The 46,797-nt window shown below is 69.6% G+C and carries 48 protein-coding genes, 4 pseudogenes and 1 riboswitch; of the genes and pseudogenes, 32 read left to right on the plus strand and 20 right to left on the minus strand.

Annotated elements, in window-relative coordinates; all coding sequences use genetic code 11:
* Positions 1 to 1,786: 1,786 nt before the first annotated feature.
* The 4 genes and pseudogenes from PU704_RS18205 to PU704_RS18220 form a co-directional block, all read right to left on the minus strand.
* Complete coding sequence (locus tag PU704_RS18205; RefSeq protein WP_277552328.1) at positions 1,787 to 1,987, minus strand: helix-turn-helix transcriptional regulator; 201 nt, start codon at positions 1,985 to 1,987, stop codon at positions 1,787 to 1,789.
* A gap of 1 nt (position 1,988) precedes the next feature.
* The gene (locus PU704_RS18210; protein WP_277552329.1) at positions 1,989 to 2,456 is read right to left on the minus strand and encodes a hypothetical protein; all 468 of its coding nucleotides are present in this window, start codon (positions 2,454 to 2,456) and stop codon (positions 1,989 to 1,991) included.
* Positions 2,457 to 2,844: 388 nt separating this feature from the next.
* A pseudogene (locus PU704_RS18215) lies at positions 2,845 to 3,264 on the minus strand (DUF302 domain-containing protein).
* 84 nt (positions 3,265 to 3,348) lie between these two features.
* Positions 3,349 to 3,606 carry a metal-sensitive transcriptional regulator gene (locus PU704_RS18220; RefSeq protein ID WP_062735562.1) on the minus strand — a complete coding sequence of 86 codons (258 nt, stop codon included), beginning with the start codon at positions 3,604 to 3,606 and terminating at the stop codon, positions 3,349 to 3,351.
* 130 nt (positions 3,607 to 3,736) lie between these two features.
* Between PU704_RS18220 and PU704_RS18225 the strand changes: the two genes are divergently transcribed.
* From PU704_RS18225 to PU704_RS18260, 8 genes are all read left to right on the plus strand, one after another.
* Positions 3,737 to 4,330, plus strand: coding sequence for a rhodanese-like domain-containing protein (locus PU704_RS18225; protein ID WP_277552332.1), 594 nt, complete (start codon positions 3,737 to 3,739; stop codon positions 4,328 to 4,330).
* Positions 4,331 to 4,434: 104 nt separating this feature from the next.
* A complete protein-coding gene (locus PU704_RS18230) occupies positions 4,435 to 4,731 on the plus strand; it encodes a rhodanese-like domain-containing protein (protein ID WP_277552334.1) in 297 nt (98 codons plus the stop codon).
* 35 nt (positions 4,732 to 4,766) lie between these two features.
* Positions 4,767 to 5,630, plus strand: a complete 864-nt coding sequence (locus PU704_RS18235; RefSeq protein WP_277552336.1) for a sulfite exporter TauE/SafE family protein — start codon at positions 4,767 to 4,769, stop codon at positions 5,628 to 5,630.
* Between the two features lie 49 nt (positions 5,631 to 5,679).
* Positions 5,680 to 6,054, plus strand: a complete 375-nt coding sequence (trxA, locus tag PU704_RS18240) for a thioredoxin (protein WP_277552338.1) — start codon at positions 5,680 to 5,682, stop codon at positions 6,052 to 6,054.
* A gap of 96 nt (positions 6,055 to 6,150) precedes the next feature.
* Entirely contained in the window at positions 6,151 to 7,503 is a 1,353-nt protein-coding gene (locus tag PU704_RS18245; RefSeq protein ID WP_277552340.1) for an MBL fold metallo-hydrolase, read from the plus strand.
* A gap of 121 nt (positions 7,504 to 7,624) precedes the next feature.
* Entirely contained in the window at positions 7,625 to 8,692 is a 1,068-nt protein-coding gene (locus PU704_RS18250; protein ID WP_277552342.1) for a HoxN/HupN/NixA family nickel/cobalt transporter, read from the plus strand.
* Complete coding sequence (locus PU704_RS18255; RefSeq protein WP_277552344.1) at positions 8,689 to 9,957, plus strand: MFS transporter; 1,269 nt, start codon at positions 8,689 to 8,691, stop codon at positions 9,955 to 9,957. The genes PU704_RS18250 and PU704_RS18255 overlap by 4 nt, the downstream gene beginning before the upstream one ends.
* 69 nt (positions 9,958 to 10,026) lie before the next feature.
* Entirely contained in the window at positions 10,027 to 10,371 is a 345-nt protein-coding gene (locus tag PU704_RS18260; protein ID WP_277552347.1) for a DsrE family protein, read from the plus strand.
* A 509-nt stretch (positions 10,372 to 10,880) separates the two neighbouring features.
* On the opposite strand, the gene PU704_RS18265 is transcribed toward PU704_RS18260, so the two are convergent.
* Entirely contained in the window at positions 10,881 to 12,290 is a 1,410-nt protein-coding gene (locus PU704_RS18265; protein WP_277552350.1) for an MBL fold metallo-hydrolase, read from the minus strand.
* Between the two features lie 687 nt (positions 12,291 to 12,977).
* Positions 12,978 to 13,158: riboswitch (cyclic di-AMP (ydaO/yuaA leader) on the plus strand.
* 5 nt (positions 13,159 to 13,163) lie between these two features.
* Between PU704_RS18265 and PU704_RS18270 the strand changes: the two genes are divergently transcribed.
* The gene (locus tag PU704_RS18270) at positions 13,164 to 13,841 is read left to right on the plus strand and encodes a C40 family peptidase (protein WP_277552352.1); all 678 of its coding nucleotides are present in this window, start codon (positions 13,164 to 13,166) and stop codon (positions 13,839 to 13,841) included.
* 87 nt (positions 13,842 to 13,928) lie between these two features.
* On the opposite strand, the pseudogene PU704_RS18275 reads toward PU704_RS18270, so the two are convergent.
* Positions 13,929 to 14,216 (minus strand): annotated as a pseudogene (locus PU704_RS18275) (helix-turn-helix domain-containing protein); the annotation flags it as partial.
* 265 nt (positions 14,217 to 14,481) lie between these two features.
* Positions 14,482 to 15,420: a phosphogluconate dehydrogenase (NAD(+)-dependent, decarboxylating) gene (gene gnd / locus PU704_RS18280; RefSeq protein WP_277552354.1), complete on the minus strand. Its 939-nt coding sequence runs from the start codon at positions 15,418 to 15,420 to the stop codon at positions 14,482 to 14,484.
* Positions 15,421 to 15,875: 455 nt separating this feature from the next.
* On the opposite strand from gnd, the gene PU704_RS18285 reads away from it, so the two are divergent.
* On the plus strand, positions 15,876 to 16,034 hold the full coding sequence (locus PU704_RS18285) for a zinc transporter permease (protein ID WP_277552356.1): 159 nt from the start codon (positions 15,876 to 15,878) through the stop codon (positions 16,032 to 16,034).
* A gap of 189 nt (positions 16,035 to 16,223) precedes the next feature.
* Here PU704_RS18285 and PU704_RS18290 read toward each other — a convergent pair whose 3' ends face one another.
* Positions 16,224 to 17,108: a F510_1955 family glycosylhydrolase gene (locus PU704_RS18290; protein ID WP_277552358.1), complete on the minus strand. Its 885-nt coding sequence runs from the start codon at positions 17,106 to 17,108 to the stop codon at positions 16,224 to 16,226.
* 159 nt (positions 17,109 to 17,267) lie between these two features.
* On the opposite strand from PU704_RS18290, the gene PU704_RS18295 reads away from it, so the two are divergent.
* The 7 genes from PU704_RS18295 (at position 17,268) to PU704_RS18325 (ending at position 23,180) form a co-directional block, all read left to right on the plus strand.
* The gene (locus tag PU704_RS18295; RefSeq protein ID WP_277552360.1) at positions 17,268 to 17,969 is read left to right on the plus strand and encodes a response regulator transcription factor; all 702 of its coding nucleotides are present in this window, start codon (positions 17,268 to 17,270) and stop codon (positions 17,967 to 17,969) included.
* Entirely contained in the window at positions 17,966 to 19,111 is a 1,146-nt protein-coding gene (locus tag PU704_RS18300) for a sensor histidine kinase (protein WP_277552362.1), read from the plus strand. The genes PU704_RS18295 and PU704_RS18300 overlap by 4 nt, the downstream gene beginning before the upstream one ends.
* A 93-nt stretch (positions 19,112 to 19,204) precedes the next feature.
* Positions 19,205 to 19,534, plus strand: coding sequence for a heavy-metal-associated domain-containing protein (locus PU704_RS18305; protein WP_277552364.1), 330 nt, complete (start codon positions 19,205 to 19,207; stop codon positions 19,532 to 19,534).
* A 163-nt stretch (positions 19,535 to 19,697) separates the two neighbouring features.
* The gene (locus PU704_RS18310) at positions 19,698 to 20,369 is read left to right on the plus strand and encodes a DUF305 domain-containing protein (protein WP_277552366.1); all 672 of its coding nucleotides are present in this window, start codon (positions 19,698 to 19,700) and stop codon (positions 20,367 to 20,369) included.
* Between the two features lie 79 nt (positions 20,370 to 20,448).
* On the plus strand, positions 20,449 to 20,724 hold the full coding sequence (locus PU704_RS18315; RefSeq protein WP_277552368.1) for an SHOCT domain-containing protein: 276 nt from the start codon (positions 20,449 to 20,451) through the stop codon (positions 20,722 to 20,724).
* On the plus strand, positions 20,721 to 22,208 hold the full coding sequence (locus PU704_RS18320; protein ID WP_277552370.1) for a multicopper oxidase family protein: 1,488 nt from the start codon (positions 20,721 to 20,723) through the stop codon (positions 22,206 to 22,208). Before PU704_RS18315 ends, PU704_RS18320 begins: the two co-directional genes overlap by 4 nt.
* Positions 22,209 to 22,304: 96 nt before the next feature.
* Positions 22,305 to 23,180 carry a potassium channel family protein gene (locus tag PU704_RS18325; protein ID WP_277552372.1) on the plus strand — a complete coding sequence of 292 codons (876 nt, stop codon included), beginning with the start codon at positions 22,305 to 22,307 and terminating at the stop codon, positions 23,178 to 23,180.
* Between the two features lie 56 nt (positions 23,181 to 23,236).
* Here PU704_RS18325 and PU704_RS18330 read toward each other — a convergent pair whose 3' ends face one another.
* The 9 genes from PU704_RS18330 to PU704_RS18370 form a co-directional block, all read right to left on the minus strand.
* Complete coding sequence (locus PU704_RS18330; protein ID WP_277552374.1) at positions 23,237 to 24,658, minus strand: NADH-quinone oxidoreductase subunit N; 1,422 nt, start codon at positions 24,656 to 24,658, stop codon at positions 23,237 to 23,239.
* A gap of 15 nt (positions 24,659 to 24,673) precedes the next feature.
* A complete protein-coding gene (locus PU704_RS18335) occupies positions 24,674 to 26,164 on the minus strand; it encodes a complex I subunit 4 family protein (RefSeq protein WP_277552376.1) in 1,491 nt (496 codons plus the stop codon).
* A 2-nt stretch (positions 26,165 to 26,166) separates the two neighbouring features.
* Complete coding sequence (locus PU704_RS18340) at positions 26,167 to 28,077, minus strand: NADH-quinone oxidoreductase subunit 5 family protein (RefSeq protein ID WP_277552379.1); 1,911 nt, start codon at positions 28,075 to 28,077, stop codon at positions 26,167 to 26,169.
* On the minus strand, positions 28,074 to 28,376 hold the full coding sequence (gene nuoK / locus PU704_RS18345; RefSeq protein WP_277552381.1) for an NADH-quinone oxidoreductase subunit NuoK: 303 nt from the start codon (positions 28,374 to 28,376) through the stop codon (positions 28,074 to 28,076). Before nuoK ends, PU704_RS18340 begins: the two co-directional genes overlap by 4 nt.
* Positions 28,373 to 28,936 (minus strand): NADH-quinone oxidoreductase subunit J, encoded by a 564-nt coding sequence (locus PU704_RS18350; RefSeq protein ID WP_277552383.1) that lies wholly within the window; start codon positions 28,934 to 28,936, stop codon positions 28,373 to 28,375. The genes nuoK and PU704_RS18350 overlap by 4 nt, the downstream gene beginning before the upstream one ends.
* A 3-nt stretch (positions 28,937 to 28,939) precedes the next feature.
* Positions 28,940 to 29,875 (minus strand): complex I subunit 1 family protein, encoded by a 936-nt coding sequence (locus PU704_RS18355; protein ID WP_277552385.1) that lies wholly within the window; start codon positions 29,873 to 29,875, stop codon positions 28,940 to 28,942.
* The gene (locus tag PU704_RS18360; protein WP_277552387.1) at positions 29,868 to 31,124 is read right to left on the minus strand and encodes a hypothetical protein; all 1,257 of its coding nucleotides are present in this window, start codon (positions 31,122 to 31,124) and stop codon (positions 29,868 to 29,870) included. The genes PU704_RS18355 and PU704_RS18360 overlap by 8 nt, the downstream gene beginning before the upstream one ends.
* Positions 31,115 to 31,333, minus strand: a complete 219-nt coding sequence (locus PU704_RS18365; RefSeq protein ID WP_277552390.1) for an NADH-quinone oxidoreductase subunit A — start codon at positions 31,331 to 31,333, stop codon at positions 31,115 to 31,117. The genes PU704_RS18360 and PU704_RS18365 overlap by 10 nt, the downstream gene beginning before the upstream one ends.
* 374 nt (positions 31,334 to 31,707) lie before the next feature.
* Positions 31,708 to 32,118 carry a four-helix bundle copper-binding protein gene (locus PU704_RS18370; protein ID WP_277552392.1) on the minus strand — a complete coding sequence of 137 codons (411 nt, stop codon included), beginning with the start codon at positions 32,116 to 32,118 and terminating at the stop codon, positions 31,708 to 31,710.
* A gap of 317 nt (positions 32,119 to 32,435) precedes the next feature.
* Here PU704_RS18370 and PU704_RS18375 point away from each other — a divergent pair, with 317 nt between their 5' ends.
* The 4 genes and pseudogenes from PU704_RS18375 to PU704_RS18390 all read left to right on the plus strand — a co-directional run.
* Positions 32,436 to 33,194 carry a ZIP family metal transporter gene (locus PU704_RS18375; RefSeq protein ID WP_277552393.1) on the plus strand — a complete coding sequence of 253 codons (759 nt, stop codon included), beginning with the start codon at positions 32,436 to 32,438 and terminating at the stop codon, positions 33,192 to 33,194.
* Positions 33,195 to 33,334: 140 nt separating this feature from the next.
* Positions 33,335 to 33,952, plus strand: a complete 618-nt coding sequence (locus PU704_RS18380; protein WP_277552396.1) for a DUF305 domain-containing protein — start codon at positions 33,335 to 33,337, stop codon at positions 33,950 to 33,952.
* 109 nt (positions 33,953 to 34,061) lie between these two features.
* On the plus strand, positions 34,062 to 35,000 hold the full coding sequence (locus tag PU704_RS18385) for an ABC transporter substrate-binding protein (RefSeq protein ID WP_277552397.1): 939 nt from the start codon (positions 34,062 to 34,064) through the stop codon (positions 34,998 to 35,000).
* Positions 35,001 to 35,148: 148 nt separating this feature from the next.
* Positions 35,149 to 35,472 (plus strand): annotated as a pseudogene (locus PU704_RS18390) (recombinase family protein); the annotation flags it as partial.
* A gap of 4 nt (positions 35,473 to 35,476) precedes the next feature.
* Here PU704_RS18390 and PU704_RS18395 read toward each other — a convergent pair.
* On the minus strand, positions 35,477 to 36,070 hold the full coding sequence (locus PU704_RS18395; RefSeq protein ID WP_277552399.1) for a recombinase family protein: 594 nt from the start codon (positions 36,068 to 36,070) through the stop codon (positions 35,477 to 35,479).
* Between the two features lie 373 nt (positions 36,071 to 36,443).
* Between PU704_RS18395 and PU704_RS18400 the strand changes: the two genes are divergently transcribed.
* The 10 genes and pseudogenes from PU704_RS18400 (at position 36,444) to PU704_RS20125 (ending at position 44,212) form a co-directional block, all read left to right on the plus strand.
* Positions 36,444 to 37,082: a recombinase family protein gene (locus tag PU704_RS18400; RefSeq protein WP_277552401.1), complete on the plus strand. Its 639-nt coding sequence runs from the start codon at positions 36,444 to 36,446 to the stop codon at positions 37,080 to 37,082.
* A 13-nt stretch (positions 37,083 to 37,095) separates the two neighbouring features.
* On the plus strand, positions 37,096 to 38,553 hold the full coding sequence (locus PU704_RS18405; protein WP_277552403.1) for a Mu transposase C-terminal domain-containing protein: 1,458 nt from the start codon (positions 37,096 to 37,098) through the stop codon (positions 38,551 to 38,553).
* Positions 38,540 to 39,460, plus strand: coding sequence for an AAA family ATPase (locus PU704_RS18410; protein ID WP_277552404.1), 921 nt, complete (start codon positions 38,540 to 38,542; stop codon positions 39,458 to 39,460). The genes PU704_RS18405 and PU704_RS18410 overlap by 14 nt, the downstream gene beginning before the upstream one ends.
* A 228-nt stretch (positions 39,461 to 39,688) precedes the next feature.
* Positions 39,689 to 41,134, plus strand: coding sequence for a mercury(II) reductase (gene merA / locus PU704_RS18415; protein ID WP_277552406.1), 1,446 nt, complete (start codon positions 39,689 to 39,691; stop codon positions 41,132 to 41,134).
* Positions 41,135 to 41,247: 113 nt separating this feature from the next.
* A complete protein-coding gene (locus PU704_RS18420; RefSeq protein WP_277552409.1) occupies positions 41,248 to 42,636 on the plus strand; it encodes an FAD-dependent oxidoreductase in 1,389 nt (462 codons plus the stop codon).
* Positions 42,637 to 42,728: 92 nt separating this feature from the next.
* A complete protein-coding gene (locus PU704_RS18425; RefSeq protein ID WP_047801433.1) occupies positions 42,729 to 43,118 on the plus strand; it encodes a heavy metal-responsive transcriptional regulator in 390 nt (129 codons plus the stop codon).
* A gap of 215 nt (positions 43,119 to 43,333) precedes the next feature.
* Complete coding sequence (locus PU704_RS18430; protein ID WP_277552412.1) at positions 43,334 to 43,636, plus strand: hypothetical protein; 303 nt, start codon at positions 43,334 to 43,336, stop codon at positions 43,634 to 43,636.
* 21 nt (positions 43,637 to 43,657) lie between these two features.
* On the plus strand, positions 43,658 to 43,822 hold the full coding sequence (locus tag PU704_RS18435) for a hypothetical protein (RefSeq protein WP_277552414.1): 165 nt from the start codon (positions 43,658 to 43,660) through the stop codon (positions 43,820 to 43,822).
* A 102-nt stretch (positions 43,823 to 43,924) separates the two neighbouring features.
* A pseudogene (locus PU704_RS20120) lies at positions 43,925 to 44,041 on the plus strand (Lsr2 dimerization domain-containing protein); the annotation flags it as partial.
* Positions 44,033 to 44,212 (plus strand): Lsr2 family DNA-binding protein, encoded by a 180-nt coding sequence (locus tag PU704_RS20125; RefSeq protein WP_420871646.1) that lies wholly within the window; start codon positions 44,033 to 44,035, stop codon positions 44,210 to 44,212. The pseudogene PU704_RS20120 and the gene PU704_RS20125, both read left to right, overlap by 9 nt.
* Before the next feature lie 1,106 nt (positions 44,213 to 45,318).
* Here the strand turns inward: PU704_RS20125 and PU704_RS18445 are convergent.
* Positions 45,319 to 45,726 carry a hypothetical protein gene (locus tag PU704_RS18445; protein ID WP_277552417.1) on the minus strand — a complete coding sequence of 136 codons (408 nt, stop codon included), beginning with the start codon at positions 45,724 to 45,726 and terminating at the stop codon, positions 45,319 to 45,321.
* 225 nt (positions 45,727 to 45,951) lie between these two features.
* Entirely contained in the window at positions 45,952 to 46,242 is a 291-nt protein-coding gene (locus tag PU704_RS18450) for a hypothetical protein (protein WP_277552419.1), read from the minus strand.
* Positions 46,243 to 46,416: 174 nt separating this feature from the next.
* Between PU704_RS18450 and PU704_RS18455 the strand changes: the two genes are divergently transcribed.
* Positions 46,417 to 46,563, plus strand: coding sequence for a hypothetical protein (locus PU704_RS18455; protein ID WP_277552421.1), 147 nt, complete (start codon positions 46,417 to 46,419; stop codon positions 46,561 to 46,563).
* Positions 46,564 to 46,797 lie beyond the last annotated feature (234 nt).

Consider the following 46,797-nt stretch of genomic DNA (forward strand, 5'->3'; position numbering starts at 1 on the left):
CATCAGGCGCTGCACCTGTCGAGTCTCGACCGCCTCATGCTCCAGCACGCCTGCTACGAACTCACCAACGACTGGACCGGGTGAGCGCCTGGCGCGCTCACCCGGGCACGAACCGGAGTGGTCCCCGCCGACAATGGTGGCCTGCCCCACCTGTTCTGCCCCCCACGAGGCCTGGATCTCACCGGCCCAGGGTGGAGACCGTCCCGACGACCTGGCCCAGCGGCCAGACCCTAACCGGCCATATTCGAAGCGCCGGTCGTATGCGGTTCATCGGTCAACATGGGATGACGCTGCGGTGGTCGCGTTCGATGACACCATCTCGCTGCGAAATTCTCATTTCTGGTGGCAGAAACGGTGCTGTCGTAGGAGGATCGGTCCCTAGCCGACGAGTAGACCGACGGGCCGTGGCCGGTGGTGCGTCACGAAGCCGGCGAACAGGAACGGGCCCCCGGGCAGGTCTGGTGCCGGCTGGAGCAGCTCATCGCCGCTGTGTCCAGGGCCCGGTGCGCCAGAGGAGTCCCCTCAGCACCAGGAGTCACCGTGGGGTCAGCCGGTCACAATGCATCACCATCGCTAAGCGTGCTGACAATTACCATTGTGGATTGCTAGCCTCGGACGCACTTCAGTTCCTCGGCTGAAGCGACACCCGGAGCCCCACGGTTCTCCCGCCGGTCCGGGTGCCCCGCACAGGATGCGTTACCTGTGACCGTGTGCCCCGCCCTCCCTGGGGCGGGGCACACGCAATTCCATGGTCCTCATCCCTGCAGAGACCTCCCGGCGCCCAGCAGCACCCCCAGGGCACTGCCCGTCTGGCCCGGCCGTGCATCCGGGGTGGCCTCGGAGGGGTCCCCGCCCAAGGAGCCATCGGCAATGGCCGGGATTGCGCAGGTCAGCGCCACTTTCGGTCACAGTCCCCGGCCGGTCCGCCCCTGTGGCAAGGATGAATCATGAACCGGCATGAACGCGCAGACCGTGTGACACCCCGGAGGTCCGCAACGACCGGCAGCCGCACCGACGACGCAGCCCGGAGCGACAGCGGCCCAGCGGCCCGGAGCGACAGCGACCCAGCGGCCCAGCATTTGCGCCCGGGTCAGGTGGTGCAGGCCCGGTTCCGCGGAGTGGTTCACTGGACGGGGACGGTGGAGACCGTCTCGGTCGCTTTGGGTGTTATCTGGATCCGCGAGAACGGGCTGGGGGAACGCAAGCTGCTGGACCTGCAGGAGTACCAGGTCCACCCCCAGGAGGGCGCCGAGAAATGACACGGGGCCTTTCGCACCGGACACATCACCGGACCCCGCCCCGGGCACAGCACAGCACAGCACAGCACAGCACAGCACAGGAAGATGATCCGCCCTGCTCTCACTCATCGTCAGGGCGATCGACACTGTCAGAGCCGGCCAGCAAAGGCTCCTCAGTGACCAGGAGAAAGGGGCGGGTCGGCCCCCCAGCCGATCCCGCCCCTTCCGTTCTCCGCCTCAGACCGGACATCCACCTGCAGTGGTGGATCCCCCCGGATCCATAACAGCACCGGCCTGTCCCAGAGCTCGAGGGGTCATGGGAATGCCCCTCTCACCAGCAGAGTTCCCCATCCCGCCCGCCCCGGCAACACCCCTCAAAGCCTGAGCGTTCACAAAAGGAAGCAAAGGTGTGTGATCGCGAACATGCGAAGGACCACACTGCGCTCTGCTCCCACCGGCTGAGCGGACGCAGCCGCCGCCCCGCCTGCGCCGCAGGGGCCGCTCAGCGGACTGATGTTCTTCGCTGGCCGAGCACCACGACGTGGAGGCTATGGCTGGTCATCGGGGAAGAAGAGTTCCTCGATGGTGCTGCCGAACACTGCGGCGAGCCGGAAGGCCAGCGGCAGCGAGGGGTCGAAGCGTCCGCGTTCGATGGAGATGACGGTCTGACGTGAGACACCCAGCTCGTCGGCGAGCCGTTGTTGCGACCACCCGAGGCGTTGACGTGAGTCGTGGACCAGGTTCCGCACCTCAGCCCTTCCGCCGCAGCACCAGGTACCGGATCCCGAACGAGACGAAGCACGCCGCGAGGACCGCCGCGAGGACGAGGTCCAGATCGACGGAGACCCCACCGGGAACGAACGTCAAGACGATCAACGTGATGCCAAGCCCCGCAACCAGGTCCATGAAGGAGCCTGAGGCGGCCCTGTCGTACCACCGGGATTCGATGGAGTCGTCGGGACGTTCGACTGCTCCCTCGAGCGTGTCACGGTCCACGACCAGGACGTACACCAGGGCGATGGCCGGCATCGTGAGACAGGCGCTGAACACCCAGAACCCCAGTGCGGGATTCGCTGCGGTGACACCGACCAGGACGGACAACCACCCGCCCGCCCCTGCGAGGATCACGCCGGCGGGAACGGCGATGGCCATCGCCGGGGTGCGACCGGTTCCGAACTTCGTACGCCCCCATTTCGTGCGCGCTTGTGTGGTCGTCATGTCGCCTCTCCCTCAGCATGTACAGCTAACTTTACAAGTCGAGTTTCCTTTACACTGCGGGCGCCGTCAAGAGAAGCGTCCAGCGCTTACGTGCGATCACCGATGGGGCCCCCCGCTATGCCCGACCTGCGGCGTGGCCCCTGCGGGCAACGCCTGTTAGCCGGGTCGCATGCGAAGCCGGGCGCGTTTCCTGACTTTTGCCCCGTCGCTCAAGCACCTTTCACGTGGCCCTGAGATTGCACCGCCGACCTTGGAGCTCCGGGCGCCCCACACGGGAACCCCTGGGGTGCTCGGGTGACAGCGGTTCGTCAGCCACAGGGGCGCCCCGCCATTGGCGGGGCGCCCCTGCAGCCGGTCACCTTGCTCGGTGGCCGCGATGGGAGAGTGTTCAGCCGGCCGAGCTGGCTTCGCCGAGAATGGTGAGGGCTGCGCGCAGTCGCGTGTCGGCGTCGTCGGCGACCTCACGCACCTGAGGGCTGCCGCTGAGCTGGACCATGGTCTGCGGGTCGATGGCCTCCACGGTGGTGTGGTCGTCATCGCCGCGGCGGACCACGACGTTGCAGGGCAGCAGGGCGCCGAGCTGCGGTTCGCCGGGCAGGGCCTTGCTGGCCAGGTGCAGGTTGCAGGCGCCCAGGATCACGTAGTCGCCGACGGCGTGGCCGGCCTCTTCGCCGAGCTTGGTGGTGAAGGTGGCCTTGACGTCGATCTAGGTGAGGATGCCGAAGCCCTGCTCGGCCAGGGCGGCGCGGGTGCGTTCCACGGTCTGGTCGTAGGGCAGGGCGACGGTGACGGTGTGGGTGCAGGTCATGTGCTGCTCCTGTGATGCGTGGTCATCCAGTGGGCAACCAGGAGTCGCCGGCTCCCGACCGTCGGGCTGTCAGACTCTCCGGGCTCAGGCCAGAGAGAGGAACAGCTTCTCCAGGTCCTTCTTGTCCAGGGTCTCCTCCGGGTTGGTCAGGCACTGCTCCAGCCCGGAGGCGATGACCGCGAAGCCGGCCCGATCCAGAGCCTTGGACACCGCCGAGAGCTGGGTGACGACGTCCTTGCAGTCCCGGCCCTCCTCGAGCATGCGCACCACCGCACCGAGCTGGCCTTGGGCGCGCTTGAGGCGGTTGATCACGGGGGTCAGTTCGGTGGTGTCCAGCTGCATCGGGGTCTCCTGACGAGGTTTGGGGCTTGCCCCAATTCTATACCCCCGGGGGTGTCTTGCATACCCTGGGGGGTATCGGTAATACTGGGTGCACACCCCCGTTCCCGTGAGCTTTCCCGAGAGGATCCCCATGACTTCCGCTAACACCACCGTGACCACCCTCGAGCCTGAGACCCTGCGCCAGTGGATGGCCCAGCACGAGGACCTGGTGATCATCGACGTTCGCTCCGCAGCGGAGTTCGAGTCCCTGCACATCCGCGGGTCCTACAACGTGCCCCTGCCCCTGCTCTCCGAGCACACCGCCGATCTGGCCGCACGCCTGGGTGAGCGGGTCGTGCTGGTCTGCCAGTCGGGGGTCCGTGCCGAGCAGGCCCGCCAGAAGCTGTCCACCGCCGGGGTCGACACCGCCTACGTGCTCACCGGCGGCGCCCCCGGCTTCGCCAACGCCGGCGGCGACGTCGTGCGCGGGGCTCAGCGCTGGGACCTGGAGCGCCAGGTGCGCATGGCCGCCGGCTCCCTGGTGCTCACCGGGCTGGTGGGCGGCCGGTTCGTGTCCCCCAAGGTGCGCACCCTGGCCGGGATCGTCGGCACCGGCCTGACCTTCTCGGCCGCCTCCAACACCTGCGCGATGGGCAAGGCCCTGGCGGCCATGCCCTGGAACAAGACCGCGCAGGAGCCCACGGCCACCACGGCCATCCAGCAGATCCCCGCCGCCGGCGCCTGAGCCCCACCAGGCCTGCCCGGGGCGGACCGAGGACCGCGTCGGCCCCTCGGTCCGCCCCGGGCACCCCATCGTCGTCCACCATCGAGCCATTCCCAGGAGCAGTCATGTCAGAGATCACCATCACCGACGCCGAGGCCCGCCGTGCCCAGGACCAGGTCCTCGACGTCCGGGAGGACTTCGAGGTCGCCGACGGCATGATCCCCGGCGCCGTCCACATCCCTATGGGCCAATTGAATGCCCGCCTGGCCGAGCTCGAGCAGGCCCGCCCGGTGATCGTGGTCTGCCGCAGCGGCAACCGCAGCGCCCGGGTCGCCGAGGCACTCAACGCCGCCGGCTACAGCGCCGACACCATGGCCGGGGGCATGATCGCCTGGCAGCGCGCCGGCCTGCCCACCGTCTGACCCCGCCGGTTTCGCCAGGACAAGGACACTTCCTCATGACTCTCACGCTCGTGCTGACCCTGCTGCTGGCGGTGCTGATCGGACTCTCCCTCGGACTGCTCGGCGGCGGCGGGTCCATCCTCACCGTCCCGATCCTCACCTACGTCACCGGCCTGGACCCCAAGGAGGCCATCGCGGCCTCCCTGTTCGTCGTCGGGGTGACCTCCGCCGTCAGCGCCGTCAACCACGCCCGCAACGGCCGCGTGAAGTGGCGCACCGGCCTCGTCTTCGGCGCGGCCGGCATGGCCGGGGCCTTCCTCGGCGGCCTGGCCGGGGGCCACATCCCCGGCACCGTGCTGATGATCGCCTTCGCCCTGATGATGGTCGCCACCTCCCTCGCCATGATCCGCGGCCGCAAGAACAGCACCGCCACGCCCCCCGACGGCGAGCTGCCCGTCGGCAAGGTCGTCGCCGAAGGCCTGGTCGTGGGTCTCGTCACCGGCCTGGTGGGGGCCGGCGGCGGCTTCCTCGTCGTCCCGGCCCTGGCCCTGCTCGGCGGGCTGTCCATGCCCGTGGCCGTGGGCACCTCCCTGGTGGTCATCGCCATGAAGTCCTTCGCCGGGCTCGCCGGCTACCTCACCACGGTCTCCCTGGACTGGGCCCTGGTGGGCGCGGTGACCGTCGCCGCGGTCGCCGGCTCGTTCGTCGGGGCGCGACTGGCCGGGCGCATCCCCGAGGCCGCCCTGCGCAAGGGCTTCGGCATCTTCGTCCTCGTGATGGGTGTGTTCGTCCTGGTCCAGGAGCTGCCCGGCGCGGCCGGGATCGCCGTCGGGGTCACCGCCGCTGTCGCGGCCCTGGCCGCCACGGTCTGCTGGTTCGTGGTCCCGAGGTGTCCGCTGCGCACCCCTCTCGTTACCTGACCCCCACGACCCACCACGCCCCCACATCCACTCCGACAAGGAGATCCCCATGGCCACCATCGACATCACCGAAGCCGACTTCGCCCCCACCATCGAGTCCAACGACATCGTCCTCGTGGACTTCTGGGCGTCCTGGTGCGGCCCCTGCCGCATGTTCGCCCCGACCTATCAGGCCGCCTCCGAGAAGCACCGGGACGTGGTGTTCGCCAAGGTCGACACCGAGGCCGAGCAGCGCCTGTCGGCTGCGGCCGGCATCAGCTCCATCCCGACCCTGATGGCCTTCCGGGAGGGCGTGCTCGTGTTCTCCCAGCCCGGCGCCCTGCCCGCCACCGGACTCGAACAGGTCATCACCGCGGTCAAGGGCCTCGACATGGCCCAGGTCCGTGCCGAGCTCGCCCGGCAGCAGGCCGAGCAGCAGGCCTGACCACCCCACCTTGAACCCCCATACCCCTGGGGGTATGTTGGGGGCGGGGTCACCCCCCCGTCCCCTCGTTCCACCACCCGCTACAGGAGGAGAACCATGGACGTCACCGTCATCGACACCCCCCAGCTCGGGGACCGCAGCTACCTCGTGCACGACGGGCAGACCGCTCTGGTCATCGACGCCCAGCGCGACATCGACCGCGTCGAGGCCCTGATCGCTCAGACCGGGGTGAGCCTCACCCACGTGGCCGAGACGCACATCCACAACGACTACATCACCGGCGGACTCGTCCTGGCCCGCAAGTACGGGGCCGCCTATCTGGTCAACGCCGCCGACGACGTCTCCTTCCAGCGCACCCCGATCACCGACGGCGAGACCGTGCAGGTCGGGGAGCTGTCCGTGAAGGCCGTGGCCACCCCCGGGCACACCCACCACCACCTCTCCTTCGTGGTGACCCACGGGGCGGAGCAGGCCGTGTTCTCCGGCGGCAGCGTCCTCTACGGCTCCGTGGGCCGCACCGACCTGCTGGGCCCCGAGCACACGGAGGGCCTGACCCACGACCAGTACGCCTCCGCCCGCCGGCTGGCGGCCGAGGCCCAGGAGCAGGCCGCCCTGTACCCGACCCACGGCTTCGGGTCCTTCTGCTCCTCCGGCCCGGCCACCGGGGCGGACGAGTCCACCCTCGGCGAGCAGTTCGAGACCAACCACGTCTACACCGACCCGGACGAGGAGCACTTCGTCGCCGAGCTGATCGCCAACCTCACGGCCTACCCGAACTACTACGTGCACATGGGCCCGGCCAATGCCGCCGGTCCCACCGAGCCCAACCTCGAGGTGCCCGTCTCCCTGGACCCGGCCGAGCTCAAGTCCCGCCTGGAGGACGGGGAGTGGGTGGTGGACCTGCGCCACCGGGTGGCGTATTCCTCCAACCACCTCAAGGGCACGATTAGCTTCGAGTACGGCGACGGCTCCAGCTTCACCACCTTCCTGGGCTGGGTCTTCCCCTACGACCGGCAGCTGACCCTTGTCGGATCGCGTGAGGACGTCGAGAACGCGATCCGGGACCTGTCGCGGATCGGCATCGACTCCCCCGACGCGGCCCTGGGCGAGGACCCGGAGAAGCTCGCCCCCGGGGCGACCGTGTCCTCCTACCCCCGGGTGGGCTGGGGAGAGGTGCTCGACGACCGCCCCACCGAGGAGACCATCCTGGACGTGCGCCGGGCCGAGGAGTACGAGGACTCCCACATCGCCGGTGCGGTCAACATCCCGCTGCACGAGCTGCTGCCACGGATGGACGAGGTGCCCGCGGGACGGCTGTGGGTGCACTGCGGCTCCGGCTACCGCTCGGGGGTGGCCGCCTCCCTGCTCGAGCGCGCCGGCAAGGACGCCGTGCACATCGACGCGATGTTCGCCGAAGCCGCCGACGCCGGCCTGCCCATGGACGGCTGAGCGCCCCGACCATCATCGTGCACCCGTGACAGACCTCGGGGCGGGCAGGAATCCCCTGCCCGCCCCCGTGGTTTGTTCGATCCTTCTGTTCGCGCACCCGGTACTCAGGAAAGGCCCCCGCATGGAAACCCGCACCGTAGAACCCCGCGCCCGGGGGCAGGTCCGCAGCCTCACCGGCATGGGGGCCACCGTCGCCGCTCTGCACGTGGCCGGGTGGGGGGCCTTGTTCGCCTGGTTGCTGCCGGCCCAGGCCGCTGCCGGGGCCAGTCCTGGGGTGTTGCTCGGGTTGGCCGTGGGCGCCTACGCCCTGGGGGTGCGCCACGCCTTTGACGCCGACCACATCGCGGCCATCGACAACGCCACCCGCCAGTTCCTCACCCGCGGGCGCACCACCGTGACCACCGGGTTCTGGTTCGCCCTGGGACACTCCTCGGTGGTGGTGGCCTCCGTGGCCCTGCTGGCCCTGGGCGTGGAGAGCTTCACCGAGGGCCTGGCCGATGAGGACTCCGCCCTGCGCCAGGCCGCCGGAATCTGGGGCGGAACCGTGTCCGGGGTGTTCCTGCTCACCGCCGGGGCGCTGAACCTCCCGGCCCTGCGGTCCCTGCACCGGCTGCGCCGGACCATCGGCGAGGGCCCGGTCGACGAGCACGCATTCCACACGCACCTGAACCGGCGCGGAGTGCTGCACCGGGTGCTGCACCCGCTCACCCGCACGGTGGATCGGCCGGTGAAGATGTACCCGGTCGGCTTCCTGTTCGGGCTGGGCCTGGACACCGCCGCCTCCATCAGCCTGTTCGTCCTGGCCGGGACCCTGGCCCCGTCCCTGCCCTGGTACGCCGCGATGGTGCTGCCGGTGCTGTTCACCGCGGGCATGACCGCCTTCGACAGCGCCGACGGGCTGATGATGGCCCGCATCTACTCCCGGGCCACCGGTAACCCCCGGCGCAGCCTCGACTACAACCTCGTCGTCACCGGCGTGTCCGTCGTCATCGCCTTCCTCATCGGCGGGACGGGCCTGCTCTCCGTGGTCGCCGAGCTGACCCAGCCCACCGGCGGGGCACTGGCGGCGATCGGGGCCGTGGATCTGAACTTCCTCGGGCTGGCGCTGATCGCTTTCTTCGCCCTGGTCTGGGCGGCCACCGCCGTCGCACGCCGGGCCGTCCCCGCCACCACCAGGCCCCGGGCATGACCTGCCCGGCCCTCGACCGCCCGTCCCGGGCCACCGTGCTGGGGCTGCGGCAGAACCTGGCCCAGTTCACCCTGCTGGTGGTCGTCAACGCCCTGGTCGGGGGAACCCTCGGGCAGGAGCGGACCGTGCTGCCGCTGCTGGCCACCGAGGAGTTCGGGCTCGATCTCTACACCAGCTCCCTGACCTACATCCTGGCCTTCGGGGTGGCCAAGGCCGCCACCAACTACGCCGCCGGCACCCTCGCCGACCGCTACGGGCGCAAACCCGTGCTGGTGACCGGGTGGTTAATCGCGTTGCCGGTGCCGCTGCTGCTGATCTACGGCCCCTCCTGGGGGTGGATCGTGGCCGCCAATCTCGTCCTGGGCGTCAGCCAGGGCCTGACCTGGTCCACCACCGTGGTGATGAAGATGGACCTGGTCGGCCCGCACCGACGCGGAGCGGCGATGGGCCTCAACGAGGCCGCCGGCTACCTCGGAGTCGCCGCCACCGCCATGGCCACCGGATACCTGGCCGCCCACTACGGGCTGCGACCGGCCCCGTTCCTGCTCGGGGCCGCCTACATCGCCCTCGGCTTGAGCCTGTCGGTCCTCACCGTGCGCGAGACCCGCGACCACGCCCATCTGGAGGCCACCGGCCACACCACCACCCACACCCACGCCCACGGGGCCCTGAGCAACCGGCAGATTTTCGCCCTGACCAGCTTCCGCGACCGGTCCCTGTCCTCGGTCACTCAGGCCGGGATGGTCAACAACCTCAACGACGGGCTGGCCTGGGGGCTGTTCCCGGTCCTGTTCGCCGCCGCCGGGCTGACCCTGGGCCAGATCGGGGTCCTGGCTGCGGCCTACCCGGCCGTGTGGGGTGCCTTGCAGCTGGCCACGGGCGCGTGCTCGGACCGGTGGGGGCGCAAGGGCTTCATCGTGGCCGGGATGCTCACCCAAGCGGTCGCCCTGGGCCTGATCGCGGCCGGTTCCACGTTCGAGATGTGGCTGGTGGCGGTGGTGCTGCTCGGGGCCGGGACCGCGATGGTCTACCCCACCCTGCTGGCCGCCATCGGCGATGTCGCCCATCCCACCTGGCGGGCCCGGTCGGTGGGCATCTACCGGCTGTGGCGCGACGGCGGGTTCGCCGTCGGCGCGGTGGTCTCCGGGGTGGTCGCCGACGCCTTCGGCATCCCCGCGGCCGTGGCCGTCGTCGCCGCCCTGACCGCCGCTTCCGGGGGCGTGGTCGCCGTGCGGATGCGCGGCCGCAACCACACCGGCATCTGAGGCCCCGCCAGTGGCTGGTTGACTACAGTGGCCGCGACACCATGCCCATGCTGCGAAAGGCCCCCCGCGATGCACCGTGCCGTGATCCACCTCAACGACGCCGCGCCGGAGAAAATCCAGACCGTGTTGCAGAACACCACCAACCTGCTCGCCGCCCTCGGGCCCGAGACTCAGGTGGAGCTCGTCACCCACGGCCCTGGCATTGCTGTGGCCACCGCCCCGGCCGCCGAGGAATTCACCACCCAGCTCACCGGTCTGCTGACGGCAGGGGTGACCCTGTGCGTGTGCCAGAACACCATGACCGCCCGCCGTCTGACCCCCGCGGACATCCACCCCCAAGCAGTGGTCGTGGCCTCCGGTGTCGCCCACCTCGTCACCCGACAGACCGAAGGATGGTCCTACCTGCACCCCTGACCCCACCACCGAGGTCCGGGACGGGCGAAACCGACTGCCCCTGGGGGCAGTTCCGGGCCTGCAGGGCCTCACGGCCCCGAAGGTGCATGGACCCGGCTGATCACCACGCAGCGCCTACCCGTCGATGTCGAGGAGAGCTCTGCTGGTCACGGTTCGGTACCGCCAACGGTCGCCCCTGGCGTGGACCCGCGCAACATCAACGCCATCCCGCTGAGCAGAGACACCGCAGCGGTGATAACAAGCAGCGCCCCCAACCCCAGGTCCGGAATGACCGCACCGGCGATGGCCGGGGCGACGACCAAGATGAAGACCTCACGAGAAGACAGACCGTGAACGCCCCGCCTGCACGGTCGGGCATCAGCTCGGCGGTCCAAGCTCCGAAAACCGCCACTCACAGGTCAGGAACCAGTACCCGGGCACCCGCAATTCCCAAGAGGCGGACACGGCAGGAGGGGCCGCCCGCAATCAGCGGGCGGCCCCTCCGGGCGCTCAAGGCTCGGTGTCCCCGGTCAGCCGGCGGGGGTGGTCTCCAGGGCGTCCTGCCGGGCGGACCAGGCGGCGTAGGAGCCCCCGAGCTCCACCACGTCGTAGCCGGCGTGGCGCAGGGTGGAGGCGACGACCGAGCTGCGCAGCCCGCTCTGGCAGTAGGTCACGATCGTGCCCTGCTGCGGGAGCCGGTCCAGGTTCCACAGGACCCGGCCGCCGTGCAGCTGGGTGGAGCCGGGGACGGAGCCGGCGGCGTGCTCGCTCACGGCGCGCACGTCCAGCAGCAGCGCCTTGTCGAAGGCCTCGACCTCCTCGGGGGAGACCAGCCGCGGGGTGGTCTGCGGCAGGCCCTCGATCCCGGTGACGTAGCCGGCCACGGCGTCGATGCCCACGCGCACCAGGTGGTCCCAGAACTCCTGGGCGGCCTCCTGGTCGGGCGCCAGCAGCACCAGCGGCCGGTCGTCGGCCTCGGGGTTCACGGCCCAGGCGCCGAAGGTCGCGATCGACTTCCCCGCCGGGATGTTCAGCGCCCCGGCCACGGTCCCGGTGTGCACCTCGTCCGCGGAGCGGGTGTCCACGAAGGTCACCTCGCCGGCCGCCAGCTGCTGGGCGACCTGCTGCGGGTCGAACTCGGGCAGGGGCGCCCGATCGCCCATGACGGCCGGCCCCCGGCGGTTCTGGTTCTTCATCCGGCCGAAGTAGAACGGGGCGTCCGGCTGGCCGTCGAGCAGCTCGGCGACGAAGCCGGCCTCGTCGTCGGCGGCCAGGTAGGGGCCCCACCAGGCGTAGAGCCGCTCGTAGCCCACCGTGGTGGAGGGGATCGCGCCCAGGGCCTTGCCGCAGGCCGAGCCCGCGCCGTGGCCGGGGAAGACCTGGACGTGGTCGGGCAGGGTCAGGAACTTCTCCTTGAGGCTGGCGAACATCTGCTGTGCGCCGAGAAAGCGGGTGTCCACGCCGCCGGCGGCCTCGTCCAGCAGGTCCGGGCGGCCCAGGTCGCCGGAGAACACGAAGTCGCCGGTGAGCAGGTAGCCGGGGGCGTCGGCGAAGGCGCCGTCGGTGACCAGGAAGGACAGGTGCTCGGGGGTGTGGCCCGGGGTGTGCACCGCGGCCACCACGATGTTGCCGATGCGGATCTCGTCGCCGTCGTGCAGGCGCGCGGCCTCGAACTCGTACTGCCAGTCCTCCCCGCCCTCGCCGGAGACGTGGATGTCCGCGCCGGTGGCCGCGGCCAGCTCGCGGGTGCCGGAGAGGTAGTCGGCGTGGATGTGGGTCTCGGTGACCGCGGTGATCTCCATGCCGTTCTTCGCGGCTGTGTCCCGGTAGACGTCGATGTCGCGGCGGGCGTCGACCACCAGCGCCTGGCCGGTGCGCTGGCACCCGATGAAGTAGCTGGCCTGGGCGAGGTCCTCGTCGTAGATGCGCTCGATCAGCATGAAACTCTCCTTCACGGAGTCAGTGGAACAAGGGTTCGGCGGAGGTCCCTCCGGCCATCTGCCCACCAGCGTAATACCCCCCGGGGTATGTTGCAAGTACCCCCCGGGGTACCTTGAAGAAGTGATGTTTGGCCTTTCCAGCGTTCCGTCGGCGTCGGCGAGCACGGCGGCACGTGAACTGAAGCGAGACCATCAACCAGGGAGAGCCGCTGCCCAGATTCGTTGGGGTGAGGCGACCCCCACCAGGCGGCACGGACGGCCCCTACGCGTGAAGATTCCGTGAAGCTATCCGCGCTTTCCGCCCCCGTGCGCTGGCATTTGAATGTGAGGTAGCTGGCACTTCATCCGTCAACAGGAGCGGGATTTCGCGTGCTACGGCCTCCGCGGGCCGGGGCCTTCCCTGGAGCGGCCGGGGGGCGCCCAGCAACGATCGACACATGCCGCCACCAAGGGGTGGCTTGCGAAATAGCAGGTCAAAACGTCCTTCGGGCTGCCACTGCGGACCGCGAGCTGGTCGGAGGACTGAGCCCCTCCACCCTTGCCGTCGGCTCTAGCTGAGGGGCAGGCTCTTCAGCGCCGACCCATGACAGTGAGCCAGATCCCTCCCCGCCTGCATCGTTATCAGTCCGTTATATTTACGCTATGGTCCTCTACGTGCCGATGGCCAATCTCATCGGCACCCCGGGCACTTCGCCGAATCCTGCCGGTGCCCGGGGTCCGCATCACAGAGACGACTTGGCAGGAGCGGGGGAACCACACACGGTCCCACCCCCGGGACCTAGGGGTTAAGCCGCCAGGGCCCCCACCCTGCGGCCGGGTGTCTCCCACCCGCATCCGACAGCTCACCTCGCAGGCAAAGGGAGGAACTCACTCATGCCCATGTTCCAGCGCCACACTGCTCGCCACCGCGCCCAGACCTCTTCGCGCCTGGTACGCAACACCACGTTGACGGTCGCCGCCGGCGCCGCAGTGCTCGGCTCCATCACCCCGGCCCAGGCCTACGCCGAGCTCCCCGCCTCCTCGGGGACCTCCTACGCCGCTCCCGTCTCTGCGGTGGCGACCCTCGCCACGACCACCGCCCCAGCGCCCACCACTCCCGCGGCCCCGGCCGCACCGGTCTCTGAGACGGAGGCCGCCCCGACGCCGCAGACCACCTCGACCTCGAGCCTCTCCACCCAGTCCTCAAACGTCTCCGAGCTCACCGGGGACTCCACCGCTGCCGGCGGCCTCGTCGGCACCGCGATGCAGGGCGTGGGCACCGGCTACGTCTGGGGCGGCACGGACTTCGGCGCCTGGGACTGCTCCGGGTTCACCCAATGGGTCTACGCCCAGAACGGCATCGACCTCCCGCGCACCAGCCAGCAACAGTGGGCCGCCGGCACCCCGACCACCAACCCGCAGCCGGGAGACCTCGTCGTCCAGAACGGCGGCGCCCACATCGGGATCTACCTCGGTGGCGGCAAGATGATCTCCGCGCTGAACCCCACCCAGGGGACCTTCGTCCACTCCGTGGACGCCATGCCGACGGACGGCTACGTCACCTTCCGCTGAATCTGGAATGCAGTCCCACAGTCGCCCATGACGGCGTGAGCCGTCACGGGCGACTGTGGGACTGCGGCAACACCCGAGGTGACGGACTCAGATCGCCGTCGCCTGCGGCAGCTCCCGGATCCGGCGATAGAGAGTGGCCCTGGACATCCCGAGGTCCCGAGCAACCTGAGTGGCCGGCTCCCCACCCTCGATGAGTCGCAGCGCGTTGCGAATCTGAGAATCCATAAACGTCTGGCGCCGCCCGCCGAGGTCCTTGCCGGCAGCCCTCCGCTTGGCCACCGAGTCAGTGATCCGCTCCCGCTTGATCTCCAGCTCCATCTGCGCCAATGCGGCCATGACGGTAAGGACCATCGAGCCCGGGACTGGCGCACGATCGGTGACAACTGAGCTGACTTGATGACCGCTATCCGGCCATATGTAAGGCCGGTCTACCTTTCTGATTCGCGACGAGGGAACTTTCCTCGTCCACGTCACCGACCGGTGCGGCCGTCCCGAGCCGTGTCGGTGTTGGTGCAGTAGTGGGAGGTCCGGCGGGTGGACGGAACCGTCAGCTTCTGGAGGCCCTACAGCGATTCCGCTGGCAGCCTGGTGCCGGCCGCGCACTGTGTTCCCGGTCTCCGCCGGGGTGGATGGCGCGGCTCTACTGCTCGGCGGGGTGGGCCGGGTCCTCACCGGGGCCAGCCTCGACATGCTCGGGCCCGGCCGCGGCGTCCTTGACGGCATGGCCACCGAACTGCTGGCGCATCGCCGCGATCATCTTCATCGCCGGGCCCTCGTCCTGGCGAGAGGCGAAGCGGGCGAACAGAGCGTTGGAGATGGCCGGAACCGGTACCGCCAGATCCAGGGCGGCTTCCACGGTCCACCGACCCTCCCCGGAGTCCTCGGCGTAACCGGCCAACCGATCGAGGTGCTCGTCCTCGTTCAGAGCGTTGACCGCCAGATCGAGCAACCAGGACTTGATGACCGAGCCCTCACGCCAGGAGTTGAAGGTCTCCCGCACCGACGTGACATGACCGGCGGCCTCGAGCAGCTCCCAGCCCTCGGCGTAGGCCTGCATGATGGCGTACTCGATGCCGTTGTGGACCATCTTCGCGAAGTGGCCGGCACCGTGCTCCCCGGCGTGCACGAACCCGAACTCCCCAGCGGGCTTGAGAGAGTCGAAGATCGGCTGGACCTTCGCCACGGTCGTCTCGTCCCCGCCGACCATCAGGGCGTAACCCTGGGTGATGCCCCACACCCCGCCGGAGACCCCACAGTCGAGGTACTCGATGCCCTTCTCGGCCAGCTTCTTCGCCCGGGGGCTGTCGTGGATCCAGCGGGAGTTGCCGCCGTCGATGATGACGTCACCCTCCCCCAGCAGCCCGGACAGTTCCTCAATCACCGGGTCCACCACCCGGTCCGGGACCATCACCCACACGACCTGGGGCTCCCGGTCGATCTGGGCCACCATCGCGGCCAAGTCCTCGGCGTCGGAGAGCTCCGGGTTGGTGTCGTAGCCGATGATGGTGTGCCCGGCCTCGCGCAGGCGTTCGCGCATGTTCCCGCCCATCTTGCCCAGTCCTACCAGTCCCATCTGCATGGTGGCCCCTACCCTTCGTCTCGCCCGCTGCTGTCGATCACTGGCTGTTGCACGCCCGTCGCTGTTTCGGGGATCACCACCCCGATCAACTGAACAGTCCTTTCTGTCTCATCATGCCGTGGTGATGCGGTGGGCAATAGAGCGGCCTCGGCGCTCTGCTCCTCCCACCGCGAGGTCGCCCCTGCGGGCATTGTCCGGTAGCCGGGCCATACGTAAAGGGTGCGCCGAGCACTGGTGCAATCGGTGTCCACGGGTCCATCAGCAGTTGCTAGGTCAGCGCTGAAAGTGCGATTGATCGATCAGCTGAAGGTACGGGAGGTCTGCGCAGAGCCGTGCACTTGGGTCGGGTGGATTTTCGCCCTAGTGGTCCCGCAGAGGCATTGCCAGAGGCTGATGCCGGTGCTCCACTGGAACAGCGGGCCTGTTCTGGGCTCGTTTGACCAAGGGGGATCATCATGGCTGTTCATGACAAGCAGGCCGAGCACACCAAGGCGGAGCACACCCACGGTGAGCATTGTGGGCACGAGACCGTGGAGCACGGTGATCATGTGGACTATCTCCACGACGGTCACCGGCATTCGGAGCACGAGGACCACTACGACGAATGCGCGTAGCCTGCCCCCGGCATCCTTCAAGAGGTCCCTGCTCTCGGCAGGGACCTCTTGCTCTGCACCGACCAACGGTTGAGGGATAGTCCTTGCCGCCCTGCTCGGGGCGCGCACATCAACGGGCGTGCTGTGCGACCACTTGGGACGAGAACCCGGCAGGGACACCCGCCCACAAGCGGGTGGGTGCGAACCGGGTCAGAGCAGCTGTTCGGTGGTGTTCCCGCCGTCGGTGGTCCGCAGAACGGTGCTGTCGGCCACCATTAGAGCCTCGATCTCACCGTCGGCGGTGGTGCTTGCACCCAGGGCGGTGATCTCCCCGATCGGCTGGTCGCTGGAGGTCCAGGTCTCCCCGGCATCTGTGCTGGTCAGCAGGTGACCGTCGATTCCCGCCCCGATGATGGTCTCCTCGTCGGCCCAGGCGATCAGGGACATCAGCTGCGGGGTGTCCAGGGTCTCCCAGGTGGCCCCGTTGTCGGCGGAGCGCAGGACCCCGTCCTGGGTGGTGGCCAGGATGATGCCTGCGCTCGGGTTGGTCGCCAGGGCGGCCGGGGCGGAGGGGATCTCGATGGTGTCCCAGGTGCGGCCGTTGGAGCTGACGCGCAGTTGGCCGTCGAAGCCGAGCACCCCGGTCGGGCCGGCGGCCAGGGCGTGGAAGTCCGATTCTCCGCCCCGGGAGAGCACCTGCCAGGTCTCGCCCTGATCGGTGGATTCGATCAACCCGACCGGCTCGGGCAGGCCGGTGCCGGGTCCAGGGTGACCGGAGGCCAGATAGCGGCCCTCGGGCGTGACGGTGAATCCCATCAGGTCCACGACCGGACCCACCTGGGTCAGTTCCCCGTCCTGCAGGTGGAACAGGCCCTCATGGGTGGCCAGCAGGATCGTCCCTGCCCCTACCCCACCCCCGGTCACCGTGTCGCGGGTGATCGCGTGCACGTGGGTGATCGCCGTGCCAGCGCTGCCCGCTGCGGTCGGTGTCGGGGCCTGTGCCGGGGACGTACAGGCCGCCAGGGCGCCGGTGCCGAACAGGCCGAGGCCGCCGAGGCCGCCGAGGACCAGGGTTCTGCGGGTGAGGGGATTCATGGGTCCTTTCCGCCTCGCACCATCTCGCGAGGACCACCCACCATTGTCGATCGTCCGAAAGGGGTGCCTGTGGCGTTTTCCTTGAAGGTTTAGCGAAGATTCCCGCTCGAACCAGCCATCAGCGCCGGTGCGTCTGGGGTCGAGGGAGACACTGAAGGCATGAATCCTGGCATCGATGCGGTAGCCGGGCGGGTGCTGGTGGTCGACGACGAGAAGCCCCTGGCCCAGATGATCGCCACCTATCTCACCCGCGCCGGCTATGACGTGGCCACCGCCCATACCGGGCCTGAGGCGGTGGAGACTGCCCGCGCCCAGGCCCCGGACGTGGTGGTATTGGACCTGGGGTTACCCGGGTTGGACGGGATCGAGGTGTGCCGCAGGATCCGAGGTTTTTCCGAGTGCTATGTGTTGATGCTCACCGCCCGCGGGGACGAAGACGACAAGCTGTCCGGACTGGCCACCGGGGCCGATGACTACATCACCAAGCCCTTCAGCGTGCGCGAGCTCGTCGCCCGGGTGGCCGCGGTGCTGCGCCGGCCGCGCACCACCGTGACCGCGGTGGAGCCGGCCCGGGTGTTCGGGGAGCTAACCGTTGACCTCACCGCCCACGAGGCACGGGTGGGCGGTGAGCCGGTGGCCTTGACCCGCACCGAGTTCGACCTGCTGGCCGCACTCACCGCCCGCCCGCAACAAGCCCTCACCCGTCGCCAGCTCATCGACACCGTGTGGGACCCGGCCTGGGTGGGTGATGAACGGATCGTGGATGTGCACATCGGTCACTTGCGCCGGAAGCTCGGCGAGGACCAGGCCACCTTCATCGACACCGTGCGCGGGGTGGGCTACCGGATGGTGACCCGGTGAGCGGCCAGCGGCGCAGCCGGGGGTTGGCTTCCCGGTTCTTCCTGGCCCAGGCCATCGTGGTGGCCGCTAGCATCCTCGCCGCCGTGGTCGTCGCCTCCTTGGCCGGGCCCCCGATCTTCCATGAGCACCTGATCATGGCCGGGCACGCGGAGAACTCCCCGGAGCTGTTCCATGTGGAGCAGGCCTATCGTGACACCAACCTGATCATCCTGGGGGTGGCCCTGGGTACCGCCGCGGTGTGCGCGGCGGCGGTGACCTGGTTCTTCACCCGCCGCCTCCAACGTCCTTTGATCGCCCTCACCCGGGCGGCCCAGGGCATGGCTCGTGGGCGCTATGACACCCGGGTCCCGGCCCTGGGGGCCGGGGCCGAGGTGGACGCGGTGGCGGCTTCGTTCAACACCATGGCCACCCGGCTCCAGCGCACCGAGGACACCCGCCGGCGGATGCTCTCGGACCTGGCGCATGAGATGCGCACCCCGATCTCGGTGCTATCCGTCTACTGCGAAGCCCTCCAGGACGGGGTGACGCACTGGGACGATGTTACCGGGGCGCTGATGACCGACCAGCTGGCGCGCCTGATCCGGCTGGTCGAGGACATCCACGACGTCTCCCGGGCCGAGGAGGGCCGGATCGAGTTGGACCGCGCCCCACAACCTGTCGAAGACCTGCTCCACACAACCGTCGAGGCCCACCGGAAGGCCTACGCCGCCAAGGGCGTGCACCTGGTCCTCGACGTCGGCGAGCCCGCCGGGGTCGTGGAGATCGATCGGCAGCGGATGGGCCAGGTGCTGGGCAACCTCCTCACCAACGCCCTGCGCCACACCCCACCCGGTGGCACGGTCACCGTGCGCGCTACCGCCCGCGGCCCGCAGAGGCTCGCCCTGGTGGTGGCCGACACCGGCGACGGCATTCCCGCCGAGCACCTGTCCCAGGTCTTCGAGCGCTTCTGGCGCGGAGACACCGCCCGGGACCGCGACCACGGCGGCTCCGGGATCGGGCTGACCATCTCCCGGGCCCTCGTCGAGGCCCACGGCGGGACGCTGAGTGCCACCTCCCCCGGCCCCGGGGCCGGGTCGGTCTTCACCGTGGAGCTGCCCCGCCCCACCCGGCACCGCACCCGCGAAGCCAGGGCCGCCGCATGACCCCATCCTTGCAGGATACCCATGGGGGGTATATACCTGTGCTGGTAAGGATGTGCCCGGTCCTACCACCCGAACCGATCGAAGGAGTTTGAGATGACCGACCCGACCCACTCCCCGTTGCCGATGGCCTCCACCGGCTGCGCCTGCTGCGCTCCCGCCCCGGCCACTGATCACGCCACTGCTGCGGCTGGGACAGCCTCGGCCGGATCAACGGCGGCCTACCAGGTGGAGGGGATGACCTGTGGGCACTGCGCCAGCAGCGTCACAGAAGAGCTCACCGCCCTCGAGGGTGTGCGCGAGGTGCACATCGACCTGGTGGCCGGTGGAACCTCCGCTGTCACGGTCACCGCCGAACACCCACTGAGCACGGAGGAGGTCCGAGTCGCAGTGGAAGAAGCCGGATACACCCTCGCCACCGACTGAGGAAACCGACCACCGTCCCAGCCCGCCAGAGTCTGCGCAAAAAGGCACATCACGAGCACCCTCCAGCACCAAGGCCGCCCCGAAGCAGGCCCACACCGGCCACGGCAAAGACCACATCGACCCCCGACCAACCCAACCGCCCCCCCCAGAGAAGGACACCCCTGTGATACGTTCCACCACCCTCGCGCCCCTCGCCCTGGCCTCCGCCCTGGTTCTGGCCGGCTGCGGCACGACCGGAGACGAGAGCACCAGCGGAGTCTCGGGAGCGGCCACCTCCACAGCAACCGCAACCGCCAGTGCCACGTCGGCCTCCCCCTCCGGGGCCGGGATCTCGGCCGAGCACAACGACCAGGACCTGATGTTCGCCCGAGCGATGCGCGTGCACCACGAACAGGCCGTGGCGATGAGCCAGACCCTGCTGGCCAAGCAGAGCATTCCCGAGGAGGTCCGTCAGCTGGCCGAAGGCGTGATCGCCGCCCAAGGCCCGGAGATCGAGCAGATGGACCGGATGCTGCAGGCCTGGGACGCCTCTGCCACGGCCGAGCCCGGCGGCATGGAAGGCATGGACCACGGCTCCATGGACGGCGGCTCCGACGGGATGATCGGCGAGGAGGATCTGGACCGGCTCGAGAGTGCCCAGGGCACCGAGGCCGCCCGACTCTACCTGGAGCAGATGACCGTCCATCACGAGGGCGCGATCGACATGGCCCGACAGCAGGCCACCGACGGCGCCAATCCCGAGGCGATCGAGCTGGCCGAGGACGTCGTGGCCGCCCAGGAGGCCGAGATCGCCGAGATGGACCGGATGCTCCAGGAACTGCCGGCGGAGTCCTGACCGTCCCGGCGCCCGGCGTCGCCGCCCTCGTGCGGCGGCCGGTGCACAGCAATCAACCGATCGACGCAGGAGGACCGTGATGATGTGGGGCGACGGCATGGGAGGAGGCATGGGCTGGATGTGGATCTTCTGGCTCCTGCTGATCCTGGGCACGGTGGTGCTGGTAGTGGTGCTGGTAAAGGCGTTCACCGGCGGTTCGGGCGGCGGGACCCGCCAGGGCGGGACCGCGCCGCCGCCGACCGGCGCGGGCCCGCGCCGGTCCCGGGAGATTCTCGAGGAGCGCTACGCCCGCGGGGAGATCAGCACCGAGGAGTACCGGGAGCGACTGCGGACCCTGGAGGAGGGCGAGCGGTGAGCCCGCTGACCCGCCGGCAGCTGCTGGCCCTGGGCGCGGCCGGGGCCGGCGCCGCGGCCGTGGGCGGGTCCGGGCTGTGGTGGACCAGCGGCGGCGGCGAGTCCTTCGGTGGTGGCCGGGAGCTGGTCCAGCCCGAGGTGCTCTCCAGCCGGGACGGGGCCCTGGACCTGGCCCTGGAGGCCGCCCCCGCCCGGGTGCGGATCGGGGCGCGGGAGGCGAAGGTGCAGGCGTTCAACGGCTCGCTGCCCGGACCCACCCTGCGGGTCCGCCCCGGGGACACGATCCGGGTGGCGATGACCAACGGGCTGGAGGCCCCCACCAACCTGCACGTCCACGGGCTGCACGTCTCCCCGGAGGGCCACGGGGACAACCCGTTCGTGAGCATCGCCCCGGGGGAGTCCTTCGACTACGAGTACGTCCTGCCGGACGACCACCCGCCGGGCACCTACTGGTACCACCCGCACCACCACGGCCACGTGGCCGACCAGATCGCCGCGGGGCTCTACGGGGCGATCGTCGTCGAGGACCCCGATCCCGTCCCGGTGGCCCGTGACCGGGTGCTGGTGGTCTCCGACATCACCCTGGACGCCTCCGGGAACCTGGCCGAGGTCTCCCCGCCGGAGCAGATGATGGGCCGGGAGGGCGAGACCGTGCTGGTCAACGGCCAGGTGCGTCCTCAGGCCACCGCAACACCGGGGGAGCGGGAGCTGTGGCGGGTCGTCAACGCCTGCCCGTCCCGGTACCTGCGCCTGACCCTGGACGGGCAGACCGTGCGGCTGTCCGGCCGTGACGTCGGTCGCCTGCCCGCACCGCGGGCGGTCACCGAGGTGACGCTGGCCCCGGGCAACCGGGTGGAGCTGCTGGTGGACACCCGTGAGGGCACCTCCAGCCTGGTGGCCGCCCCCGTGGACCGCGGGAGCATGGACGGCATGATGGGCGGGGCCATGCCGGGGGACGGCCCCGGCAACGACGAGCCGATCGAGCTGCTCACCCTCGAGGTCGCCGGGGACCGGGCCGCGGATGCCGCCCCCGTGCCCCCGGGTCCGGCGCTGCGGGACCTGCGCGAGGAGCCGGTCGCGGCCCGGCGCACCCTGGACTTCGCCATGGGCATGGGAGGCATGGGCGGGATGATGGGCAGCATGCGCGGTCCCGGGTCGATGATGTCCTTCACGATCGACGACAGGGAGTTCGATGCCGAGCGCACCGACCAGCGGGTCCGGGTGGGCACCGTGGAGGAGTGGACCCTGACCAACTCCAGTCCCATGGACCACCCGATGCACCTGCACGTGTGGCCCATGCAGGTCGTGTCCGAGGAGGGCCGTGACGTCTCCGCCCCGAGGTGGCAGGACGTGGTCAACATCCCGGCCTTCGGGGAGGTGACGGTCCGGGTGGCCTTCGACGACTTCGGCGGCCGCACCGTCTACCACTGCCACATCCTCGACCACGAGGACCTCGGCATGATGGGCACCATCGAGGCCCGATGAAATGCCAGGGCCCAGGGGCGGGTAGCCCGTCATCATTCGGCGCCGTCTGTCGCTGCGCGGGGCCCGCAGGCTGAGAACGGTCAAGGGAGGTCACGAATGGGCGTGGTGCTGACGATCCTGGGGATCGTCGTGATTGTCGTGGGGTTGGAGGATATGTTCCACACCTTGCTGCACCCCAGCGGTCAGGGACGTCTGAGCCGACTGGTGCTCTCCGCGGTGTGGAGGGTTTCGAAGGTCACCGGTCACCGGGCCGGATCAGCGGTGGGGCCGGCGGCGATGGTGGCCGTGGTGCTCCTCTGGGTGGTGCTGCAAGCAGCGGGGTGGGCGCTGATCTACTATCCGCACGTCCCGGGCGGGTTCATGTACTCCTCCGGCATCGAGGCGGCCGCCTACCCGGATGCGGTCGAGGCCGTCTACGTCTCCGTGGTGACGCTGTCGACGCTGGGCTACGGGGACGTGGTAGCCACCGACCCGTGGATTCGGGTCGCTTCCCCGTTCGAGGCCTTGACCGGGTTCGCGCTGCTCACCGCGGCGCTGACGTGGTTCACGCAGATCTATCCTCCCCTGATGCGGCGCCGGGCGCTGGCCCTGGAACTCAAGGGCCTGGCCGACGCCGACTACGCCGAAACGGTCGGGGAGGTCGAGTCGGCCATCGCCTCCCGGGTCCTGGATTCCCTACAGGCAGATCTCACGAAGATATCCGTGGACTTCACCCAGCACACCGAGGGCTTCTACTTCCAGGAGAGCAATCCCGACTTGTCCCTGGCACGGCAGTTGCCGTATGCGCTGCGGTTGCGCGATGCGGCCGTGGCCTGCGAGGAGTCGGTGGTGCGGCTGAGCGCCCAGCGGCTGTCCTCGGCGCTGGACCAGCTGGGGGCCGAGATCAAGGACGACTTCGTGGGCACCGGGGAGCACCCCGGTGAGGTCTTCGCCGCCTATGCGGCCGAGCACGGCCAGAACACCCGGGCCTGAGCTGCACCGACTCAGCGGTCCCGCACGGGCGGTCCAGGGGCGCGGGGTCGCTACACCTACATGGCCAGGGGGCCGTCGAGGACCGCCCACAGGACCCCGGCTAGGACGCCGATGCCCAGGCTCGCCACGGCGGCGAGTCCGGCAGTGGCGGCCGGCCAGGCGGCCGGACCGCCGCGTTCGGGGAATTCCATGGCGTCTTGGGCGGGGCGGGCGAAGACGGGGGCGAACCAGCGCAGGTAGTAGAAGAGGCTGAGCATGCTGTTGAGCACTACCACCAGGGCCAGCCAGCCGTGCCCGCCGTCCCAGGCGGCGGTGGCGGTGGTGAGCTTGCCGACGAACACGGCCAGCGGTGGTGTGCCCACCAGCCCTAGCAGTGCCACGAGCAGCGCCAGTCCCAGGCCGGGACGGGTGCGGGCCAGGCCCCGGTAGCCGGCCAGCTCCCGGAGCTGGGGCAGGGCGGCGGTGACGGCGAAGGCGGCGACGTTGGTGAGCGCGTAGGCGGCGAGGTAGAACAGCAGCGAGGGCAGAGCCAGCTCGCTGCGCCCGGCCGCGGCCACGGGCACCAGCAGGAACCCGACCTGGGCCACCGTGGACCAGCCCAGCAGCCGCCGCGGGTCGGACTGCCAGTAGGCGGCGAGGTTGCCCAGGACCATCGAAGCGGTGGCCAGCAGCGCCGCCACCAGCAACCACGAGTCGTTTCCGGTAGAGACCGTGGCCACGAGCCGGTACACGGCCACCAGCGCCCCCACCTTCGGGACCGTGGTCAGAAACGTGGCGGCGGTGGCCCCGGTGCCCTGTGCGGCGTCGGGCACCCAGAAGTGGAAGGGCACCCCACCGGCCTTGAAGAGCAGCCCGGACAGCACCCCCAGCACACCCGCTCCCACGGCCGCAGCCGGAGCGGCCGGCAGTGTCTGCTGGAGCAGGGCGTAGTCGGTGCCGCCGGCCAGGGCGTAGAGCACGGTGACCCCGGCCATGAGCAGGATCCCGGACAGCGCCCCCATGAGGTAGGTCTTCATCGCCGCCTCGGCCCCGGAGCGGCCGCCGGTCAGCCCGATGATCCCGTACAGGGGGATGCTGGCCAGCAGGAACCCCACGATCAGCACGAGCAGGTCGGTGGCCCCGGCCAGCACCATCACCCCGGTGGTGGCCAGGAGCAGCAGCGCGTAGGTGTCGGACTCGCGCGGGGACCCGGCGATCTCCCCGGAGGCCACGCTCAGGACCAGCAGGGTGGTCAAAGCGGCGATCACCCGGGCGGCACCGGTGGCGGTGTCCACGGCGTAGGTGCCGCTGAATGCCGCCTGCGCCGGCCCCATCATCGCTGCCACGGCCGCGCCGGCGGCGCCCACCAGGGCCAGTGCGGCGATGGCACGGGAGATCCACTGGCGGTTCCGGGGCAGGAACGACCCGCCCAGCAGCACCACCAGCCCTCCGAGAAAGACGATGATCTCCGGCAGCAGCAGGAAGGGCCGCATCTGCATCGAGGCCTCCACCGGCTACCGCCCGACCAGGCTCACGAGGGCCGTGGCGGCCGGCTCGATCACCTCGAGCAGCACCCGGGGCAGCACACCGATGAGCAGGGACAGGCCCAGCAACGGACCCACCGACCACAGCTCCCGCGGATGGAGGTCGGCGAACCCGGGGGTGTGTCCGGCCGCGGGGCCGGTGAAGACCCGTTGCAGGGCCCGTAGGAACAGGGCGGCGGTGACCAGGATGCCTAGCAGGGCGACCGCGGTGACCGGGGCGACCGCGATGGCCCCGGCGAAGATCTGGAACTCGGCGATGAACCCGGAGAATCCGGGCAGTCCCAGGGAGGCGAAGGCCCCGATGGCGAAAAGTGCGGCGTAGCGCGGGGCCGGGGCGGCCAGGCCACCGTAGGAGCCCATGTCGTAGGTGCCGGTCCGGTCCTGCATCACCCCGGCCAGCAGGAACAGGGCGGCGGTGATCAGCCCGTGGCTGACCATCTGCACTACCGCCCCGGTGACCGCCACGGACCGGGCCTGGCCGGCGTCCTGAGCCAGAATCCCGACCGCGCCTAGGGCCAGGACGATGTAGCCCATGTGGTTGACGGAGGTGTAGGCGATCATCCGCTTGAGATCGGTCTGGGCCAAGGCCACGAACGCCCCGTAGAGCACTGAGACGACGCCGACGGCCACGATCACCCAGGCCCAGGCCCGCCAGGCCTCGGGCAGCACCGGCATGGCGATGCGCACGAACCCGTAGGTGCCCATCTTCAGCAGCACCCCGGCCAGCACGGCCGAACCGGTCGCCGGGGCGTCGGTGTGGGCCGGAGGTAACCAGGTGTGGAACGGGATGGTGGGGGTCTTCACGGCCAGGCCCACCAGGATCGCTGCGAGCACCAGCCCCCCGGTGAGTGGGTCGCCCGCCAGCGGGGTGGTGGCGACGAGCTCCGGGATGTCGAAGGTGTGCGGGGCCGCCGCCACGTAGAGCCCGATGAAGCCCAGCAGCAGAGCCAGGGAGCCCAGGAAGGTGTAGAGGAAGAACTTCAGCGCCGACCGGGCCGCGTTGCCGTGGCCCCACCCGGCGATCACGAAGTACATGCCCACGATCGACAGGTCGAAGAACACGAAGAACAAAATGAGGTCGGCCGCCACGAACACGCCCAGGCTCACGCCCTGCAGGAACAGGAACAGCGCCGCCTGCACCCGCGGCCGATCTGTTTCCCGCACGGCGTAGACGGCACAGGCCAGGAACACCACGGCCGTCATCGCCAGCAGCGGTAGGGAGAGCCCGTCCACACCCACGTGGTAGCTGCTGTTGACCCCCGGGATCCACGGCACCTGTTCCTCGAACGCCAGCCCGTTGGGTCCCGGGTCCTCGTAACCGGCCCACAGCACACCCACGAGCACCAGCTCCACGACGGACACCACCACCCACGCCCATCGTGCGACGGCAGGCCCGATCGAGGGGATCACGGCCAGGGCGGCGGCGGCGACCAGGGGCAGGAAGACGATCGAACTCAGCATGCTCATCCCATCACGGCGTAGACGGACCAGGCCACGACGCCGACGGCGAGCACCGCGACGGCCTGGAGGAAGTACTGGTGCACGGCCCCGGTCTGCGGGGCCCGGGCCAGCTGCCCGAGCCGGCGGACCCGGCCGGCGAAGCCCTCCACGGCGCCGTCCACGACCGTGTCGTCGAGGCGGGCCGCACACCGGCCGGCCGCGTCGGCGGCGTGCGCTGTGGCCTCGACCCCGGCGTCGAGGACCCGGTCGTCGGTGCGGGCGGCAGCCCAGGCCAGCGCCGGGACGGCTCCGGCCGCCGCGGTCACCGCGCGGTCCAGGATGAGGTCGTCGAACCGGGCCAGGGCGTGCGCCAGACCTAGCGCGGGGCGCACGACGACGGCGTGCGCGGCGGCCTCCAGGCCCAGCCACCCGGTGGCCCATCCCGGCTCGGGGGCGCGCAGATGCAGCATCAGCAGCACCACGGCGGCCGCGGTCGCGGCCGAGACGACCAGCTCGAGCGGGGCCACCTCACCGTGCCCGCCCAGAGCCTCGGCGAGGGTCCGACTGACGGGGGGCAGGGCCAGGACCCCGAGCACGGCCGCACCGGCGGCGAGCACGACCAGCGGGGCCTGTTCCAACAGCCCCACTTCCCCGGTGCCGCCCTCCTGGAGCTGCGCGTGGGCCCCGCGGCGCCAGATCGTCCACACGGCCTTGCCCGCGTAGGCCGCCGACAGCCCCGCCGCCACCAATCCGGCGGCGTAGAGCCACGGGGAGGTCTCCAGGGCGGCGGCGAGCACCGCGTCCTTGGTCGCCCACAGCGACAGCGGGGCGATCCCGGCCAGGGCCAGCGCCCCCACGGTCGCGGCCACACCCACGACCCGCCATCGGCGGGCCACTCCGCGCAATGCGGTGAGCTCCTCGGTGCCCAGCGCGGTCAACCACGCTCCGGCGGCTAGGAACAGCAGGGCTTTGGTCGAGGCGTGGGCCACCAGGTGGGCCGCCCCACCGCTGACCGCACCGACCCCGGCGGCGGTGACGACGAAGCCCAGCTGGGCGACCGTGGAGGCGGCCAGCAGCTGCTTGAGCTCCCGCTGGGCCAGCGCCACAACGCCCATCAGCACCGCGGTGACCATCCCGATCCACGCGGCCACCGCACCGGCCCACCCGGTGGAGGCCAGCAGCGGCTCCACACGCAGCAGCAGGTACCCGCCCATGGCCACCATCGCCGCCGAGTGCAGCAGCGCGCTCACCGGGCTCGGGCCTTTCATGGCCCCCGACAGCCAGAACGAGAACGGCAGCTGCGCTGCCTTCCCCAGTGCTGCCACCAGGATCCCGGCCGCGGCCACGTGGCGCCACGGGTCCCCGGCCACCGGCAGATCGGCCAAGGTCATCCCCGCCCCGCCGACCAGGGCAGCGCCGGCGGCGACGTAGAGCCCCAGATCCGCGGTGCGGGTCGTGACGAAGGCCGTGAGCCCGGCCGAGACGCGATCGGTGTCCCGCCACCAGAACCCGATCAGGGCGTAGGAGGTCGCGCCCATCAGCTCCCAGGCGAACAGCAGCGCCGGCAGGCTGGCCGCCGTGGCCGTAGTCAGCGCGGCCGCGGCGAAGATCAGCATCAGCCCGTGGAAGCGGGCCGGTGACGCCCGGATGGTGCAGGCCGCGAAAATCAGCACCAGGAAGGTCACCACCGCGACCATCGGCGCGGTCAGGGCTGCCAGGGCGTCGACCTCCAGGGCGAAGTCGGCTCCCGCCACGAACGGGTACGCCACGGCGGGCCGCGCCAGGGCGACGACGACGGCCAGCACCGTCGTCAACCCGGCGGCCAGGACCGCGACGGGGGCCGCGGCCCGCTCCACCCGGGTGAGGGCGAGCACCGCGCCCACAGTTGCGGGGAGCACGACCATGGCCAGCAGCGCGGCCTGGGCCCCGGTCATCGGGACAGCTCCTCGGCCATGTCGGTCATGTCGGTCTGCCGTCTGCGGTGCAGCAGGGTGGCCACGGCGAAGCCCATGGCCATCTCCACGGTCATGGCCGCCAGGACCACCAGCAGCAGCACCTGTCCGGAGGGGTCCGGGGCGAGGAACCACCAGAACCCGGCAGCGGCCAGCAGCACCGCGTTGATCATCAGTTCCAGGCCCATCATCACCATCACCACCACCTGCTGGGACAGGGCCCCGTAGAGCCCCACGGCGAACAGCGCGGCGGCCACGACGAGTACGGCTTCCAGGGTCATCGGCCCACACCTCCCGGTTGGGGGTCCTCCGCCGGGCGGCGGCGCAGATCGTCACCGAGCCGGTCGTAGCGGGTGCGGTGGGCGGCCAGGACCACCCCGGCCACGATGGTGGCGACCATGACCGGTCCCATCACGGCCATGACCAGCATCTTCTCGCCCATGATCTCCAGGCCCAGCATGTAAGTGAGGTCCTCCGGTGCGGACCCGCGGCGCTGCGGCCACGGCACGAGCAGGGCGCCGGCGGCCAGCAGCACGAAGGCCCCAGCTGCGGCGCCGATGGCGGTCTTCTTCCCGTGGGTCATGTCCATGGGCATCAGTGCGGGGTTCATGCCCATGAACATCACCATGTAGACGGCCATCACCGCCATCTCCATCACCATCATGAGGATCGTGATGATTCCCAGGTAGCTCTGGCCCAGCAACAGGATCTGCACCCCCACGGCGATGAAGGACAGCGCCAGGGCATAGGTGGCCCGGGCCATGGAGTCCACCACGAACACGGCCACCCCGGCCGCGACGGCCACCACGGCGAGCACCCAGAACACGATTGCGATCAGCACGGTTCAGCCCTTCCAGACGACGACGAGGGACACGACCAGGTCCTGGAGCACCGTGGCCGGGAGCAGGACCATCCACCCGAGCTCCGTGAACCGGTCCGGGCGCAGCAGTGGGACCTTCCGGCGCAACCACACCAGCACCGCCAGCACGGCCACGGTCTTCACCAGTACCCACGCCCAGTCGGGCAGTACCGGCCCGGAACCTCCCCCCAGGAACAGCGGCACCGAGAACGCCGCACCGGCGCTCAGGAACAGGTAACGCCCGGCCTGGAGGACGAGGCGGTCGACGCCGGAGAGTTCTGCCAGCACCCCGCCGCTGATGTCTGCGGCCAGTGCCGGGGCGAACGGGCCCCACACGGAAAAGCCCGTCACGCCGATCAGGAAGACGAGGAACGCCACCGGCATCCACACCACGAACCACACCGCCTCCTGCGCGGCCGCTACCTCCCCCACGGCCAGACTGCCGGCCGCGATCGCCGGGGCCACCAGCGCGAACATCAGCGGCAGCTCGTAGGCCAGCCCGTGGGCCAGGAACCGGTAGCCGCCCACCAACCCGTGCACGGAGTTCGCCCCCCAGCCGGCCAGCCAGACCAGCGCCCAGACCATCACGTCCACGGCGTTGAACCACACGACGCCGACATCGAGATCGGTCAGCGTCCACCGGCCCAGCGGGAGCACCGCCACCATCAGGAACGCCCCGACCAGCATGCCCGCGCCACCGACCCGCCACAGCAGGGTGTCCGCGGCCACGGTGGTCCGGCGCCGCTGCCGCAGCAGCCGCGCCGTACGGCTCAGCGGCGCGCCCCACCCGCCGCCGGCGCCCTGCGCCCTCGCCGAGAGGGCCGCGTCCAGGGCCACGGCGAAGAAGGCCAGGCCGCACAGGAGGATCCCCGCCAGCACGGCCCAGCTGCCGGGGACGGTCGTCACCACGCTCTCAGCCATGCCCCACCGCCTGGACGGCAGGGTGCGGCTCGAGGTCCAGGCTCGCCACGGCCAGCCGCACGGAGGCCAGCTCCAGTCCGGTCACCAGATCCGGCAGCACCGCCCACGGCACCGCGCCGTCGTTCGTCCGGGCCGGTTGCGTCACTGCGGCCGGCTCCGCGCCATAGGCCTCGGCCCGGATCCGTTCCACCCGGGCCAGCAGCCGCTCGTGGGCGTCCCCGAGGCAGTGCCGCGGCAACCCGTGGCGCTCCAGGGCGGGCGTGTCGAGCGGGAGCACGCCCCGCAGCGACCAGCGGAGCAGCCGCGACCGCCGGACCGTCCGGTGCAGCCGCTCGGCGGCGTCCCGGGCGGCGCCCTGATCGCCGTGCAGGAGGGCGTCCCGGGTGTGCCGGGCACACGCCGCTGCGTCCTCGGCACCGGCCAGGGCCAGCAGCGCCACGACCTGGTCGCACGCCACCACCGCAGCAGGCGCGGGACCGGGGCGCGGCCCGGCAGCTGCGGCGCCGTCGTCCTCGCCGTCGTCCTGGGTGTCGTTCCGGCCGTCGACCACGGAAGCCTCGGCCTCCACCACGACGTCCCCCTGCAGGGAGCAGCGCAGCACGAGCCCGGCCGGCCAGAACGGCAGGACCGGACCGAGCGGAAGGCGGAGCACGTCCATCTCCAGCCCGTCACGGTCCTCCCCGCCCTCGGCCAGAGGGATTCCCCCCGGGGCCATGTCCATGCCACCGTGACCGCCGTGACCGCCGTGGTCCATCTCGCCGTGGTCCATCTCGCCGTGGTCCATCTCGCCGTGGTCCATCTCGCCGTGGTCCATCTCGCCGTGGTCCATCTCGCCGTGGTCCATCTCGCCGTGGTCCATGCCCCCGTGACCCCCATGATCCGCGTGGTCGGGGATCTGCGGTTCCTGCGCCCGCTCCTGGGCGTCCGCCCGGTGATGCGGGGTGTCGAGCAGCAGCGCTACGGCGTTCTCGAGCGCGGCATCCACGGCTGTGGGCGAGCCGATGTCGGCGCGGACGCGGGGACCGGGCATCTGCTCCCAGAGCCGGTCCACGAGTTCCGAGAGCTCGGGGCCGGGGACACCGCACACCGCGAGCATGTCCGCGTCCGCTGGTGTCCACGCAGGTCGCCACCCGCGGTGGAGCAACTGCCGCTCGAGTTCCATGCGGGTGGCCCAGTGCCCCGGGACCTCGACGACGAGGACTTGGGCGGCTCGGACCGCGAGCCGGGCGAGGACGTCGCTCAGGCCCATCGGAAAGCTCCTTCTCGCCAGGCCCAGGCCACGGCGACGAGCAGGGCGCCAAGGAACAGGAACATCTCCACCACCGCGGAGATGCCCTTTTCGATCACCACCACCGCCCAGGGGTACATGAACAGCATCTCCACGTCGAAGGCCAGGAACACGATCGAGGCGAGATACCAGCGTGCGTGGAACCGGGACAGCGCGTGTTCCTGGGGCATCCATCCCGATTGGGCCGGTAAGGCTGTCAGGGGGTGAACCATCACGCTGGTGACACGGTGGAGGGTGTAGAAGGACATCACGACGAACATCGCCACCAACGCCATGGCCACGATCCCGGAGTACACAGCGGTTCGTCCTTTCCAGCGGTCGGCACGAGCGGGAACTCTGCGGTGGACGGCCGAGCCGGCCCTTGGGTGTGGGGGTCCGCGGCGCGGTTCCCCCAGGCATCGGTTGGGATCTTCTCGTGCGGCGGCCGACACTGGGCTCCCGGCAGGGCTCCGTTGTCCCCACCATGGGCCCGCCGGGGGAAGGCCCTTCCTGCTTAGAGCGGGCCCTCCCCCAGTTCGTTCCCCGAAGGAAGTATGCGGAGGACTCAGCCCAGGGAGCTGATCAAGTCCGCGCAGGCCTGCTCGCAGCGGCGGCACGCTTCAGCACAGACCTTGCAGTGCTCGTGCATCTCCGCGTGTTCGGCGCAGGTGTCCCCGCAGGCCTTGCAGGCCTGCTGGCAGGCCTCCAGCACGGAGCGGGTGAGGTTGGCGTCGTAGCCGGTGTGCCGGGAGAGTACGTTGCCGGTAGTGGCGCAGATATCTGCGCAGTCCAGGTTGGTCCGGATGCACTTGGTCAGCTCCGCGACCGAGTCCTCGGACAGGCACGCGTCGGCACAGGCGGTACAGGTCTGGGCGCACTCGAAACAGGCCTCGATGCACTCGGCCAGCTTCTGCTGGTCGATGTGCCCCAGGTCCTTGGGGTAGGTCTCGAGCATCGCGCTCACATGATGGGTCATGGTTTCGCTCCTTCTCTCATACTGCCGTTGTTGCGGTACGTCGATCTGGTGCCGGCGAGCCCGGCGGTCCGCCATAAATCCGACAGTAGCCTTACCGCGTCAGCGGCTGAACGGTGAGCGGCTCATTTCCCGGTAGCTGGAGCAGATCTTCACGGAATCTTCAAAGAGGGCAGCGGCTGCGCCGAGGCACCGATCCGTACGCCACCGCGAAGATCGGCCACCACCGTGCCCGTGAAATCCTGATTCCTGTCTGCCAAACTGTCCGGACGTCCGGGCCTGCCCTGTCACCGGGACCAACCCGGCTGGCTTGACCATTGATGACCGAAACCCGGGGGGTGCCCGTGGAGGGTTTTGCGTTGGTGCTGGCCCTGGCGGCTCTGCCGGCGGCCGGGAATTTCGCAGGCGGGCTGGCAGCGGAGATGGTCCACGTCTCCGAACGCACTTTGTCCCTGGCCCTGCACCTGGCCGCGGGCATCGTGATGGCAGTTGTCGGCCTCGAGCTGATGCCCGAGGCCCTGGCGGGGTCGGCCCCGTGGGTGCCGATCCTCGCCTTCGTCGGCGGTGGGGCGTTCTTCATGGGTATTGAACGGGTCATTGGCTCCATCCGCCGACGCCTTGAGGCCGGTGAGGAGAGCGACGGACCGTTGGCGATCTTCACCGGGGTGTCCCTGGACCTGTTCAGCGACGGGGTGATGATCGGCACCGCCACGATCCTCAATCCCTCCCTGGGCCTGCTGCTGGCCCTGGGTCAGGTCCCGGCCGATGTGCCGGAAGGGTTTGCAGCCATCGCCACCCTGCGCCGGAGCGGCATCGCCCGTCGCGCCCGGATTCTGATGTCTGCGAGTTTCGCTCTGCCGATCTTGCTCGGTGCGGCCTTGGGGTATTTTGCGCTGCGTCAGGCGCCCGAGCTACTGACCTTATCGGTGCTGGCGGTCACCGGCGGGGCGCTGACCAGCGTGGTGGTCGAGGAGATGCTCACCGAAGCCCACGAGGGTGAAACCAGCGTGTGGGGCCCGATCCTGCTCACCGGCGGCTTCGCCCTGTTCGCCACGATCTCCGTCTACCTGGGGGCCTGACCGGTGCGCGCTTCTTCACTGAATCTTCACAGCATCCAGCTCAGGCACAAGGAACCAACAGTTTACTGTCGGGTGTATGTCATGGTCGGCGGCGCCACGCTGCCGTGCCCGGCCCCGCACCGGCAGAACGGAGGAGTTCCGTGCCCAGCACACGAAACGACCAGAACCACGAGCACCACCAGCACGAGGGCGATCAACAGAGCAAGCATCAGTCCCACGGGGGCCTGAAGATGTACTGGCGCTTCGCAGCGATGATCCTCACTGCCATGGTGGTGATGTACGCGACCATGTTCGTCGGCTCCTGGGAGTGGAGCCACGTACGGTGGAGCGAGAGCCGGCTGTTCATGGCCCTGACCATGGGGGGAACCATGGTCCTGGTCATGCTCGCCTGGATGCTGAACATGTACAAGAACACCAAGGCCAACGTGGCCGTGGTGGCAGTCGGCCTGCTGCTGCTGGGCGGTGGGGCGTTTTTGGACCGCAGCCAGACCACGGTGCAGGACCCCGCGTACATGAGTTCGATGATCCCGCACCACTCCCTGGCCATCACCCGCTCCGAACGGGCCGAACTGGCCGATGTGCGGGTGTGCCAACTGGCAGTGGAGATCAGCGAGGCTCAACGACGGGAGATCGATGAGATGGACTGGCTGATCGCCGACATCGAACGCAACGGGCCGGCCACCACCACCGAAGAGGCCCAAGCCCGGCCGGTGCCCGACTACCAGGCCTCCGCGAAGCGTGACTGCCCGGGGCAGTGACGCAGACCCACACCCTCACGGTTCCCGGCCCACGTCGATGTCGCCATACTCCCCTTCCCTTTGGGCTCACGACACCTGCATGCCCCACCCAATGAACAGGAGACTCCCCATGACCACTGCTCCCGCTTCCCTCCGCCGCGCCGCCGGGCCGGCCCTGGGCGCCGCCCTGCTGCTGGGGCTGACGGCCTGCGGCTCCGGCGGCGATCCGCTCGCCGGGGGCGAGGAGACCTCCGCGGGGTCCTCGGAGACCGTGACCGTGGGCTCCGCCGACTTCCCCGAGAGCGAGATCGTGGCCGAGCTCTACGCCGGCGCCCTCGAGTCCGCCGGGGTCCAGACGGAGACGTCCCTGGGGATCGGGGCCCGCGAGGCGTACGTCGGGGCCGTCCAGGACGGGTCCGTGGACGTCGTCCCGGACTACTCGGGCAACCTCCTGCTCTTCACCGACCCCGAGGCCACCGCGAGCTCCGCCGAGGAGATCATGGACGCCCTGCCGGGCGCCCTCCCCGAGGGGCTCACCGTGCTGGAGCCCTCCGAGGCGCAGAACAAGGACGCGATGGTCGTCACGCCCGAGACCGCGGAGCAGTACGGCCTCACGAGCATCTCCGACATGGCGCAGGTCTGCGACCAGCTGGTCATCGCCGGTCCGCCCGAGTTCGCCGAGCGCGCCTACGGCCTGGACGGCCTCGAGGAGAACTACGGCTGCGTGCCGCAGTCGTTCGAGCCGATCAACGACGGCGGAGGGCCCCTCACCGTCGAGGCCCTGCTCAACGGTGACGTGGACGTCGCCGACATCTTCACCACGACACCGGCGATCGCCGACAACGACCTCGTGGTGCTGGAGGACCCGGAGAACAACTTCATCGCCCAGCAGGTCCTCCCGCTGGCTGCGGCCGACCGGCTGCCCCAGGAAGCCGTGGACGCCCTGAACGAGCTCTCCGGCAAGCTCACCACCGAGGACCTCATCGACCTGAACCGCAAGGTCAGCGGCGACCAGCCGATCAGCCCGGCCGACGCGGCCCAGGAGTGGCTCTCCGCCAACGGCTACTGAGCACGGCCGCCAGGCACACCAGAAGCTGACACGCAGGCCAGCACCAACGCATAGACCTATTCAATTCACGAAATGTCGATCCATTGAGGAGTACCGGCGGCTACAGCCGACCAAGTCTCAAGCACAGGGTGCATGTGGCCCGCAAGGGAAGGGTGTGGTGCTCTCACTGGGTGGTAGTCAGTACGACCCGACGGATCCGGTGGGCCGGTTGCTGTTCAACGTGCTGAGCATGGTCGCGGAGGTCGAATCCGATCTGATCCGGATGCGCACCCGCGAGGGCATGGCCATCGCCCGGGCCAAGGGCCAGCTGCGCGGCAAGCAACCGAAGCTCTCAACGCTGCAGCGGCGCCACCGGATGGGACTGCATGCCCAGGGCGGGTTCACGCAGGCCGAGCTGGCGGAGCTGTTCGGAGTGACCCGCTCCACGGTCTACCGCACCATCCAACGGGAGAGCGCCAAGACCACCCACTGAGTCTTCAGATGGCCGTTGCCTGCGGCAACTCCCGGATCCGCCGGTACAGGGTCGCCCTCGACATCCCAAGGTCACGGGCCACCTGGGTGGCCGGCTCCCCCGCATCAATCAGCCGGACGGCGGCCCGGATCTGAGAGTCGGTGAAGGTCGGGCGGCGCCCGCCGAGGTCCTTGCCGGCGGCCCGGCGCTTGGCCACCGAGTCCGTGACCCGTTCGCGTTTAATCTCCAGTTCCATCTGGGCCAGGGCGGCCATCACGGTGAAGACCATCGATCCCATCGGGGTGTGGGTGTCCACGTCTCCCCCGCCCAGGTTCAGCACCCGCAAACCCGCTCCCCTGCTCCGCAATGCTTCGGCGAAAGTCAGCATGTTCTGCGTCGACCGCCCCAACCGGTCCAACGTCGTGATCACCAGGGTGTCGCCGTCCTCGAGCGACTCCACTGCTTTGTCGAACTGCGGGCGGGAGGCACGGGTTCCGGACACTCCATGGTCGACATAGAGATCATCGCGCCGCACCCCAGCAGCCAGCAGGTCAGACACTTGGCGGTCTGCGTCCTGCTGCCGCGTCGACACTCGCGCGTACCCGATCAGCTTCCCCATGTCTACCTCATCTGTCTCGCAACCAACGTTGAGTGTCCGATTCTAAGAGTACCGATAAAGCACATAGCTGCAAGACACCCAGAACCGCGGAATCATGCGGGTGTGAACTGCAGCGATAAGTGGCGGTGGTCTTGCGGAGCTAAATGGCGGCATCGAGGTCCTGCGGCCTGATCGGAGTCGTCGGGCCGGCCGAGTTCCGGGTGATCAAGGGTTTGACCCGGCCGTGGTGCCCGTCCCACTTCCTAGGTACTGGGACACTCGGCGACGAGATCCCTCCTTGTGGACTATGGATAGCGATTGAAGTCCCAAAAGCTAGACCCATAATGTTGTCTCGTTTAAGCCGTACGGAGTCGACTTCCGGTACGCTGGCTGCATGGAATTGGGCTATGCGCGGGTCTCGACGGCCAAACAGGACCTCGATCGACAGATCGATGCCCTCCGGCAGGGCGGGATCGCGCCGGAGCGGATTTATGTGGACAAGAAGTCCGGGGCCACCACGGAGCGTCCCGGGCTGACCGCGGCCCTGGCCTACGCCCGGGAGGGCGACGTGATCGTGGTGCACACCCTGGACCGGCTCGGGCGCACCGTGCGCGACACCCTGAACCTGATCCATGACCTCGCCGAGCGGGGAGTGGGGGTGCGCAACCTGGCGGATCCGATCAAGGTGGACTCCACCAACCCGAATGATCCGATGGCTCAGCTGGCGGTGGTGCTGCTGGCGTTGTTCGGGCAGATGGAACGCACGTACACGCTCGAGCGCGCTGCTCATGCCCGGTCGGTGGCCGCGGCGAAGGGCCGGCGGATCGGGCGGCCCTCGGTGGTGGACCCGGACAAGCTGGCCTACGCGGCGCATCTGCGCGAGAGCGGGCACACGATGGCCGAGATCGTGGCCAAGACCGGGATCACCCGCACCAGCCTCTACCGCCACCTCCCGCCCCGACCGCCGGAGCCGGTGACGGCCGGACCGGTCACCGCCGCCGAACCCGAGCCCGACCGCGGTCCGGTGGACTGATCCCCGTGGGGTGATGGTGGTGGTGCAGCTGAGTCCTCAGGAGAAAGCAGCACTGCTGCGCCAACACCTCGACGACGGGGTGCCACTGACCCGGCTCGCCGCCCACGCCCACGTCTCGGTCCGCACCCTGCAGCGCTGGGCCGCCGAGTACCGGACGGACTCCTCGACGGCCGGGCTGCAACGCCAGGCCCGCAGCGACCGCGGCCACCGCAAGCTGCCTCAGGAGCTGATCGCGGTGATCGAGGCCCTGGCGCTGCGCCGGCCGGCACCGACGACCACGTTCATCCACCGCCGGGTGTGCGATCTGGCCCCGGAGCGCGGCTGGGCGCCCCCGAGCTACTCGAGCGTGCGCAGCGTGATCGCCGCCATCGACCCCGGGCTGCGCACCCTGGCCCTGGAAGGAGACACCGCCTACCGGGACCGGTACGAACTGGTGCACCGGCGGTCGGCGGTGAGGCCCAATGAGCAGTGGCAGGCCGACCACACCCTGCTCGATCTCCAGATCCTCGACCACCGGGGCAACCCGGTGCGGCCGTGGCTGAGCGTGATCCTCGACGACTACTCCCGCGCGGTCGCCGGCTATACCGTCTTCACCGGCGCCCCGAATGCGGAGCAGACCGCCCTAGCCCTGCACCAGGCGGTGCGGGCCAAGGCCGACCCGCGGTGGCCGGTGCAGGGTCTGCCCGAGGTGCTCTACAGCGACCACGGGGCCGACTTCACCAGCACCCGGCTCGAGCGGGTCTGCCTGGACACCCACATCCGGCTCATCCACTCCCGCGTCGGGGTCCCGCAGGGGAGGGGGAAGATCGAACGCTTCTACGGCACGATCACCACCGAGGTGCTCCCGCACCTGCCCGGGCACATCCCGCACGGCACCGGCGGCACCCCGACCTCACCACCCGCCCTGAGCCTGGAGGAGCTCGACGCAGTGGTCCAGCGCTACCTGATCGAGGACTACCACGCCCGGGTGCACTCCGAGACCGGACAGGCCCCGGCCGCCCGCTGGATCGGGGCCGGGTGGATCCCGCACACCCCAGCACGGCCGGAAGATCTCGACCTGTTGCTGCTCACCGCTGCGACCACCCGCATCGTCCAGCGCGACGGCATCCGCTTCCACGGCACCCGCTACATCTGTCCAGTGCTGGCCGCCTACGTCTCCGAGACCGTCACCATCCGCTACGACCCCCGCGACGCCGGTGAGGTGCGCGTCTACCACCAGGACACCTACCTGTGCCGGGCGATCGCCCCCGAACTGGCCGCCGAAACCATCACCCTCCAGCAACTGCAGCAGGCCCGGGGCGCCCGGCGCAAGGAGTTGAAGCAGCAGCTGTGCGCCCGGCGCAGCCTCGCCGACGCCCTGCCCGCCGACGACCGCTGGGCACCACCACCGGCCCCGGCGCCGGGCCCGACGGCAGACCCCCCGGCGGAGCCGGCGCCCCGACATCGGTTGCGGACCTATGCCACCGACTGAGCCCGACTCCACCCGCAGCCTGTTGGGCAAGGGCGACGACGGTCGGCGTTTCCTCTCCGGCACGTTCGGGGAGATCAACGGGCTCACTTCACCCCCGCCCCCGGGCGCACCGGCGTTCTTGCCCACCCGGGAGCACCGCCGCTTCACCGAGTTCGCCGACACTGTCCGCACTAACCGCTACATCGGCCTGTGCTGGGGTCCACCCGGGGTCGGCAAGACGCTTTCGGCCCGCCACTACGCCGGGGCCCCGGAATGGGAGCAGTGGCAACGAGACCTGGGCGAGGACCGCGAGCCCGGCCCCATCCCCGAACAAGTCCTCCAGGCCCGCACCGCGCTGTGGACCCCGACCGTCACCGCCAGCCCCCGACAGGTCGACCAAGCACTGCCGCGGGCCTGCCAGCAGATCTCCTACGCCATCGACTACCACCGCCACGGCCGCGTCGACCCGTTCGTGAACCCCGAATCACGGTCCTCCGGGCTCACCGAGCTGCTCATCATCGACGAGGCCGACCGGCTCAAGACGACCGGACTGGAACAGGTCCGCGACTACTACGACCGCCACACCATCGGGATGATCCTCATCGGGATGCCCGGCATCGACAAGCGCCTGGGACGCTACCCCCAGCTCTACAGCCGGGTCGGTTTCGCCCACGAATACCGCCAGCTCACCCCCGAAGAGCTCACCGCCGTCCTGGTCCGCCGCTGGCACACCGACGGACTCGCCACCGATGACGAGTTCACCCAGACGGTCGCAGTCGCCACCATCGCCCGGATCACCGGCGGCAACTTCCGCCTCGTCGACCGCCTCCTCACCCAGATCAAACGCATCCTGGACATCAACCAGCTCGAGACCGTCACCCCCGAAGTCGTCGAAGCCGCCCGCGACGCACTCCTCATCGGTCACTGACCACACAGGCCGGCCACCGGCTCCTGAGATCCACCAGCCAGACAGTGGCCTTTGGCAGCGACTCCTCGAGAAGGCCGCCGGGTCTGCGGCGAATACGGTCGTGCACACGACGTTGCCGCGACGACGTCTTGACCTTCCTCTCTAGGGGAAGGTGCAGGCTGGGCACAGCACAGCACAGCACACAGACGGCCCGTCGGGGCCTTCATCACGGACTTACGGAGGCCGGCCATGCCTGAGACGGGAACGCACGAAGTGGACCTGGCGATCATCGGTTCCGGCGGTGGTGCTTTCGCCGCCGCGATCCGGGCCACCAATCTCGGCAAATCAGTGGTGATGGTAGAGCGTGCCACGGTCGGGGGCACCTGCGTGAACACCGGGTGCGTGCCGTCGAAGGCGCTGCTGGCCGCCGCCGAGGCCCGCCACATGGCGCTGGACGCCACAGGACGGTTCCCCGGCCTGAGCACGTCGGCCGCCGGAGTGGACATGTCCGGGTTGATCACCGGTAAGGACGCGCTGGTGGAAGGGATGCGCTCGGACAAGTACCTCGATCTGATCGCCGACTACGGCTGGGAACTGGCCACCGGCGAAGCCGTGTTCACCGGAACCGCCGAGGACCCGGCGCTGGAGGTCACCGGAGCCGACGGTACCCGTCAGCAGGTGCGGGCGGCCCACTACCTGGTGGCCACCGGCTCCACCCCGATCGTCCCGGACGTCGAGGGCTTGGCGGAGGTGGACTACCTGACGTCCACCACGGCCATGGAACTGGACGAGGTGCCGGAGTCGCTGCTGATCATCGGCGGCGGGTACGTGGGCCTGGAGCAAGCTCAGCTCTTCGCCCGCCTGGGCTCGAAGGTCACCATGGTCGTGCGGTCCCGTCTGGCCTCCCATGAGGAACCGGAGGTCTCCCGCACCTTGATGGGCGTGTTCGCCGAGGAGGGCATCCGGGTGATCCCCCGGGCCACCGTCTCCTCCGTGACGCCCGACCGGGACACCGGGGAGGTGGTGGCCACCGTCACGGGCCCGGGCGGGCAGGACACCCTGCGGGCGACCCGGCTCATGGTCGCGGTCGGGCGCCGTCCGGTCACCGAGAACCTGGACCTCGGCTCGGTCGGGGTGGACACCGGTGAGCACGGCGAGATCGTGGTCGACGCCCGGATGGCCACCTCCCACCCCAGGGTGTGGGCGGCCGGGGACGTGACCGGGCACCCCCAGTACGTCTACGTGGCCTCGGCCCACGGGGTCACCGCAGTGGAGAACGCCTTTCACCACACCGGCCAGGAGATCGACTACACCCACCTGCCGCGGGTCACTTTCACCACCCCGGCCATCGCGGCGGTGGGCATGACCGACCAGCAGGCCCGGCAGGCCGGTCTGGCCTGCGAATGCCGGGTGCTGCCCCTGGAGTACGTGCCCAGGGCGCTGGTCAACCGTGACACCCGCGGGTTCGTCAAGATCGTCGCCGAGGCCGAGACCGGACGCGTCGTGGGCATCACCGCGGTGGCCAAGGACGCCGGGGAGCTTGCCGCGGCGGGCGTCTACATGCTCTCCGCCTCGATGACGGTGGATCAGGTCGCCACCCTGTGGTGCCCGTATCTGACGATGGCCGAAGGACTCAAGATCGCCGCCCAGTCCTTCCGCACCGACGTCTCCAAACTCTCCTGCTGCGCCGCCTGAGGACCGGCCTCGAGCGGGCCGGCCCTCCACCCACGGGTGGAGCCAGAGGCCTTGAACATCGAGCACGGCCGCAGGCCCACGCTTCACGAGCCACTGCACGAAAGGGGAAGCCCATGGCCCAGCGATTGGTCGTCATCGGCGGGGACGCCGCGGGGATGAGCGCGGCCTCCGCCGCCCGCCGCCAGCTACCCCGGGAGCAGTTGGAGATCGTGGCCTTCGAACGCGGTCACTACACCTCGTATTCGGCCTGCGGCATTCCCTACTTCATCGGCAAGGACGTCGCCGACACCACGGAGCTGATCGCCCGCACCCCGCAGCAGTTCCGCGACCACCACGCCATCGACGCCCGCACCGGCCATGAGGTCCTGGAGATCGACCTCCACCGCCGCGCCGTACTGGTCCGCGACCTGGCCGCCGGCCGGGAGAGGTGGGAGGGCTTCGACCAGCTCATGGTCGCCACCGGCGCCACCCCGGCCCGCCCGCCACTGCCCGGGATCGGGGCACACGGCATCCACGGGGTCCAGACCCTCGACGACGGCCTCGCCCTGCGCGCAGTGCTGGAGCAGGACCGGCCGGGCCGGGCGGTGGTCGTCGGGGCCGGCTACATCGGCCTGGAGCTGGCCGAGGCCCTGTGCGCCTGGGGCGTGGACATCACCGTGATCGGACGCCCCCCGGCCCCGCTGCCGGGCCTGGACCCCGACATGGGCGCGCTCATCGCCTCCGCGATGGAAGGCTTCGGGATGGAGGTGCGGATGGAGGAGACCGTCACCGGCTTCGACACCCACAACGGGCAGGTCACCGCCGTGGTCACCGACCAGGCCACCATCCCCACCGATCTGGTGATCCTGGGCCTGGGTGTGACCCCGAACACCGCCCTGGCCGCCCGCGCCGGGATCCCCCTGGGGGCGACGGGTGCGATCACGGTGGACCGCCGGCTGCGCACCGGCATCGAGGGGGTGTGGGCAGCCGGGGACTGCGTGGAGAAGTTCCACCGCGTCTCCCGCCGCCACGTGGCCCTCCCGCTGGGCACCCACGCCAACAAGGAAGGCCGCACCGCCGGAATCAACATCGGCGGCGGCTACGCCACCTTCCCCGGAGTGCTCGGCACCGCCGTGACCAAGATCTGCGACGTCGAAGTCGGACGCACCGGCCTCGGGGAACTCGAAGCGCAGGCAGCCGGGTTCGACCCCATCACCGCGGTGGTCGACTCCACCACCCGGGCCGGCTACTACCCCGGGGCCAAACCCATCCGCACCAAGCTCATCGCCGAACGCGGCACCGGACGACTGCTCGGCGCCCAGATCGTCGGGGAAGAAGGCGCGGCCAAACGCATCGACGTGCTCTCCGTGGCGCTGTGGCACGAGACCCCGGTGGAAGAGCTGCTCAACATCGACCTCTCCTACGCCCCGCCGTTCTCCCCGGTGTGGGACCCGGTGCTCATCGCCGCGCGCAAGACCTGGCAGGCCGTCGAGGCCGACCGCGCCCGCACCGAACCCGGATGACCACCGGCCTCTCCGGGGGCAGGCAGTGCCCTGCCCCTGGAGCCTTCCTCTACCGTGGAAAGCCACACGACAGTCCAGGATCGAGGTGCACCGTGCGGATCGGTGAAGCGGCCGCAGCCGCCGGCATGACCACCAAAGCCCTACGGTTCTACGAACAGCACGGGCTGCTGCCCCCGGTGCACCGCGGCGCCAACGGGTACCGCGACTACCCACCCGAGGCCCTCGCCCGCCTGCAGTTCATCCGCCGCAGCAAGGCCGCCGGACTCACCCTGGCCGAGATCCGGAACATCCTGAAGATCCGCGACGCCGGGCAGGCCCCCTGCGCCCACGTAGCCGCACAGCTCGCCCAGCAACTCACCGACCTCGACCAGCACATCGCTGAGCTCACCGCCCTGCGGGCCTCCGCGGCCGAGCACTACCAGGCCGCCTCCCAAGGCGACCCCACCCAGTGCGATCCCGCCCAAATCTGCAGCTACCTCTGAGCCCACAGCAGCACCACGGCCGCCAAATACCTCTGTCAGAACACCGCCATTTACCGTCGACAGTCACACATGCGGGCGCAAATTTCTCGGACGAGACGTCTCACATCCCTTACCTTCCAAGACGCATCGCTGTACGAGCACAGTGAGTGTGCAGGCACACAATGCAATGAATACGATGCATACCTGCCCCGGATTCACTGACTATAGGAGGGCTCATGCCGTTCGAGGTCTTCGATAAAAGGATGACTCCACTGGCGAAGGCACCCAGCGTCACTCTTCAAAAGCGTGGTGTGATTTCGCTGAACAGGGCAGCTCACGACCTGGTGGACAATGCCGAGACAGTGGAGTTGCTCTACGACCGGAAACGGCAGGTCATAGCCTTGCGTGCCGCCGATGACTCCTCCCCGCACGCCTATGCGGTCCGTAACGGTTCCAAGTGCGGACCCGGCCAAGCCATCGTCTCGGCCACCGCCTTTACACAGCACTACGGCATCGATACCACTGCCACCAGGCGATGAAAGCCCTTCGTGGAGGACGGCATGCTCTGCGTGGACCTGACCCAGGAGGGCACTGTCATCACCGGCAACCGCACCAAGCCCACGGCACCGGCCCAGGACGCCGAGACAGCAGACCCGATGAAAGACATCGACGCCATCGCTGCCCAGGACGACCCGGCCGGCGAAGACACTACCGACAACTTCTGACCAGCCGCACGCCAGTACAGCGCTGTTTTACGACCCCTTACCCGAAAGGAATCCCCACCCATGGCCCAGAAAATTGAAGTGCATCTCTAGGACGAGCTCCACGGCGGCTCCGCCGACACCACCCTCACCTTCGCCATGGACGGCAAGGACTACGAGAGCGACCTCTCCGAGGCCAACGCCGAGAAGCTGCGCGAAGCCTTGCGCCCCTTCGTGGCCACCGGCCGCAAAACCACCCGCGGCGGGGGCTCTCGCGGTGCCCGCACCCGCGCCTCCAGCGGTGATCCGGACACCGCCAAGATCCGCGCTGGGGCCAAGGAGAATGGTCACGAGGTCTCCGACCGCGGCCGGATCCACAAGACCATCAAGGACGCCTACTACGCCGCCCACTGAGTGCCTGCCCCGAAAGGCCTTTCTTTGTCTTGTCCGCCGCAGGACATCGCACCCAAATCCAGGTCTAGTCCAGGCACCTTGTGTAGATGTCGCCGCAGGTGGGTAAGGGTTTGTGCCTTGTCCCAAGTTGGGGGGACGGTATCGGTGCTTCGCTGGAGTGAGCGTTCTGTTCGTATGCAGGGCAGCGGGTTGTTTTGCCTAGTCAGAACGATTTGTCCGTGATGCGAGACGGCCACTGGGTTTCCTGGCACCTGGAGCGTTGGCTTCTGAACGGCTAGGCCATTCGAGCCGGGGGGCTTGAACAGGTTCGGAGGGCGCCTCTGGGGGGAGGCGCCCGTCGCCCAGTCCGACCACGCCTAGCTGTGTGCCGACGGCGCAACGAAGCGCCCCTGCCCTCTTGTGGGCGGGGGCGCTTTCGTCTCCAGCACGTCAAGAATCCCGATATGCCGATGTTTTGACAGCCGGGGAGCAGTATGGCCGGTGGGTCGGCTTCTCCTGCACGACGCAGAGGACCTCGCGCCTGACTCCCTCTCGGCGTGCAGGCCAGGGAAATGAAAAGGCGGGGTCTCGTGAGCGGTCATTGCGGGCAAGAGGGGCCGGGCGCAGCGCCCGGCCCCTCCCCGAAGGGCATGGTGTGAGCGCTGCGCCCCCGGGGGCCAGTGTGGACTGATCGACGAGGCGGACACCATCCCTGCTCAGATGTTCGGTGGCATTTCCCGGAGAGTCGTCACATTAACGACACTCATGTAAACCCATGCACATAGGGCGTATCGTGAGGCCACCGCCGCAGATGGTTCGGGTCCAGTCCCCCGCTGGGTCTCTTCATGTTGGGAGAGCTCCCCGGTCCGGGCGTTTCCTGCGGCGGTGGTGCCCGCATCTCCCGTTCGGATGACACCGGACGGGCCCTGCCGCATCCCCCGACTGGCAGGACCCGCCCCCATCACCACCGAACACAGCTTTCCCACCGCCGACCATGCCTGCAGCTGAGGACATAGGCTCTGCTGGCCTCGGGGCGCCCCTGGCCCACGTGGCAGGTGACCGACCTCCCCAACCGGGCGCCGAAGTGCCCCCCCCCCCCCCCGCTCAGCAGAGCGGGGACACTTCTCTTACGGCTGGGCTGTTCCCTTGCGCAAGTAGGACACGCACTGCCGGCGAATGTCGTTGAGCACCTGCAGGGCTGCCGGCAAGCTCAGTCCCAGTGCGCCGTGTTCGTGGGTGTGGACATAGACGTAGGCGCTCAAGGTCACCGTGCCGTCGTGGGGTCCGTCCCAGTCCTCCACGATCCCGCACAGGGCAGCGGGGTGGTGCTGCACCTGCCCCGGGTCGTGGACGTGGAGCAGCTCCGCATCGACGGTGAACTCTCCGTAGAGCACGGCATCGTCGTCGATGACCGTGGTGACCACCCGGCAAAGCCCACCCAGGTCCATGTCCCGGCCGGTGAGCACCTGGCCGTCGGCGACGTTGGCGGTGGTGAGCACCGCGTCCCGCGCCTGGGATGACTGGGGTGCGTCCATGGGAGCCTGTCCTTCCGCCGCACTTCTTCTGTCGGTGGCAGTGGGGGGCAGAGCCACCATAGTGGCCCGGATCGCCCGTACTGGTGCGTGTGACGCTCCACGACCTGCGACAACCGCCGCGATACAGCCGTCCGCCAAGTGGCTTTCCGGCGACGGTGCCCTGCCCGGGCTCGCTAACCGGCCATCAGCCCCTATCTCGAAGAATCCTTATTGGCACGTCCCTGATCAGGGGACGTCCTGCACCTGAGGGCTCTCTCCGGAAAGGGCAGGTGGGGCGGCCTCGATGGCACCCACAGCATCCGTCTCGCCCTCCCCCACACCTTCCCGGGCGCCCTCCGCGGTGACGCCCTCACCGGCACCCACCCCACCGGCACCCGAGCCGGCCCGAGCCCAGCCGGCGGCCTCCGCCCCGGTCCACCTCACCGTGCCCGCCGCCGGCATCGACCAGCCGATCCTGCCCCTGGCCCCGACCACCGCCGAGCTGGCCAGCCAGTCGATCGTGCCCCCAATGACCATGGACGCCTACTGGCTGACCACCTACGGCACCCCCGGAGCCGGATCCACGAACACCACCTACCTCACCGGGCACAGCTGGGGAGGCACTGAAGCCCCCTTCGACCGGCTCAGCACCCACCTGAACCCCGGGACACCATCACCCTCGGCACCCAGACGGGGGCCATCGACTACACCGTGGACGCAGTCACCACCCACGAGAAGAGCACCCTCAAGAACAGCGACATCTGGCAGATCACCCCGCAACGACTGGTGATCATCAGCTGCTACACCCACGGCCCCTGGGGCAGGAACGTCGTCATCACCGCCACCCCCACCCCCTGATCAAATCCCGCCCAGAAAAAACGCCAAAGCGGCGTGCGACAGTCCTGTAACGGGTTGAGCACCTGCCGTGCTGTGGTCACGGGAAACCCAACGCACCAGCAGCAGGTGAACTCCATCCCCGGGACTGATGCACCGATAGGTGACAGGTTGGGTCAGGCAGCCTGAAGGGCTGGTGTGGTCATGATGGTCTCGTACTCGATGGGGGTCAATCTCCCGAGCGCGGCTTGGCGTCGC

The organism is Kocuria oceani, from assembly GCF_029524215.1.
GTDB classification, from domain to species: domain Bacteria; phylum Actinomycetota; class Actinomycetes; order Actinomycetales; family Micrococcaceae; genus Kocuria; species Kocuria oceani.

Excerpts from the sequence above, each read along its gene's own strand:
- PU704_RS18210 (WP_277552329.1), bottom strand. The coding sequence starts at position 2,456 with ATGACGACCACACAAGCGCGCACGAAATGGGGGCGTACGAAGTTCGGA.
- PU704_RS18220 (WP_062735562.1), bottom strand. The coding sequence starts at position 3,606 with ATGCAGCTGGACACCACCGAACTGACCCCCGTGATCAACCGCCTCAAG.
- PU704_RS18225 (WP_277552332.1), top strand. The coding sequence starts at position 3,737 with ATGACTTCCGCTAACACCACCGTGACCACCCTCGAGCCTGAGACCCTG.
- PU704_RS18230 (WP_277552334.1), top strand. The coding sequence starts at position 4,435 with ATGTCAGAGATCACCATCACCGACGCCGAGGCCCGCCGTGCCCAGGAC.
- PU704_RS18235 (WP_277552336.1), top strand. The coding sequence starts at position 4,767 with ATGACTCTCACGCTCGTGCTGACCCTGCTGCTGGCGGTGCTGATCGGA.
- trxA (WP_277552338.1), top strand. The coding sequence starts at position 5,680 with ATGGCCACCATCGACATCACCGAAGCCGACTTCGCCCCCACCATCGAG.
- PU704_RS18245 (WP_277552340.1), top strand. The coding sequence starts at position 6,151 with ATGGACGTCACCGTCATCGACACCCCCCAGCTCGGGGACCGCAGCTAC.
- PU704_RS18250 (WP_277552342.1), top strand. The coding sequence starts at position 7,625 with ATGGAAACCCGCACCGTAGAACCCCGCGCCCGGGGGCAGGTCCGCAGC.
- PU704_RS18255 (WP_277552344.1), top strand. The coding sequence starts at position 8,689 with ATGACCTGCCCGGCCCTCGACCGCCCGTCCCGGGCCACCGTGCTGGGG.
- PU704_RS18260 (WP_277552347.1), top strand. The coding sequence starts at position 10,027 with ATGCACCGTGCCGTGATCCACCTCAACGACGCCGCGCCGGAGAAAATC.
- PU704_RS18265 (WP_277552350.1), bottom strand. The coding sequence starts at position 12,290 with ATGCTGATCGAGCGCATCTACGACGAGGACCTCGCCCAGGCCAGCTAC.
- PU704_RS18270 (WP_277552352.1), top strand. The coding sequence starts at position 13,164 with ATGCCCATGTTCCAGCGCCACACTGCTCGCCACCGCGCCCAGACCTCT.
- gnd (WP_277552354.1), bottom strand. The coding sequence starts at position 15,420 with ATGCAGATGGGACTGGTAGGACTGGGCAAGATGGGCGGGAACATGCGC.
- PU704_RS18285 (WP_277552356.1), top strand. The coding sequence starts at position 15,876 with ATGGCTGTTCATGACAAGCAGGCCGAGCACACCAAGGCGGAGCACACC.
- PU704_RS18290 (WP_277552358.1), bottom strand. The coding sequence starts at position 17,108 with ATGAATCCCCTCACCCGCAGAACCCTGGTCCTCGGCGGCCTCGGCGGC.
- PU704_RS18295 (WP_277552360.1), top strand. The coding sequence starts at position 17,268 with ATGAATCCTGGCATCGATGCGGTAGCCGGGCGGGTGCTGGTGGTCGAC.
- PU704_RS18305 (WP_277552364.1), top strand. The coding sequence starts at position 19,205 with ATGACCGACCCGACCCACTCCCCGTTGCCGATGGCCTCCACCGGCTGC.
- PU704_RS18315 (WP_277552368.1), top strand. The coding sequence starts at position 20,449 with ATGATGTGGGGCGACGGCATGGGAGGAGGCATGGGCTGGATGTGGATC.
- PU704_RS18325 (WP_277552372.1), top strand. The coding sequence starts at position 22,305 with ATGGGCGTGGTGCTGACGATCCTGGGGATCGTCGTGATTGTCGTGGGG.
- PU704_RS18330 (WP_277552374.1), bottom strand. The coding sequence starts at position 24,658 with ATGCAGATGCGGCCCTTCCTGCTGCTGCCGGAGATCATCGTCTTTCTC.
- PU704_RS18335 (WP_277552376.1), bottom strand. The coding sequence starts at position 26,164 with ATGCTGAGTTCGATCGTCTTCCTGCCCCTGGTCGCCGCCGCCGCCCTG.
- PU704_RS18340 (WP_277552379.1), bottom strand. The coding sequence starts at position 28,077 with ATGACCGGGGCCCAGGCCGCGCTGCTGGCCATGGTCGTGCTCCCCGCA.
- nuoK (WP_277552381.1), bottom strand. The coding sequence starts at position 28,376 with ATGACCCTGGAAGCCGTACTCGTCGTGGCCGCCGCGCTGTTCGCCGTG.
- PU704_RS18355 (WP_277552385.1), bottom strand. The coding sequence starts at position 29,875 with ATGGCTGAGAGCGTGGTGACGACCGTCCCCGGCAGCTGGGCCGTGCTG.
- PU704_RS18360 (WP_277552387.1), bottom strand. The coding sequence starts at position 31,124 with ATGGGCCTGAGCGACGTCCTCGCCCGGCTCGCGGTCCGAGCCGCCCAA.
- PU704_RS18365 (WP_277552390.1), bottom strand. The coding sequence starts at position 31,333 with ATGCCCCAGGAACACGCGCTGTCCCGGTTCCACGCACGCTGGTATCTC.
- PU704_RS18370 (WP_277552392.1), bottom strand. The coding sequence starts at position 32,118 with ATGACCCATCATGTGAGCGCGATGCTCGAGACCTACCCCAAGGACCTG.
- PU704_RS18375 (WP_277552393.1), top strand. The coding sequence starts at position 32,436 with ATGACCGAAACCCGGGGGGTGCCCGTGGAGGGTTTTGCGTTGGTGCTG.
- PU704_RS18385 (WP_277552397.1), top strand. The coding sequence starts at position 34,062 with ATGACCACTGCTCCCGCTTCCCTCCGCCGCGCCGCCGGGCCGGCCCTG.
- PU704_RS18395 (WP_277552399.1), bottom strand. The coding sequence starts at position 36,070 with ATGGGGAAGCTGATCGGGTACGCGCGAGTGTCGACGCGGCAGCAGGAC.
- PU704_RS18400 (WP_277552401.1), top strand. The coding sequence starts at position 36,444 with ATGGAATTGGGCTATGCGCGGGTCTCGACGGCCAAACAGGACCTCGAT.
- PU704_RS18405 (WP_277552403.1), top strand. The coding sequence starts at position 37,096 with ATGGTGGTGGTGCAGCTGAGTCCTCAGGAGAAAGCAGCACTGCTGCGC.
- PU704_RS18410 (WP_277552404.1), top strand. The coding sequence starts at position 38,540 with ATGCCACCGACTGAGCCCGACTCCACCCGCAGCCTGTTGGGCAAGGGC.
- merA (WP_277552406.1), top strand. The coding sequence starts at position 39,689 with ATGCCTGAGACGGGAACGCACGAAGTGGACCTGGCGATCATCGGTTCC.
- PU704_RS18420 (WP_277552409.1), top strand. The coding sequence starts at position 41,248 with ATGGCCCAGCGATTGGTCGTCATCGGCGGGGACGCCGCGGGGATGAGC.
- PU704_RS18430 (WP_277552412.1), top strand. The coding sequence starts at position 43,334 with ATGCCGTTCGAGGTCTTCGATAAAAGGATGACTCCACTGGCGAAGGCA.
- PU704_RS18435 (WP_277552414.1), top strand. The coding sequence starts at position 43,658 with ATGCTCTGCGTGGACCTGACCCAGGAGGGCACTGTCATCACCGGCAAC.
- PU704_RS18445 (WP_277552417.1), bottom strand. The coding sequence starts at position 45,726 with ATGGACGCACCCCAGTCATCCCAGGCGCGGGACGCGGTGCTCACCACC.
- PU704_RS18450 (WP_277552419.1), bottom strand. The coding sequence starts at position 46,242 with ATGGTCATTGGGGGCACGATCGACTGGCTGGCCAGCTCGGCGGTGGTC.